Origin of the sequence: Pseudochelatococcus lubricantis, assembly GCF_011762225.1 — a bacterium.
In the GTDB taxonomy this organism is placed as follows: Bacteria; Pseudomonadota; Alphaproteobacteria; order Rhizobiales; family Beijerinckiaceae; genus Pseudochelatococcus; species Pseudochelatococcus lubricantis.
The window spans coordinates 1-48,078 of sequence record NZ_JAASQI010000014.1; the positions used below are offsets into that span (position 1 = coordinate 1).

A 48,078-nucleotide genomic window follows, 5' to 3' on the forward strand; every position below is an offset into this window, starting at 1 on the left:
AAGCCCAGAAGTTAACGCGGGGTGGAGCAGCCCGGTAGCTCGTCAGGCTCATAACCTGAAGGCCGCAGGTTCAAATCCTGCCCCCGCAACCATCTCAAATTGCTCACGCAGCAAATCAAGGTCAAGCTCTCTTCCTCTGGCCTTCCTCGCTCTTTTCCGGCCCGCCTCTTCGGCGGGCTTTTTGCGTTCAACCGAGATCGCCAGGATGCCCGCCAGATCGCCCCGCACGTCGATCCGCAGTTTGCCGTCCTCCGGCGTCAGAACGATCTCCTTCACCAGAGATCGCAGCACATCCGCTGCCGTCATGCGCCTCGCCTCGGAATCCTCCTGAAGCGCAGCGTATAGCTCGTCGACCTGGGCGTGGTAGTGATGCGCCATGTTCGGATGCAGCAGGGGAGGCGGCTCTTCGGCACCTTCGAGAAAACGCTCAATGTCCGCCTTTTTTGCCTCCAGGGTTTTCATCTGCTTCATCATCCGCAGCGGGCTTGCGTCGTCATCAGCCGCGAGGATGAGACTCATCAGCTTGTCCAGTTCCCTTTCGATCTTCCGGGTTTCCGCCTCGGCCGCATCGATCGAAGCACGGCCCTCCATACGCAACCGATTCATCTCCCGGGTGAATTCCTCGCAGAACTCCGCGAACAGCTCCGGGTCCATCAGATTGGTGCGCAGGGCGTTGAGGACGCGCGCTTCGAGCTGGTCGCGACGGATATTCATGCGGTTATCGCAAGTGCCCTTGTTCCTCGCTGTCGAACAGCCGACCAGATTGGTGGAAATCATCGCATAGCCACCGTCACAGCAGCCGCATCTGGTGAGGCCGGAGAGCAGGTACCTTGGCCGCCGGCGATCCCGGAAATGGTTGTCGCTCTCGTTGTTGCCCGCGTCACCATCCGCATCGTTCTGTTTGACGGTTCGCTGCCGTTCCTTCACCGCATGCCATAGATCGTCATCAAGGATGCGCAGTTCCGGCACCTCCTGGACGACCCACTCGGATTCAGGGTTCATTCGCGCCTGGCGCTTGCCGGTATCCGGGTTCTTGATGAAACGTTGGCGGTTCCAGACAATCCGGCCGACGTACATCTCGTTGTTGAGAATGCCATTGCCCCGTTTCACGTTGCCGTTAATGGTGCTGAAACCCCATTCCCGACCGCCGGGAGCAGTGACACCATCCTTGTTCAGTTCGACGGCGATCCGCTTGGATGACTTGCCGGCGGCATAATCGCGGAAGATGCGGCGGACCACTTCAGCCTGTGCTTCATTGATGGTGCGGTCGCCGCGAATGGGTTCACCGGCGGCATCGAACTTCTTCACCACGTCATAGCCGTAGGCATTGCCGCCGCCCGACTTGCCGGCCTCGACACGCCCGCGCTGGCCGCGCCGGGTCTTGTCGGCCAGATCCTTGAGAAACAGGGCGTTCATCGTGCCCTTGAGGCCGACATGCAGGTGCGTGATCTCGCCCTCGGAGAGCGTGAGCATCTTCACGTCTGCATAGGACATGCGCTTGAAGAGGCCGGCAATGTCTTCCTGGTCACGCGACAGCCGATCCATCGCTTCGGCGAGGATCAGGTCGAAACGGCCCCGCATCGCATCCGCGATCAGGGCCTGAATACCAGGTCGGATCATGGACGCGCCGGAGATCGCGTGGTCGGAATATTCCTCGACGATCTGCCAGCCCTGCTTTTCGGCGAGCAGGCGGCACATGCGGAACTGATCCGCGATCGAGGCGTCACGCTGCTTTTCGTCGGAATAGCGGGCATAGATCGCGATCTTCACGATGCTCTCTCCTGCAATCTCAGGAGCGTCGCGTTCGTCGCTCCTTCCTTTGTTCCTCGTAAACCTGCCGGGCGGCCCGACGGGCGAGCAGGCGAACTACCTCGACCAGCCGAGGATCCGGTCCATTGCCCCGGCGTACGAGCTTCAGTTCGGGCTCTACGGGCCGAACCCTCTTTCGCTCCTGCTCCGGGCGATTGCCACCATCCATCGTCTCGCCTTTTCAAGCCGATTGCAAGTCGAACGGGTTCACGATTGCCGGGAACGGCCGCACAGGCAATGGAAATCAAAGGCGAGGAATCGGCGGAGTCTGAGGTTCCGACGACGGTCCCGGAGAAATTCAGCGAAGCATGGAGAGCCGTGGCATATGGAATATACTGATCTGATTATCATGCATTGTTCAGTGCATGATGATGCCATGATTTTCGTTGATAGCCAAACACTGACGGTGATGCCAAGAGGCGACTTCGACGACAGCTCAAATGTCAAAAGGCATGCTTCCACTACCTGACGGGCGGGTCGCCTCCAAATGCATCTATGGACAGCGCCGCAAGTTTGAGCACCTAATCTCGCGGCAAAGATTCGCCCATGTCGTCAGTGAACTCGTCATCATGAGCTGGCGGTCCAGCCTACATCGGAGCAATGGGCGACAAACGGACGGCGCGCTTTTCAGGAGCGCACCGGTATAGCTGACGCTGCCCCAGAAGCGGCATTGACCAACCGTGGCACAAGGAGGCTAGATGGTGCAATGACCATGCCTGAAGATCTCGTCCGATGCCTCGTTCTGAACACGATAGCGGCCTCACGGGCGCTGCTGAGAGCCGGTGACGCCAAACTGAAGCCCTTCGGCGTCACGGTGCAGCAATTGTCGCTCCTCGCTGCCATCCGCTTCCATCCCGGCCAACCCGTGATGGCTTTGGCGCAGCTCATCGCACTGGACAGAACTAGCCTCACCCGGAATCTGGACCTGCTGGAGAGTAAGGGCCTAGTCCGGCGCGTGGCCAACACCGCCAACAATGCACGCGTATGCGAGCTGACGGAGGAGGGAAACCTGCTCCTCGATCGTCTCCTTGTGCTGTGGCGGCAATCTCAAGCGCCTCTGATGGAGGACATAACGCCAGAGGACGCCGAAACCTATCTCCGGGTCTCGAAGCGATTGGCGGGAGGGTGACGCGTGACGTCGATTGCCTTACAAGCTTAATGTGTATATGCACATGCATGAGCTTGAAGGGAGTTGACATGTCGGAACCCATCGTCGTCACAGGGCTTGGTGCCGTTTCTCCGCTTGGCGTGGGCGTGGAGGCGAACTGGCGCCGCCTGGTGTCCGGGCAGAGCGGCATCCGGGCCAATACCCGCTTCGATACCGCCGGCTGGAAATGCCGGGTCGCGGGGCTGGTGCCCGCTCATACCGAGGATGCGAACGGTTTCGATCCGGAGCGGAGCATGGACGCCCGCGACCTGCGCCGGAACGATCTTTTTATCCAGTATGCCGTCGCTGCCGCGATCGAGGCCCTGAAACAGGCGGGTTGGAACCCCGATGCCGCGGAGGATCGCATCCGCACCGCCACCGTGATCGGAACGGGGGTCGGCGGCGTTCCGGCGATCACGGCCGCGAGCGAGGTTGTTCGCACGGCCGGCGTGCGCCGGCTCTCCCCGTTCGTGGTGCCGTCCTTCCTGCCCAATCTGGCCGCCGGCCAGGTGGCGATCCGGTTCGGTTTTCACGGGCCCGCGGGCTCGCCGACGACCGCCTGCGCCGCCTCGGCCCAGGCGATCGGCGACGCCATGCGCATGATCCGCGCCGGCGAGGCCGACATAGCCCTCTGCGGGGGGACGGAGGCCTGTGTCGATCCCGTTGCCATCGGCGGTTTCACGGCTGCGAAGGCGCTTTCCTTCGGCTTCAACGACGCGCCGCATCGAGCCTCACGCCCCTTCGACAGCGATCATGACGGGTTCGTCCTGTCGGAAGGCGCGGCGATGCTGGTGATCGAGCGCCTGAGCCATGCCGAACGACGGGGCGCGCGACCTCTCGCCTTGCTGTCGGGTTATGGCACGACGACGGATGCGCATCATGTGACGGCTGGCTGGCCTAATGGTCGTGAAGCGGCCCGTGCGATGGAGATCGCGATCAGGGCGACGGCGATCGCGCCTCACGACATCGGCTACATCAATGCGCATGCAACCTCGACGCCTGTCGGCGATGCCGCTGAGCTTGCGGCACTGGAGAAGGTCTTCGGCGCCGGCGCAGCAAGGATTCCGGTGAGTTCGACGAAGTCGGCCACCGGCCACGTGCTCGGCGCAGCGGGGGCAATCGAAGCTGTGTTTTCAGTGCTCGCCATCCATCATCAGCTAGCGCCGCCAAGCTTGAACATCGAGCGGCCGATGCCGGAGGCGGAGGGGTTCAATCTGATTTCCGGTGGCGCACACCCTCTGAACGTACGGCATGTGCTTTCAAACGCCTTCGGGTTCGGGGGCGTCAACGCTGCCCTGGTGTTCAGCCGGTACCGCTGAGAAACGGGATTCAATGGAGGTCATGCCCGGCAGGGGTTACGTTTGCCAGTAGGTCGCTGGCAATCCGGCCATCTCGGCCGGAATGGGGCCGGGAGCAGACTGGCCGGTCTTAGCCTCGGCAAGTAGCGAAGCAGACATTCGCGTTCAACAGGCGCATAGTCACTTTCGGCCCCAAGCCGACATTGGCTGTGGGTGCCCGGAGTGGCCGCTTCGGGTTAGAGGAACGAAGAATACCTCGTCACTCGCTTCGAGCGCGACCGACCCATCGGCTCCTGGCAGCCCAAGCGCGACGGCGAACGCAACGAGACCCTCGACACCTTCGTCTACGCCCACGCCGCCCTGCATGGCCTTATCAGCATGGGACTCAGACTGAACGAGGAGGTGGAGGGGGTGAGTAGGCCGTGTCATATGGCAAGAAGCGCACTATCACCGGTGCGCTCCCAATGGATGGAACGGTGAGGACCCGGCCCCTCGATTCAAGCCGCCACCAATGAGACAACACTCGTTGAGAGCGTCGACGCAGCGAAATCGCGCAGCAGCAGGGTGCGACGATCTTCGCGCCCGCCTTGCTGCTGGAGGGTTCGCTCCAGCGTCTGCAGGCGCTCATCTCTCTCCGCGTCCGCGAAAAATTCCGAGAATGCCACGACCCGGCCTTCGCTGACAGCGACCGCTTCCTCGACTATAGCTCGTTCCATCGGACGCCCGCGGGCAACGAGCGCACGCAGTGCGGATGGCTCGGCTTTCTCGAGCGCGTCTTCGAAAGCGATCGCAAAGGTCGTCTTGAAAGGAACATCCGAAAGTCCGGCCCTTTCGGAGACGTAGGTCGAATAGCTGTCCTGCGGAGCGTCCGAGAGAAATGCACGTAGACCGTCCTCGGAAGACAGCCCAGACTCGAAGAGAAATAGCTGCCGCCGTGCCATTGCTGTCGGTATAGTCAGACTACTCGCATCCTCGACACCTTTTGGCTGCGGCCTCGCGCGCCGCAGCGCGCGCCCCTGATCCAGCTTTTGCAGCAGCGACCGGGTAGCATCATTGTCTACCCCGTCAGCAATCGCGCAGTTTAGAACGTCGCGAGCGTCGGCCGGTCGTTGTAGATCGTCGGCCATAACAGTCGCGAGCTGGGTGCGCGCATACGGTTCTTCGGGGAACAGAGCCATCGTCTCCCGCAGAAGGGCCGCCGCTTCGTCCGCTTTGCCAGAGTGAACCGCCAGCACTGTCGCGAGCTGGGTGCGCCATTGATAGTCTTCAGGAAAGCGCCTAATCGCTTCCCAACCGACAAGTTCCGCATCCGCAATACGCCCAGCGGCCGCCAAGGCATCCCGCATAAGGGACCAGGCGAATACGTTCACTGGGTCGTAGTCGAAGGCCAAGGTCGCCAGAAATACGGCGAGCGCCCCGCGCTCGACTCGTTCGTCTGGTGGCCCTTTCTCGATTAGCCGCATACCAAAGTTGCAAGCCGTGCGCACGAGGTAAAAGACATCACCCGAAACGTCAGCGTAACGCTGCTGCCGGCGCATTATGGTTTCGATAGGCGTCCTAATCTGATCCAAGGGCTGATCAACAGAGTTCAGAACAAGCTGCCACTCGCTCATTGGAACCGACTCAGTCGAGAAAATGGTCCGCGAAACAGCTCGCTCGTCAGGATGAATATCGACATCCTCTCGCCACCAAGCGGCGACCGGAAATGTCGTCTCGGCGCCTCTCGTTCGCTCCGACAGCTCACGCTCCGTAGCCGTGATAGCGGCTTGGACGCGATCCGTCCAGAAGCCGGCATCCCGCGGGAAGTCACCTTCGAGAATGCGCCATTCTCGCTCGAAGGCCGCCGTGCTCGGCCTCTGCGTCACAGCCCAACGTGCAAGCCCTTGAAGCGCAAAGTCCTCGTTCGCATCGAAGTCATCACCCAGCGGAAGGCGACGCAGCCCCAGGAGGGCGATCCGCAAGTAGCTCGCATCGTACCGTCCCGCGTCACCGTTCTCCGAGCACACTGACAACCAAAGCGGCATCAGCCGGCGCGGCTTTAGGCCTTGGTCCGCCGCCGCTATGTCCTGGCTGAGCGCAAGGATCCGAAAATACTCGCGGCGCAGGTCAAGACCGCGATCCACGACGAAATTCTCGAAGAAACCACTCCACAGAACGTAGCAGCGATGGAGGCCCACAACAGTCTGCTCGGGCAACAGCCGACGAATGATCGTCACAAGAGTCACGAGTTTAGCCAATTCGATCCGAAACGAACGGCCCTCCTGCTGCAGGAGCGTTGAGCGGAATTCCTCGAGGAGCTCGGCGCAGCCGCGGTCGAAGCCGCGAACGACATCAGAGTCGCGCGGTTCCGAAGCAAGAATTGCGTCCACAGCGTCTTCAGGCTCGGCAGCCGAAAGCCGCCCAAGCGACGCCGTCCCATTTAGGATAGCCCGAAGTGCGGCCTTCCCGTCATCCCTTAGCTGGGCTTTGTATTTCTCCAAGGCTGAAGACGTCGCCATGATCAGATCCCGACTTCGCCAAAATCCGTGCGCCCCGTTTCCGTTCGCAGGGTATCAAGGTGGCGACCGCGCGCGGCCTCAATGTCGGGAACATCCGCTCCAGACCACTTGACTAGCCGCTTCACATTCCTCCACGAATAATCGAAGCGGATGTGGAGGATCTCACGCACGCTCGGCTTCTTCGGATTGCGCTCGCGCAGGTCGACCGTGAAACCATGGCTGGTCGAGCGCGGAACGGGAAAGAACGCAGGGTTGTCCTGGCACTCAAGTACGGTCGCCAAGGAGAAACAGCGATCAACTCCCTTTGAATGAGCCTGCTTGATGACTTCATCAGCGGTGTATTCCATGAGCGCAAACCTATACGGATTACCCGAAACAAACGGATAATGGTGGTATAATCCAAGACGGTCGATAATTCTTTGCAGCCAGTCCGCTTCCTTCAGATCGTCCGAAACCTCACTCTTGAACGCGGCAAACGAAGGGCGCTCGCCCGGATAATTCTGGAACTGATCCGTGAGCGCCGAGAGCCTGTGCTGATCGCATGTCCGGAGAGCATCAACCAGGCTTCCGAAATCGAGTCCCCCTTGAGGTTCCAAATGGCGGTCGATCCGCTCGAGTCGGATGATTTTCTGCACTGGTTCCACAGTAGCAGGCAACAGTGCCAGATCGTTGGTAGCTTCATCGAAAGTCGATGAGTTGTGGCCCCGCACCAGCCCCTGAACGCTATCAACGAAGTAGCCGTTCACCACCTCACGCACATCATCTGAGAGCGGCTCATAGGTCTCCACGTCGTCCCGCCGCGGATCGGAGATGTTTTCTTCAATCAGATAGTTGTAGCCGACGCAGCTTTCGTCCGCATCGGTTCCCCTTGCGAGGGAAATAGCCGAAGCATTTAGCTCTGATCGATTGAACTGCATGCCGCTCCTCAAAATAGAACCTCAACACAATTGGCGTCGGTGAGCCGATGCCTCTATCCTCTATCTATTCGATAGTTGCGCCAATGAGAAGCCCGTTCGGGCCGGCGGCCTTCCAGGCGTCCACCCACGGAATGGCTGTATCGCAAGACGCGCGCACCGACAGCCCACCACCGAAAAAGAAATTTCCAAATATTTCCGATAACTTGAGGATCCGTTTCGAGCGATTCCCCCGCCAATGTGGACCTTTTCCTATCGCTTTCTCGACCTCGCGCGTGCTCACGGCTTCGACGCTGCGCGTGGCGGACGACATAAGGAGGGCACGTGGACGGTCGACGGGCTGAACGCTGCGATCTTCGTCGGTGCGACAACGGCGGCGCAGTGGGCCGACTGGTATGCGCGGAACAATCCGTGGGTCGCGGAGGCGATGGACAGCCTGATCGGAAATGTCATCGGCGCGGTAAGCTGGCCGCGCTCCATTCGTTCGGACCGGGCGTCATTGGAGTGACGGCTGCATTCGCCAAACGGGCGGTCATTCAAATTGTGCACAGCGAACGGCCGCTTTCCGCCTTCAATGGACGTTCGCACGTCGCGCAACGCACGGCAGCTTTACGGATCGAACCGAGAACCTCTAAACGACCAACATGGGGCGCAAAGCGGGCGTTGGGCCAGAGCCCGCTTAACGGCAGCTTCGGGCCGGGTGCTACGGCAGAGCAGGACAATGCTTCCTGCCGGGCTCCCGGTTTCTTCCGTATCCAGCAACCGAGCGCTTCATTGCTGACGCCAGCCTTCGGGCGTTGTGCGGCATCCCGGCGCTCTGGGGGAATGCAAGCCGTCCCCGTTCGGGCGGTGTATGGCGGCGGTCCCGACGGAACGCGCCCGCTGGTCGATTTGCCCCGGCCTACTACTTCCGTTAGAACCATGCGGCGGAAATCGCGTTCCATGGCTACGGCTTGGCGGCGCCCTTCGCCGCCGATCGCCTTGTGCCGCAGAGGAGCCGGCATGCTGTCGCTGACCGCCGTTTGCAAGGGCTACGCCAGTTCCGAGGGCCGGGTCGCGGTGCTCGACGGCGTCAGCCTGTCGCTGGCGGCCGGCGAGACGCTGGCGCTGACGGGCGAGTCCGGCAGCGGGAAGAGCACGCTTCTCCATCTGTGCGCCGGGCTGGACGCACCCGATGCCGGCCGGATCGCGGTCGCCGGCCGCCCGATGGGCCGCAGCGATGCCGAGCGCGCCGCGCTGCGGCGGGGCACGGTGGGGCTGGTGTTTCAGCAGTTCAACCTCATCCCCTCGCTCGACGTGGCGGCGAACCTTGCCTTTCAGGCGCGGCTGGCGGAGCGGCACGATCCGCGCTGGCAGGCGGAACTGACTGCTGCGCTCGATCTCGGCCCGCTCCTGTCGCGCTATCCCGAGGAGCTGTCCGGCGGGCAGCAGCAGCGTGTCGCCATCGGCCGCACCCTGGCGGCGCGGCCCGCACTCGTGCTGGCCGACGAGCCGACCGGAAACCTCGACGAGACCTCCGGCGACAAGGTGATGGCGCTGATGCTGCGGCTCGTCGCCGAGACCGGCGCGGCGCTGCTGATGGTGACGCATTCGCCGCGCCTCGCCGCGCAGCTCGACCGGCGCGTGCACCTGCGCGGCGGGCGGCTGTCGTGACGCGGCGGATCACGGGGCAGATGACAGGGCTTGCGGTGCTGCTGTCGCACTGGGCGCGGCACAAGGTGCAGGCGGCATTACTGCTCATGGGGCTGGCGCTGGCGACGGCGCTGTGGACGGGGGTGCAGGCGATCAACGCCGAGGCGCGGGCCAGCTACGATTTCGCCGCCGCGACCATGACGCAGGACCGGCTGCCCCGGCTCGTCGCGGAGCGGATCACGTTGGCCGATTATGTCGCGCTGCGCCGCGCCGGCTGGCCGGTTTCCCCTGTGATCGAGGGCGAGGCGGTGATCGGCGGCGAGACCCTGCGCCTCATCGGCATCGAGCCGCTGACCCTGCCGCCCGGAGAGCGCGTTGAAGGCAATCCGGCCGATTTCCTGACCGGCGGGACGATCCTGTCGGCCGCGCCGCTCGACGATCCGCGCGCGCGCCGCGCCGACCTGCCGCCGGGCATCGCGGTGGCCGACATCGGCGTCGCGGCGCAGATACTCGGCCCGGACATCTCCTATCTGCTGCTGACGCAGGACCGCTCCCCGCAGGACCGCCCTGCGCCCGCGGGTTATGCGCTGATCCGGCCCGCGACCACCGATCTGTCGCAGCTGACCGAGAGCTTTCACCTGAACCTCGCCGCCTTCGGTTATCTGGCCTTCGGCGTCGGGCTGTTCATCGTGCATTCCGCCATCGGCCTCGCGTTCGAGCAGCGCCGCGCCCTGTTCCGCACGCTGCGGGCGCTGGGCCTTTCGGCGCGCGCGCTGACCGGGCTGCTGCTGGCGGAGCTTCTGGCCTTCGCGCTGGTGGCGGGCGCGGCGGGCGTCGCTCTCGGCTGGCTGATCGCCGGGGCGCTGCTGCCCGACGTGGCATCGACGCTGCGCGGGCTCTACGGGGCCGAGGTCGGCGCGGAACTGACGCTGCGGCCGGTCTGGTGGCTGTCGGGGCTCGGGATCGCCGTGCTGGGGATGCTCGGTTCGGCCGGGCAAAGCCTCTGGCGGCTGTGGCGGCTGCCGCCGCTCGCGCCGGCCCAGCCACGGGCATGGGCGCGGGAATCGGCGCAGGCGATGCGCCGGCAGGCACTCGCGGGGGCCTTGCTGCTTGGTCTCGCCGCCGGGCTGCTGGCTTTGCCGGGGCTGTGGGCGGGCTTCGGCATGCTGGCGGGGCTGCTCATGGGCTGCGCGCTGATCCTGCCGATGCTGCTGGCGTCCCTCACGCGCATCGGGCAGTGGCTGTCGCGCGGGGCGGTGGCGCAATGGTTCTGGGCCGACACGCGCCAGCAACTGCCGGGCCTGTCGCTGGCGCTGATGGCGCTGCTGCTGGCGCTGGCGGCCAATATCGGCGTGGGCACCATGGTGGGCAGCTTCCGCGCGACGTTCACCGCCTGGATCGACCAGCGCCTCGCCGCCGACCTTTACGTCGAGGCGGCGGACGAGGCGGACAGCGCCCGGCTGCTGGAGTGGCTGGGCGATCGCGCCGTCGCGCTCCCGATGATCCGGACCACGGACGGCGGCACCGGGGTGGTGGGCATGGTGGACCATCCGCTGTTCCGCCGTGCCTGGCCGCTGCTGCGGTCGCTGCCCGACCCGTGGGCGCACCTTGACGCGGGCGACGTCTTCGTCAACGAACAGCTTGCCTTGCGCCGTCACCTCTCGCCCGGCGACCGGGTGGAGCAGGGCGTGATCGCCGGCATCTATCCCGACTACGGCAACCCGATGCCGCAGGTCATCCTCTCCTACGACCGGCACCGTGCGCTCTACCCCCTGCCGATCCTGCGCCACGCGCTGATCACCGACATCCCGGCCGCCGCGATCCGCGCCGCCTTCCCGCGCATGGTCGTGCAGGACCGCGCCGCGATCCGCGAAGCCTCGGTCGCGGTGTTCGAGCGGACCTTCGCCGTGACCGCCGCGCTGAACGTGCTGACGCTGGGCGTCGCCGCGCTGGCAATCTTCGCGAGCCTTTTGACGCTGTCCGCGCTGCGTCTGCCGCAACTCGCGCCGGTGTGGGCGATGGGGCTGCGGCGCAGCCGGCTCGCATGGCTCGAATGGCTGCGCACGCTGGCGCTCGCCGCCCTCGTGTGGGTGCTGGCGCTGCCGGTCGGGCTGGCGCTGGCGTGGGTTCTGCTGGCGGTCGTCAATGTCGAGGCCTTCGGCTGGCGGTTGCCGATGCGGCTCTTTCCGGGCGACTGGCTGCGCCTCGGCGGGCTGTCGCTGCTGGCGGCGGGACTGGCGGCGGCGCTGCCGGTCTACCGGCTGGCGCGCATCGCGCCGGCGGAACTGCTCAAGGTCTTCGCCCGTGAACGTTAAGGTAATCGCGCTGATCCTGATGGCGAGTGCCGCCTTGGTTCCCGCATCGGGGCAAGGCTCAGCGGGGCAAGGCTCAGCGGGGCAAGGCTTCGCCGGGCTTGGCGCCCAGGCCGAGGGGTTCGAGATGCCGCGCCCCGGCCCGTTCGACTTCCCCGCCGATCACGGCGCCCATCCCGCCTTCCGCATCGAGTGGTGGTACGTGACCGCGACCCTCACGGCGGCGGACGGCACGGAATACGGCGCGCAATGGACGCTGTTCCGCAGCGCGTTCGCCCCCCATGAGGCCGAGGGCTGGGCGAGCCCCCAGGTCTGGCTCGGCCATGCGGCGCTGACTTCAAGCACGCGCCATCTCGCGGCGGAAAAGCTGGCGCGCGGCGGCATCGGACAGGCGGGCGTCGCCGCCGTGCCGTTCGAGGCGTGGATCGACGACTGGCGGCTTGCCGACCGCATGGCCGCGCGGGGCGAGGGCTTCGCCTACGACCTGATGCTGCGCGCCACCGGGCCGGTCGTCGCGCAGGGCGACGGCGGCTATTCGGTCAAGTCCGCCGCCGGGCAGGCCAGCCGCTACTATTCGCAACCCTTCTACGCCGCCTCGGGCGAGATCCTGCTGGACGGGCGGCGCATCCCGGTGACCGGCACGGCCTGGATGGACCACGAATGGTCCTCGCAGCCGCTGGCGGCGGATCAGGCGGGATGGGACTGGTTCAGCCTGTCGTTCGACGACGGCGCGCGGCTGATGGGCTTTCGCCTGCGCGGGGCGCAGGATTTCGTCAGCGCCACCTGGATCACGGCCGACGGACGCCCCGAGCCGCAGCCGCCCGGCGCGTTGCGCCTGACGCCGGGGCGCACCGCCACCGTCGCCGGCCGCGCGGTGCCGGTGGAATGGCGCCTCGAACTGCCCGCCAAGGGGCTCGACATCACCACGCGCGCGCTGAACGACCAGGCATGGAACGCGCTGTCGGTGCCCTATTGGGAAGGCCCCATCCGCGCCGAGGGCAGCCATCCGGGGCGCGGCTATCTGGAGATGACGGGCTACGGCGAGGGTGCACGGTAGCAAGGCGGTGCCGCAGGTGCGGAACGTGCGCGCCTCCGGACGAAATCGTTCGACGACGCAGTCAACAAGGCTCCCAAGCTTCGGCGACATCCGCAAAGACATTCTCCCTATCGCAGGTCATTCAGGGAGGCCTTCTGCATGATCTTGCCCCACGATCAATCCATCCCTATACTGGAATGAATTGCGAATGGAGTGGAGAATGTCCCAGGTCCATCATTTCACGCTGAGCGAGGCAGGGTACGTCCTGGGCCGCTCCCCGGCCGTGCTCAACAAGGCGGTCGACACAGGTGTCATCCAGGCGAGGCAAAGGAAAGTCGGCAACGCGGTGCAGAGGCTCCTCGGCTCTGCGGAACTGCGCTTTCTGAGGCTTGCCGATGAACTCGACAAGGATCTGACGCCGGCGGGACGGCGCCGGCTCTACGGTGCGTTGCGCAAATTGCCCAGCGATGCCCACAAGCTCCGGCTCGGAAGTCTGGAACTGGATCTCGCGCGCATTGACGCGGATCTCGAAGACCGGATGGCGCGGCTTGAAGCGATCAGGGGCAGGATCGAACGCAAGGGCGATCAGGGCGAGGCGTTCATCCGCGGAACGACGATCGCGGCGCACCTGATCGCAGCTTTGGCGCGCGGCCAGGGTGTCGATGCCGTCCTCGCGGACTTCCCCTCGTTGACACGGGATCAGGTCGAAGCGGCAGTCGAATACGCCAAGGCCTACCCGAAACGGGGCCGCCCCTATCCGGCGCAGAGCCTGAAATCGACTCTGGCCGTTCTGGCCGGCGCCGGTGCGTTCGATGACGACGGCGACCTTGGCGACGTCGAACCAAGGGCTGTTCCGTGACGCTCTATCTGCTCGACGAAAATGTTCTCCGCGAGCTGAAGCCCGGCGGCCATGAGAATGTGCATCGGTGGATTGCAACGGTCGACGACACGGACCTGCGATTGAGCGTGGCCACGCTGTTCGAGAAACGCCGGGGAGCCGAGGCGTTGATGAAGCGTGAGCCGGAACGCGCGCGCAGGATCCTCGACGGCATCGAGGCGCTCGAGAAATCATTCTCTGACCGCATCATCCCGATCGACGGGCCCGTCGTCGCAGAATGGACACGCTTGCTCGGCAACAAGAACAAGGACCGATGGGATGTCGCTTTGGCCGCGACCGCACGCATCCACGGTTTCGTGGTCGTGACGCGAAATACGTCCGATTTCGCAGGGCGCGGGGTTCGTGTCCTCAACCCGTTCAAATCGCCGCCGGAGGTTTTGGATATTTAGGTGATTGTGAGGACGAGTAGGTAACGCCTGCCGCAATCGAAGCAGCAATCGCAGGCTCTTGAACGTCTGCACCCGCTTGGCCTGAGTAACAGGCTACCGGCCAGACTGGGCGCTCGCGGACGATTGGCGCGACTTCGGTTCCAAGCAGTTCGATCAAGCGCTGCATGCGGGAGGTTCCCGAGGTTCGCCGTTAAAATGCCCACTCTATACGTCGGGACATACGTGGCAGATGGGCGCGAAGGGCCGGCGGAGCGTAGTTCTCCACCGACGGCGAATGGTCGCGCCTATAGCCCTCCGACTATACCGCCCAGCGGTGCATAGGCGCAACGCTCAAAATCTTGGAACTGTTTATCCTACCGTGACCAACTCTACAGGTGCTGGGGATAGATCGCTTCACCAAAGCGGATATTGAGGTCAACGAAGTCATCTATGACTAAGATATAAATTATTTCTTTAGAAGCGCCTCAAATTTCTTCATTAAGGACGTCGCGAGATCGGGGCCTTTTAGATATAGACCGATCTCGTCTATACGATTGTCCGGCAGGCCTGATTGGGATCCCCAGTTCATGCTGCTGACGACGACGTGATCTTTGTCCCAGGCTAGGAACTTTGCGTGGAGCTGAGGATCGCGGATCGCAAGCAAATCGACAAAATCGTGCAATCGCTCACGGTGTTCCGCGACATGCCGTTTTTTTGTTGGACCGGTGTAACGCGAGAAGTAGACCCTGACATCATTGATGCGGCGGCCAGCCACTTCGGCCGGATTGAAGAGCGCCGGCACCATGGGCGCCCCTACCTTGTTGGTGCAACATACGAAGCTCTCAGTCGCTTCATGAGCTGCCGTGCGGAGCAACCGTTCGTGATCATCGGCATAGAGCACCATCAACTCAGCCTGGGGACGGTCCGGCGCCTGTCCGGCGGAAGACAAGGTGGTCCTGCTCCGCCGCAGGCCGGACGCCATGAACTGCAAGGTGAGCTGCTGCCGGCTTTGTGGACACGAAGATAATATCGTGACCAAGGAACTGGAGAGTGGACATGACGAGACGGAAGTTCAGCCGTGAGTTCAAGATCGAGGCAGTAAAGCTGGTGACGGAGCGGGGCGTGTCAGTCGCCCAGGCGTGCCGGGATCTGGAACTGGCCGAGAGCGTTTTGCGGCGATGGATGCGGGAGGCAGCCGAGGCGCCAGCCTCGTCGTTTCCCGGCAATGGCCAGCAGCGCGCCAAACTGGCCGAGATCGCTGCCCTGAAGAAAGAGGTCGCCAAACTCAAGGCGGAGCGTGACATCCTAAAAAAGGCCGCGGCATTCTTTGCGCGGGAAGCGACATGACGTTCGCTTTCGTCGCGAAGCACCGGCCCATCTGGCCGGTCAGTTGGATGTGCGAGGTGCTGGGCGTCTCCCGGTCGGGCTTCCACGCCTGGCTCAAACGACCGATCAGCGACCGGGCGGCTCACGATGCGAAGCTCGTCATTGCCATCGACAAGAGCTTCAGGGCCAGCGATCGTACCTACGGCGCCCGCCGTGTCTGGCGCGACGTGCTCGAGGATGGGCTGTCCTGCGGACTGCACCGGATCGAACGGCTGATGCGCCAGAATGCAATGAGGGCGCGACCGAAGCGACGCGGGAAGCCGAAGGACGACGGCGAACGGTCGGTCGTCGCCGACAACATCCTCGCCCGCGATTTCGAGGCCGACCGTCCGAACCAGAAGTGGCTGGCCGACTTCACCTACATCTGGACAGCCGAGGGCTGGCTCTATGTCGCGGTCGTCTTGGACCTGTTTTCCCGGCGTGTCGTCGGCTGGTCTATGAAGGCGGACCGGGACGCCTCACTGGTCATGGATGCGTTGATGATGGCAGTCTGGCGCCGCGGCAAGGCCGACGCGTTGCTGCATCACTCTGACCAGGGATCGCCCAATACAGCAGCGAGCAGTTCCAGCGTCTGCTGCTCGACCACGGCATCACCTGCTCAATGAGCCGGGCAGGAAATGTCTGGGACAACTCGGCGATGGAGAGCTTCTTCTCATCTCTGAAGACCGAGCGGACGGCCGGAAAACTCTATCGCAACCGCGATGCCGCTCGCGCCGATATCTTCGACTACATCGAGCGCTTCTACAATCCGAAGCGGCGCCATTCCAAGCTGGGCTACCTAAGCCCCATGGCGTTCGAGGACCGAGCTATGCAAACCTAACCCGGTGTCCACAAAATCGGCAGCAGCTCATCAAACCTGTCGTAGGGGGTGATGCTGTCGCACCAAAACCTATGCGAGCACGTTCCCTCTCTCACGGGGAACGCGCCAGAGATACCACGATGCGACCGTACGATGCGGCGCCCAGGCTCTGGCAATCTCACGTAACGCTTTCGGTTTCGGTTGCTCCGGCAGTCCTTTGAGGGCGCGATACCCCTCACGCACCCCGAAATCATCCACGGGCAAAATGTCGAGGCGCTCCAGCGAATACATCAGCAGCATTTCCACCGTCCAGCGGCCGATGCCCTTGATGGTGACCAGCCGCGAGATCAGCTCCTCATCGTCCATGGTGACGGCAACCTCACCCGGTGGGACAAGGCCGCTCAAAGCGCCCTCGGATATGGCCTTAATCGTCGCGATCTTCGTGGCGGAAAAGCCGCAGGCGCGCAAGTCATCGAACTCGGCCGCGATGATATTCTGAGGCGTCGGAAAAGGACTGTCCGGATAGAGCGCCTTGAGACGGTTGATAATCGCATCGCCGGCCTTCGCGGTGAGCTGCTGGTACCCGATCGCCCGGATCAGTGCCTCATAAGGTTCCCGCGCCGCCTTTGGGTCGTGCAGACAGGGACCGATCAGATCAATGGCGCGCGCCCAATCCTCATCGATATTCTTCAAAAACGCGACGGACGCTTCGTAGCGCTTGGCAATACTCATTCAGTTTCCGTTCCTTGTGTCCAGCCTCGTTGAGCCGGGATGGAGTTATCTTCCCGGAAGGGAGGGTTGATCACGTCCATAATCCAGTCGCGGTGTTTCGCACTCCGTTCCTTGCCTTCAAATTGAAAAATATTCGGGAGCAAGGATCGGAGTGTCGTCCGCCAGGGTCGTGGCTATTGGTGCGTCAAAGAAACCCAATCAGTAGACGGCGGGAGTTGCGATAGTGACAGGCAAGATCAGAATCGGCATAGGCGGCTGGACCTATGAACCATGGCGTGGGCCTTTCTATCCAGACAAACATCCGCAGAAGCGGGAGCTGGAATATGCCAGCCGTAAGCTGACATCGATTGAGGTCAACGGGACCTATTACGGAGCGCAGAAACCGGAGAGTTTTGCCAAATGGCGCGACGAGACCCCGGAGGATTTCGTGTTCTCGCTCAAGGCGCCGCGCTATGCGACCAATCGCAAAGTCCTGGCGGCTGCTGGGGAAACGATCGAACGTTTCTTCACCGGCGGCGTGATGGAACTCAAGGAGAAGCTCGGCCCAATAAACTGGCAGTTCATGGCGACCAAGAAGTTCGACCCCGTCGACTTCGAGGCTTTCCTGAAGCTGCTGCCAAGATCCGTTGAGGGTCTTCCGCTTCGACACGTCGTCGAGGTGAGGCATGACAGTTTCCGCTCCCCCGACTTCATCGAGATGGCGCGCGCCTATCGCGTCGCGACCGTCATAGCCGCTGACGGCGACTATCCCCAGATCGCCGACCCAACGTCTGACTTTGTCTATGTTCGCATCATGGGCACGAAAGAGGACAATGCGCTCGGATATTCCGAGCGCGACCTTGATCTCTGGGCCGAGCGCGCGAAGCATTGGTCTATCGGCGCGTTGCCTGCCGGTCTTGAATATGTCGCTCACGCCGAGGGCGAGGTCGCACCGCGTGACGTCTACCTCTATGTCATCAGCGGTCACAAAATCCGCAATCCTCTGGCGGCGATGTCGCTTATCGAGCGAACCCGTTAGCCATGCCGCTCCAGAACCGTGTCACCCCCTTTGGCGAGATTGTCGCCGTCCCACAGCGCGGAATGTTCATCGGCAATCGCGGGATCATTCACGATCCTAAAACCCGTACGCTGCTGAACAAGCGCTGGGCAACCCGAACCTGGCTGGTGTGCACGTGCGATTACAAAGACATCCGGCGCACTGTCATGGGCGCTGGAAGCTGGACGGAACTGTTCTTCCTGGATGAGGCGACAGCACTGTCTGCGGGACATCGTCCCTGTTTTCTGTGCCGACGCGAGAGGGCTGGAGCGTTTCGCGCGGCCTGGGCGACCGCGCAGTCCATCTTGCCCCCGTCAGCATCACAAATCGACGTGGCGCTCCATCGGGAGCGTCTGCAAAACGGCCATAAGAGGCTGCATGTGTTGGCCGCGCCCATCAGCACACTTCCGGACGGCGCAATGATAGCCGCCGACGGCGCGGCTTATGCAGTCGTGGGCGGCGAACCCTTTCTCTGGACGCATGACGGATATCGGGTCGCCCTGCACCCGAGCTTCGTTGATGGTCTTCTAACGCCACCTTCAACCCTGGCAGCTCTAAAAGCCGGCTACCGCCCTGTGTTTCATCCAAGCCTGAAAACGATTCGAACCAATGGACCCGCAGCATGATCCCTGACCTGTTCGCCGATATTGCCTCCCCTGAACCAAGCCGCATCGAAATGGCTGAAGGCGCCGTGCTGCTGCGCGGAAAGGCTCTGCCCCTTGAGCATGAATTGCTTGCTGCGCTCGACGTGATAGCGGCTGCGGCCCCTTTTCGTCACATGGTCACACCTGGCGGCTTTGTGATGTCGGTCGCCATGACCAATTGCGGCGCGGCCGGTTGGGTCACGGACCGAACGGGATATCGTTACGATCGCAACGATCCAGAAAGCGGTAAGCCATGGCCAGAAATGCCGGCATCGTTTCTGCAACTTGCCGTCGAGGCCGCAACGGAGGCCGGATATCCGGACTTTCGGCCCGATGCCTGCCTGATCAATCGGTACGAGCCGGGCGCCCGGTTGTCGCTGCATCAGGACAAGAATGAGCGCGATTTCGCCAACCCGATCGTGTCGGTGTCGCTCGGCTTGCCTGCGACATTCCAGTTCGGTGGTCTGAAACGCACCGATCCGATCACCAAATATTCCCTACACCATGGCGACGTCGCTGTTTGGGGTGGTCCTTCTCGCCTGTTCTATCATGGTGTGCCGACCTTGAAGGATGGTGTGCATGAAAAGGTGGGGCGAATGCGGCTCAATCTGACGTTTCGGGGGGCACTCTGATTTGAAGGCAAGGAACGGAGTGCGGGGTCTTTCTGAGAAAGACACAGTTCCCCAAGAATTCAAACAGGAGACGCCTATGTCCGATATCGCCTCAAAGCGCGCAGCATTCAAAAAACTGCATGACAGTTTCTTCGTCATTCCCAATGCGGCGAACGCCGGTGAAGCAAAGCACCTTGCCGAGCTTGGGTTCAAGGCTGTCGCCTCGACCAGTCATGGTCTTGCGTTGACCCTTGGCAAGGGCGACCTGACCGCCACGCTTGACGACACACTCGCCAATCTGCGCGCGCTCGTCACCGCTACGGATCTGCCTGTCAATGCCGACTTCGAAGCCGGTTTCGCCGACGATGCGACCGGTGTCGCCGCCAACGCCGCACAGGCCGCCGAAGCCGGTGTCGCCGGTCTTTCCATTGAGGATCGCAAAGGCAATGAGCTCTATGACCTTCCCATTGCTATCGAACGCATCAAGGCGGCGCGCGCGGCGCTGGACGCGATCGATCCGAACATTGTTCTTGTCGGACGCACGGAAGGTTTCCTGCTCGGCAATACCGATGTCAGTGCATCCATAGAGCGGTTGAAGGCCTATGCTAAGGCTGGCGCCGATGTCCTCTATGCGCCGGGTGCCTCGAAACCCGAAGACATCAAGGCTATCGTCGACGCCGTTGCGCCCAAGCCGGTCAATGTCATCCTGGTCAGCCCCGATATGAAAACCGCCGATCTTGAGAAATTGGGCGTGCGGCGCGTCAGCGTTGGCGGCTTCCTTGAGACGGCGGCATGGGCCGGTTTTGATGCCGCAGCCAAATCGCTTGCGGAAGCTGGGTCGCTTCCTGCCGTCAGTTTCGGCTGAGCGTCGCCGATTGAGAGGCCCGAGATATCGGGCCTCTCAACGGCATAACAGCCAAGGCTGTGGAATAAGGGACCGAGGGAAACAACGGATCTCCGCTGCGGCCGGACAGAATCAGCATCAGAAAATGCCTTAAAGGCAAGGAGTCCCTTCATGGACCAAATTACTTTCACTGCCGCGCGCAAATTCGCCGATATTCCGTCCGGCCGCATCGCCTATGTCGAACAAGGCGCTGGACCGGCTGCCATCTTCATCCACGGAGTGATCGTCAATGGCTGGTTGTGGCGCAAGCAACTCGAAGAGCTGTCTGATCTTCGGCGGTGCATCGCCATCGATCTGATGGGTCATGGCTGGACTGAAATCGCGTCCGGTCAGGATGTGACGTTCGATGGCCAGGCGCAGATGCTGGTCGAATTCCTCGATGCGCTCGGCATCGACAAGGCAGATTTCGTCGCCAATGACAGCGGAACTGGCGTCGCGCAGGTCTTCGCCGCCAAACACCCGGATCGCGTCCGGACGCTGGTCCTCACCAATGGCGATGTTCACGACAACTGGCCGCCAAAAGACTTTTCGGGCTTCCTAGACATGGTCGCCGCCGGCGGGTTGCCGGAAACTCTGCAGCGTATGCTGGACGATAAGGATTTTTATCGCGGTCCCGATGCCATGGCTGGAGCCTATGAGCATCCTGAACATGTTTCCGACGAGACGATCGAAACCTATATCCGGCCGCATGTCGCAAGCCCCGAGCGGACGGACAAGCTCGCTCGCTTCATTCTTGGCTTCGACAATGCGCAGACCGTCCGTGTCGAAGACCTGCTGAAGCAGGTCAAGGCGCCGACGCTGGCTGCGTGGGGCACTGATGATATTTTCTTCCCCGTCGATGCGGCGCATTGGCTCCAGAAAACGCTCTCCGGTCCCGTGACGATTGAAGAATTTCCCGACGGCCGCATGTTCTTTCCCGAAGAACGCGCCGAAGCGCTCAATGCAAAGATCCGCACCCATTGGATCACTTACAGCCAATAACACGCGCTGCACTTTACGGTGCAGCCTCGTCTCCCGGATGAAAGGTCCGCCGCTCATGCCGCAAGTCAGTATCGTCCGGAAGGAACAGCGGACCGGGTTTCGGTCTCCGATCGCGTCTGCGACCGGAGACTGGCCCGTGCGCGACTATGACGATCCCGACAAGACACTCGTGATGAACTGGATTGGTGGCCTGATCCGCAATGGTCATGCCGAATGGGGCATGCTCGGCAATGGCGACATTGAGCTCCGGTTCCTCAGCGGCGAGGTCTTCCATCTGCGAGAGACGACGATCCTGAGGGTTTCCTGAGCTTGGCGCAAAAAAGTGGTGCGTTCGAATTTAAAAGCAAGGACCGGAGTGAGATCGCCGCCACGACACCTTAAATATGTGGGCAAGACAGAACGAAGGAATGAACAAGATGAGTCTCGCCCCGGAAAAGACCAGAGACGCCCTTACACCCACCGAACAGGACCCACGGTGGCAGGCGGTTGTCAATCGTGACGCTTCAGCAGACGGCACGTTTGTCTATGCTGTCAAGACCACGGGCATTTACTGCCGTCCGTCTTGCCCGTCACGCACGGCAAAGCCGAAAAACGTCAGCTTTTACGCAACGTCGGCGGATGCGGAGGCGGCAGGCTATCGGCCATGTCAGCGCTGCAATCCCAACGGACCTTCTTTGGCTGAAGCGAATGCGGCCGTCGTTGCCCACGCTTGCCGCCTGATCGAAGACGCCGAAGAACTGCCGAAACTCGACGAGCTGGCCGCATCGGTTGGCATGAGCCGGTTTTATTTCCATCGCCAGTTCAAGGCGATCACCGGCCTGACTCCGAAAGCCTACGGCGCCGCACACCGCACGAAGCGTATGCGCGCAGAGCTCGATGATACCGGCACGAGCGTAACCAGCGCCATTTATGGCGCCGGGTTCAATTCGAACAGCCGCTTCTATGAGAAATCCAATGAGGTGCTTGGTATGACCCCGACGGCCTACAAGAACGGCGGTAAGGACGCCGATATTCACTTCGCAATCGGCGAGTGCTCTTTGGGCGCCATCCTGGTCGCCCGCAGTGACAAAGGTGTATGCGCCATAACACTGGGAGATGACCCCGATGCCTTGGCCCGCGATCTGCAGGACCGGTTCCCGAAGGCCAATCTGATTGGCGGCGACGCCGAGTTCGAACAGCTCGTAGCTCAGGTCGTGGGCTTTGTCGAAGCGCCGCAACTCGGTCTCGACCTGCCACTCGACGTGCGCGGGACGGCGTTCCAGCAGCGCGTCTGGCAAGCCTTACGCGAGATTCCGGTTGGTGAGACCGCGAGCTACGCCGATATCGCGCGCCGGATCGGTGAGCCAAAGGCGGTGCGTGCTGTGGCCCAGGCCTGCGGCGCCAATAAAATTGCGGTGGCCATCCCATGCCATCGTGTCGTGAGAAATGACGGTGCGCTCTCCGGCTATCGCTGGGGCGTCGAACGCAAGCGCGCCCTCCTGGAAAAGGAAGCCCATGCATGAGTACCCAAATTAACACCATACCCGCCTCTGAGGCCGTTCGATCCGCCGAGGAGCGCATCGCCAGCTATGATTGGCAGGAATTCGCCACCGAGCTGAGTGGCTATGGCTGTGCGGTGCTGCCGAAAATTCTGACGCCAGAAGAGTGTAAGGAGATCGCGGCACTTTACCCACATGAGGAGCATTTCCGCAGTCACATCCACATGGCCCGTCATGGATTCGGCAAAGGCGAGTACCGCTATTTCAAATATCCGCTTCCCGATTTGATCGGCGGACTTCGTACGGCGCTCTATCCTCACCTGGCCGATGTCGCCAATGAGTGGAATGCGCGAATGGGCATCGATCAGCGCTATCCGGCCGAGCACAAGGATTTCCTGAAGCAATGCCATGACGCGGGACAGACACGCCCGACGCCGCTGCTCCTGCAATATGTGCCGGGCGACTTCAACTGCCTGCATCAGGATCTCTACGGCGATCTCGCCTTTCCACTGCAGATCGCTTTTCTCCTGTCGGAGCCCGGTGAAGACTTTACAGGCGGCGAATTCGTTTTAACCGAGCAGCGTCCGCGCATGCAGAGCCGCGCGGAGGTGGTTCCCCTCCGTCAGGGCGATGCCGTCGCCTTTGCCGTTCACAATCGGCCTGTTCAGGGCACGAAGGGCAATTACCGGGTCAATCTGCGCCACGGCGTCAGCCGCGTCCGATCCGGTCAGCGTCATACCGTCGGCATCATCTTCCACGATGCGAAGTAGTCTCATCGGCAACAATGCGACGGTGATCGCCTCAATCTGAACGATGCAGGGCGGAGATGAGCAAAGTCTCATCTTCGACTGGAGTAGCATCAGCAAAGGGAAAAAATGTACACGCTCTATTATTGGCCCGGCTATTGCTCGTTCGCGACCCATGTCGTGCTGCGCTGGATCGGCGCCGAATATTCGCTCAACAAGGTCGACTACGAGGCGCGGCAGTCCGAAGCGTACAAGCGTGATATCAATCCGTCTTCGACGGTCCCCGTGCTGGTTCTGCCGGACGGCTTCGTGCTGAGCCAGAATGTTGCAATCCTCAACTACCTTGCCGACACCTATCCCGATGCCCGGCTAGGGGGTGATGGCACGACACTCGACCGTGCCAGGGTCAATCGCTGGCTCGGCTACATCAACTCCGATGTCCACAAGGTCTTCTCTCCGCTGCTGCATCCCGAGCGTGTGCCGGGCAATGCCGAAGCACAGGAAGCTACGAAGGAGATCGCGCGACAGACGCTGCGCCGCCATTTCGAAATCCTCAACAGCCAGTTGGAAACGAACGAATGGATCGCCGGCGATCAACGCTCAATCGCTGACCCCTACCTCTTCGTCCTGGTCCGCTGGGCGCGGGCCCGTAAGCTCGATCTCAGCGGGTTGGGCCATCTGCTCGGGCATTATCAGCGCCTTGCCGAAGACCGTGCGGTGATCGACGCGATGGCCGCCGAGAAGCTCAAACACATCCAGTAAGCGTGCTCATTAACCCGTGAGGCGCACGGCTTGCCGCCAGCTCTGACGCATAAGACGTGGGCCGCATTCCGGCCACGTCTCCCCTCCGTACCAATCCGTAGGACCCAAATGTGCCGCACTCGCGGCCACACAGCGACAGGAGAACCGATAGTGCCCCATATGCAAGCCAAACTCCGATCGTATGTTTGGGCTGTTCAGCTAGCCAGGGTCGCGTCGTCGCCTTTGCTGCCCACAAACGTTCGCGCGCGGGCGGGAGTTCTCGCGTGAGGATGTGCCAGAGCCTCGGCCGCATCGGCTCTCATCCGCCACATCATCGGGACTATGCACCGTGAGGTCCCGGCGTGACGTTCCCCTTTCCCTCACTATCGAAGCCATCAGATCTCCGCTCGGTGACCTCAATCTGATCGCCGACAGCGAAGGTGTACTGCGGGCTGCTGACTTTGCGGACTGCGCACCACGGATGCTCAGATTGCTGGAGCGCAGGTTCGGCTCCGGCTCATTTCAACTCTCGCCAGGTTCTGTACCCAAGGCGACCAAGCGGGCTTTAGAAACGTATTTCGCAGGCGACCTCGCCGCGATCAATGCCATTCCGGTTGCCGGGTCCGGTACGGAGTTTCACGAGCATGTATGGAATGCCCTGCGGTCGATAGCGCCAGGGTCTCCAGTCTCCTATGGCGATCTCGCAATAAGACTTGGGCGTCCGGGCTCAGCGCGTGCGGTCGGCCTCGCAAACGGCGCAAATCCGCTCTGCATCATTATCCCGTGTCACCGGCTGGTCGGTGCAAAGGGCGCGCTCACTGGCTATAGCGGCGGCATTGAGCGCAAACGGTGGCTGCTGGATCATGAGGCCACGCAAGCATGACACTTCCCCATTCCAACAGCAGGCTCCCGCTTCTCGCACTGATTGCTGGCGGGATCGCCATCGGCTGCTCGCCGATCTTCGTGCGAGTTTCGGAGATCGGTCCGATTTCAACGGCCTTCTGGCGGCTCGCCCTGGCGCTCGGACCATTGGTCCTGTTGTTCTCCCGCAATGAAACATCCGCCAATGCCGACGCGCGGCCACGCACTATTCGTGGTCATGCCCTGGCGTCTGCCCCCGGCGTTTTTCTCGCGGCCGAGCTTGCCGCATGGCACATATCGCTGCACATGACCTCCGTCGCCAATTCGACCCTGCTGGTCAACATGACGCCGGTCTTCGTCGCGCTTGCAAGCTGGTTGTTTCTGCGTACGTCTATCTCCCGACCTGTTCTTCTCGGATTGGCTCTCTGCATTATCGGCGTTGTCATTCTGAAGGGCGGCCCGGCAGATATTGGGCAAGGCGACATTCGAGGCGACGCCATCGCGCTCTTCGCCGCCATGCTTTACGCTGGCTATATCCTCTTGCTCGGCAAGGCTCGCAAACATTACTCGACATCCGTCATTATGCTGTGGAGCACAACCGCAGCGGCTCTGTGCATTCTGCCACTTGCGATGGCTGTCGAACCATCTTTAATCCCGGTGACACTTGCCGGTTGGGCTGTTTTGCTCGGCCTAGCCTGGATCAGCCACGCGGGCGGGCAGAGCCTGATTACTTACGCACTTGCCTATTTGCTAGCGACATTTTCCTCACTGACGCTTCTGCTGCAACCGGTCGTCGCCGCACTCCTGGCGTGGCTCATCCTCGGCGAATCCCTCAGTTCAATGCAGATTACAGGAGGCTTGATCGTCATTGCAGGCATCTGGCTGGCAAGGCGGGGGTGATGTTCCAAGGACGGGAGCAGTGAACGGATGATCTCCAAGACTTCATCTCATTTGACGGACGGCGTCTGTCAAACCCAAGGCGCGTTGTGTTCGCTCCGCGAGATGGTCGAAAAACAAGATGCCGTCGAGGTGATCGATTTCATGCTGTAGTACCATGGCCAACATCCCGTCAGCCGACACTTCGATATGGCTTCCGTTGGCATCGCAGCCACCGACAGTGACCCAGGCAGATCTGTTCACCTTGGCATAGGCATTGGGTATGGAAAGGCATCCCTCGCCGATTGAAGCGCTGCCACCACGATCGACGATCACCGGATTGACCAGAACATGAAGAGAGTCCTGGCTATCCGAAACATCGGCCACGATCACACGGCGATCGACCCCGATCTGCGGAGCAGCAAGGCCGATTCCTTTGGCCGCATACATCGTTTCTGCCATATCGGCCGCAAGCTGCTGGAGCTCCTTATTAAAGCTCACTTGCGGTTTCGAAACCATCCGCAGTCGGGTGTCAGGTATCTTTAAGATTTTTCGGCGCACGGCAGAATGCCTCTTCAGGTGGGGATTGCCTTGGAATGCAGTCATGCGCGGCGGTAAGAACGCGTGCGATCCATTTCTTGCCCTTGAATCCACTTCGCTTCTTATCCCGATTTGAAAGCAAGAAGCAGAGTTTGGCTGGACCGGATCAATCCTATGTTCTGTTCAGAGAAAAAAGAAACTGAACGGAGCAAAGAATGACTGAGCAGATCCGCTATGCATGGGGCGCCAGCTCACTTGGGAAGTACCTCGCCGCAATATCGAGCGTTGGACTGGTGGCTTTTGGATTCGTTGAATCTGACAATCGTGCCATGGACGACCTACAGGCAATCGTTCCCGAGGCTGTTCTCGTTCAAGATGAGGCCGCACTGTCCAGTACGCTTGTCAAGTTAACGGCGCTTGTCGATAAACCGGGCATTGATCCTGGCATTCCCTTGGATCCGCGGGGGAACGACTATCAGAAGCAGGTTTGGTCGATGCTGCGTGAAATTCCTGCGGGAACAACGACCAGCTACGGAGCCCTTGCCGCAAAACTTGGTACACGCGATGCCCGTGATATTACGGGGGCAATTGGCTCGAACTCGATTGCCATTCTTATTCCCTGTCACCGTGTCCTGAAGAAGGATGGATCGATTTCCGGGTATCGCTGGGGTGTACGTCGCAAACGAGCGCTTCTCGAGCGCGAACAACGTGCCGAACCACGCCGTCCAGGAGAGGGATGATGGAACCATCCGAAATGGCTGCGTCTGATAAAGGTTTGGGTCCGACGTTCCCGAAAAGCATCCCCCTTAGCGTACTGGCGTTATCGCTTTCGGAGCCAGAAAAGTCTGCTAAGGAATATCCGGATTATCGCCTGAGCGCCCTGGTAGTCGAGCGTCTTGACATGGATGACGACGAGATCGCGAAGCTCGCATCCCTTACCTGCTGCACGCCACCGGGATTTGCGGTCGGTTCCGCCCCCGATTTTGAGCAACATCTGCGCGAACTCATCGCGCAATACGGTCTCTACCCACTGTTTCAGGATGATGGGCCCGGTCGATTCCATCACGCAATCCGACCCTCGGGTTATGACTATGACGCCGATAAAGTTGAAGCAACGGGCATGGAGAACTGGCGTGCGTTCTATCGGGGGATGTCGGCAGAACGTCAGATGCTGGCCGCGTCAATTATCTGGCTTTACCGGGGGCGCAAGGACAATCGGTGGCTTCGTCGCGTTCCCTGCACCTGGAACGCGACAGAGGCAATCTTGAAGCTGCGGTCGAACGGCATGTTATCAGGGTGGGGCCGCCTCATAATGCTCTATCCAGGCTGGTAGAGCACGTCATCCGGTCACTTGCAGGGCAACGGTAATTTAGTGATATCATTGCAACGATCCGGCACAGATTTGAACGCATCCACTCGCCGGTTCCACGCTGCAATTTACCCCTTGGCGCTTCCACCTCGCTTCCACGAGCACTTCCCGCTTCCACATTCTCTGGAGCGAAAAACCCGCTAAGTCCATGACTTAGCGGGTTTTAATTTGGTTGCGGGAGTAGGATTTGAACCTGCGACCTTCAGGTTATGAGCCTGAAGGGATGCCGCTAAATCCTATGCCTAGAATCGAGCACGCCCACACCTACGACCAACGCGCTTTCAGAAGCATGGCATCTTACCGACGTGTATTCGCAATTACGGCGAAAGCAAAATCTCCCCGTCCTATATGCAGCCTATAATATCCGTTTCCCCTTCGCCCTGTTTTGTCCGCTTCCCATACTCCAGAACCGGTTGCAATCTGCGGAGATGCACGGCCGTGAATGACTGTGCGCCAAATTTTGTCTCCGTGACTTGCGCGATGCCGGAGGGGGAACTTGGCGTCACCACGACGAGACGAACACAGAAAGCGCCTTCCGCAAGCATGGGCTAGGCAGGCGTATAAGGAGTTGACCATGATCGACGGAAAGTTTCTCACACCGGAAGAAGTCGCTGAACGCTACCGAGGCGGTGTATCAATCGGCACGCTCCGCAACTGGAGGGCCATGAGGATCGGCCCTGCATACCTAAAGGTCGGAAAGGCCGTCCTCTACCCCGTCGATGAGCTTGAAGCATGGGACAAAAAGAATACAGTGGCTTGTCGTGAGCCTAAGGGATTTGCCACGCTGCCCAATGATCGAGCGGGATAATGCCGGTCGATCATTTCTTGCCTCACCCAATTAACGGCACTAGTTTTCGTAAAATTGGAATTTTATCCATATATTACAATACGATGCGCGATCAGTAAGAGTGATGCACAACCACCCCTCGGGCGATCCGCACCCGTCGGGCTCGGACATTTCGATGACAAAGGAAATCCAGAGCGCCTGTAAAGTTCTTGGGTTGATGCTGCATGATCTCGTCATCGTCGGTGTCGGCTGCGAGACCAGCGTCCGCGCTCTGGGCGTGATCTGACGGCGTACCGGACAGCTCCAGCGCCAGCCACACGCTATCACGGCTCACTTCCGGTGCGATCTGGAGGGATGAAGGCAGAAAGCTCCCCCTCCCTGCCGATCACGATGCGGCCTGCGATACCTGTCAGGCCACTGGACATGACCGGTGAAGCAGCAGCCGACGGCTCTATACTTGGGCGTTTGCAACTTCAGGCCCTTGAAATTCCATCACAAGGAGTGCAGGTTTGCTATATGCCTGATCCATAACGCATATGTCAGGATGCTCCCATCAACCTTCATGCAAGGGGACGCCCATGTCAGCGGCAGAAACGCCCGATCTCACCACATTGACCGTCCAGCTTTTGAGCGCCTATGTCGGGCACAATGCGGTGCCAAGCAGCGAACTCGCCCAACTGATCCGCACGACACGGGCGGCGCTTGCCGGATATGAAACGTCGTCCGCTCCGCAGCAACCCGAACCGGAGTCGAAACCGGAATATGTTCCGGCAGTTTCCGTGCGCACCAGCCTGGCATCCCCGGACCACCTCATCAGTCTGATCGACGGCAAGCCGTACAAGACTTTGAAGCGACATCTGGCAACGCATGGCCTGACGCCGGCGGAATACCGGGCGCGCTACAACCTGCCGGCCGATTATCCGCTGGTGGCGCCGAACTACTCGAAGCAGCGTCAGGAAGCGGCCAAGCTGCTGGGCCTCGGGCGGCGCAAATCCGAAACAGCAACGGAAGCGGATGTCCCGCCGCCCGAGGAGCCGGTCATCGCCGACCAGGTGCCCGAAACGTCGGTTGCCGAGCCAAAGTCGAGGGCCCGCGCCAAGGCGGCCTCGACGGGCTCATCGCGCTCCGGGCGGGTCAGCAGGAAGAAGGCGCCAACAGGGACTGAGGTTGTCGAGCCGGTGAGCGAATAGCGCGCGAGCGCGCTCCGGCCCCGTTCATGCTTCCCGTCCGGCCTTGTGACCTGCCGCTCTCGCGGCCTTGACGAGCCTTCCGGTCAAAGGTCGCGAAGCCCTCGCAATGGGCCGATCCGCCAGGGTGAAGGGCATCTGCGAAATCCATGCCCTTCTCCGTGAGATCGAGTGCCGTGGCGACGCGTGCCGCATCTTCGACGGTTACGGTCGGTAGCCCGGCAAACGACCTCAGTGCGCGGACGACCTCGGCGCCGCGATAGCCATAGGTGCTGTGAAGCACCCATTCCGCCTCCAGCGAACCGTCGCGGCAACGAAGACAGGTTGCCGTTCGATGATGGCGCGGGCGGCTTGGTCGGGATGATCGCCGATCAGATAGCAGACGATCAGATTCGCATCAATCGTGAGCGTGGCAGCATTCGGCTTCGGCCAGCACGGCGGCATCCATGTCCTTGATGCTCTTCGGCTCACCCTTATAGGTCAGGGAACCAAACACCTCGTCCGGCCGTGTTTCAGGGAAAGACGGCGCAGGCCTCAGCAGTACGCCCTCCGGCGTTTCCTCGACCACGAGCCGTGTGCCGGCTTCCCATGCGCGCCGCTGCCGGATGGCTTTCGGCAGGATGACCCTGCCCCTTGGTCGAAACGGTCGTGACGAGCCTGTGCGCGCCTGCCATGGACTTGAGCCTTCCGCGAGTGAGACGAGGGTAAAATACGCTCCGGGGGTCTTGGCGTTCAAGGTGCCGGTGGGGTGGCGCGGTTTCAGAGGAAGAGGCGGCCGGGACGAGGTGAACCTCGGTGGTCGAGAGAGCCGCCCGGGTTCGGTCCTGTCCTCTTCCGTCCGGAGAAACCCTCATGACACAAGATGCCTCGAATCCCGCTCAATCGCCGGCGCGTCAGGCGACCGTTATCCCTGATAATCGCAGGGCTGACTTCCTCCCGCAATTGTTCGGCCGGCAGCTGCTGCTGACGGCTGAGTTTACCGTCTACCGGTTTATTGCGTGGCTGAGCCCGGACTACCGGGGCGACTACTGGGACTTCTGCGAGTACGATGGCAGGCCGCTTTATCTGAGGCCGACCGCTATCCCCCGCTACAAGATCATCTGCGAGACCAATGGCTATGAAGGCGAGGTGAGCGCAGACGCCGCGGGCATCATCGTCACCCTGTTCGCCTTCTCGCATCTCTCGTTCGCCTATCGGTCGGACGTCTTGAGTGAAGGCTACGCACGTCTTTACAGCTACGCGGTGGACCACCGCGAGGCTGCGGAGATTCTGCGGGCCATCAACTGAAACCCGGTTTCGGTCACTGCAACGGCGCTCTGCCATCCGGCAGAGCGTGTTTTGTGCGAAGGCCTTTCAAGGTCACGCACGACCCTTCCCACCTGCGCGGTTTCGTTCCGCGAGGGGTGTCCGCCCGGCCCCTTCGGCGGCGGTGTGGTCCGGCGGACTGAGAGAGTTGGAGGAGGATTGGGGTTTTCGCGGCGAGCTCAGGGCCGGGAGAGAGTCTTCCGGCGCCCGTTCCGGAGACAGAGCCATGACCCAGGTGGCGTTGCGGGCGACGGCACGCGCTCTCGCGTCGAGACGCCTGGAAATTGGCGTTCGGCAGCTTGAGGCGAACCGAGAGCGGGTCGCCGGCGCCATCATGCCGATCATTCCGGCGGCGCTCGGTTTCCGGCCGCTGACTGGCGGCCTTGTCGTCAACATGCCGCTGCCGCTCCGTCGCTGAGCCCCCCGCAATCCCCACCGACAATCCAGCCGTGCCCCACCATGCGCGGCTGCGTGGAGTCACGTCCATGATCCAATTTCAAATTTTACACCGGTACTCGGACAGCGAGTGGCGGCCGGTGACGATCGTGTTCAATTGGGCGCCGAATGGCGACCAGCAATATTTTTGGCCATCCTTCGATGAGGCCGAGGCCGTTCGGCAGCGCCTTCTTACGCTTTTGCCCTATGCCGAACTGCGCGTCGCGCTTGCCGGCACGGATATCGGCGACGTCGATTGGCAAATTCGTGAGAAGCTGCGTTTTGCCGATGGCACCTACGCGCCGATACCCTGGCACGACGAACCTTGGTATCGGGCCAGGCACGACGAACATTTCTGCCATATCTCCCAGGAGCAGGCGGGCAAGATCGCGTTTACCGAAAACCCCGCCAAGGGACAGGCCGACCGCCAGCTGGTGATGTCGCCTGGCCGCTACCTGAATCGCTTCTTCTCCGAGCATCTCGACAACGACGCGATCCGGGACTGGTGCGCGAGGCTCTCCGTGCTGCTGCAAGAACATACCCTCAAGATTACGCAGGATGCGGACGAAATAGAAGACGTCTATGTCGGCGGTCCCCGCAGCTGCATGGCGCATGAGGCAAGTGACTTCGACGGCCCGTGTCACCCCGTACGCGTCTATGCCGGTCCGGACACCGCGCTCGCCTATATCGGCGCCAGCGATGATGCCACCGCCCGCTGCGTCGTTTGGCCGGGCCGCAAAATCTACACCAGAATCTACGGCGACGAGTCTCGCCTCAAATTGCTCCTTGAGGGGGCTGGCTACAACTCGGGCAGCCTGAACGGCGCCCGCGTCCGGCGCATCCCATATGATGACAGCTTCGTTGTCCCCTACATCGATGCAGGTGGTGATCTTGACGACGACGGCGAACACCTCGTCATCGGCCATGGCAGTATCTCATCCGGAAACACCACAGGTGTGGCGGACATCCCGTGGTGTTGCCCGCGCTGCGACAGCGAGGGTAGCCCACACGAGACGGTCTATGTCGTCGACGGCGGGAACGAAGAATGGTGCAATCGTTGCTTTCACGACCACGCCACCTTCTGCAACCATAACAACCGCTATTATAGTGACGACGAATCCTTCGTCACGGTCCATACCGACCATGACTCGCATACCGTTCTTGAGGACGATGCAGAGGACTTCGGCGCCGTCTATCTCGAAGATCGCCGCGAATGGTGGGCCAGCGATTGCTGCCGTCGGTGCGATGCCTCCGGCGAATGGTTCCACGCAGAGGATCTTACCGAATATCATGGCGAATGGCTGTCTGAAGATCATCTGCCCGAACCGTTCGATGATGACGACGTCTCTCTCGCCAACGCCCATTTGCTGGCTTACCACCAGTTCCATGACGAGATGGCCGCGATCCAGGCGGACGTTGCCAGGTGGCAAGCCGCCGGAGAGCGTGCCCGGGACGAGAGGCTAAGGCGCGAGCGAGACGAAGCAGAACGCCTTCGTCTCGAAGCGCTGCGCCGCAGCATCATCGAACCGCCCGATGGTGCGCGCCCGCTACGCGATCGCCACGAGCCGCCGCGCATTTCAGAAGGTCTCCGTTCCGTCGCCGCGATGACGGTACCGGCGTCGGCTGTTATCTCCCTCCCAAACGAGTCTGAACCATGACCTATGATGTTGCGGGCCGGACCGGCCTGCTGGAAATCCTGTCGTGGGCACGCCCCCATGACAGCGCTATCGAACGCGCCTTCTGCCGCGAATATCTTGACCCGATTCCCGGCGTGGTCACTGACGCCTTTGGCAACCGGATGCTCGCCATCGGCGCCAAACCCCGTGTCGTGTGGAGCTGCCACGTCGATACCGTGGCGGTTTGTGGCGGACAGCAGGAGGTGGGCATCGACGGGCTTGGCATCGCCAGATTGTGCAACGGCAAGCCCGGCATGTCGCTCGGCGCCGATGACGGGGCCGGCGTCTGGATCATGCTCAACATGATCGCGGCTGGCCGCCCTGGGCTCTACCTGTTCCATCGCGGCGAGGAACAAGGCTGCCTCGGATCCCGTTGGATCCGGCGCAACAACCCGGAATTGCTGACGAACATCGACGCGGGGATCGCCTTCGACCGCGCCGGCTTCCACGATGTCATCACGCATCAGAGCTTCGGGCGGACATGCTCGGACGCTTTTGCAGCCAGCCTGGCGTCCGCGCTCAACGATCTGAACCGGGACTTCCGATACAAGCCTGACGATACGGGCGTCTTTACCGACACCAACGAATATGCGGGGATCGTCCCCGAATGCACCAACCTGTCGGTGGGGTATGGTGGTCAGCACGGACCGGGGGAAACGCTTGACGTCGACCATTGCGAAAAGCTGCTCGTCGCCATGCTGAAACTCGACGCTTCCCGGTTGGTGATCGAGCGCGATCCCTCGATACGGGAAGACGAGCGCTGGGGTTGGCTCGAAAGCTACCGCGGTCATCGCGACGACTTTGCGGAAGCGGTTGCGGACCATCCGTGGTTGGCGGCGCGGATGCTGGAGGAATGCGGCGTCACGCTGGACGATTTTCTGATGGCCGTTTGGGCAGAGGAGATGGACGCTGACCCCGGTTACCGTGCGTTCACGGCATCATGACCGCCTGCAGGTGTCCACTGCTCCTGTAATCGCGTGTCGTCAGCGGGCGTAGTATCAGAGAGATGGTTTCTTGCGGTTGATGAATCAACAGAGGCAAATGCGGACGGGATGTCGCCCGTAGACTGTACCGAGACGTGGAGTTGGAGATGGAAGGCGAGGCGCAAAAGCTTCTCGACCGGACAACCTGCATGCCGCAATTCCGGAAACCCGAGATCCCGTGCGTCCGGCTTCGTGCCTTTCCGTATTGCCGGTTTTACGGCGCCGTCCCCGGAGGAAGAGGGCGGTGCTGCGCTTCGTGGCGGATTGGTGCTTGAGAGGGTGGCTCTCGGGCGTCCGCCGCGGAGTCTGTTTCCATGGCTACAGCAAAGATAATCACGCTGTCATCCTCGCGCGACATTCCCTTCGGCAAGCTGGTGCTCAGTCAGTCGAACGTCCGGCGCATCAAGGCCGGCGTCTCGATCGAGGAACTGGCCGAAGACATCGCCCGGCGGGGGCTGCTGCAGGGGCTCAGCGTTCGGCCGGTCGTCGACGGAGCCGGCACCGAAACCGGCATGTTCGAGATCCCGGCGGGCGGCAGGCGTTACCGGGCGCTGGAACTGCTCGTGAAGCAGAAGCGGCTCGCAAGGACCGCTGCTGTCCCGTGCATCGTACGCGAGGGCGGGATCGCCGAAGAAGATTCGCTGGCGGAAAACGTCCAGCGCGCCCCGCTCCATCCGCTTGACCAGTTCAGGGCCTTCCTGACGTTGCGCGAGAAGGGCCAGTCCGAGGAGGACATCGCCGCGGCCTTCTTCGTTTCGGTCAATGTCGTCAAGCAGCGGCTGAAGCTGGCCTCGGTGTCGCCGAAGCTGCTCGACATCTATGCCGAGGACGGTCTGACCTTGGAGCAGATGATGGCCTTCACCGTTTCCGGCGACCATGAGCGCCAGGAAGGGGTATTCGAACGTCTGCAGCACACCTACGACAAGTCTGCCTATGTCATCCGGCGCTGGCTCACGGAGGGTGCGGTTCGCGCATCCGACAAGAGAGCGCAGTTCATCGACATCGACGCTTATGCCGACGCTGGCGGAACCGTACTGCGCGATCTCTTCCATGGCGATGACGGCGGCTGGCTGCAGGATACGGCGCTGGTCAACCAGCTGGTCGCCGAGAAACTGAGGACAGAATCCGAGGCGATCGCGGCTGAGGGCTGGAAATGGCTCGAAGTTGCCCCCGACTTTGCCTATGGTAATACCTACGGCCTGCGGCGGCTGCGGGGAGAGCTCCAGCCGTTGAGCGCCAAGGAGGAGGCGGCTCGCGACGCTTTGCAGGCGGAATACGACACGCTGCACGGCGAATACGAGAGCGTCGACGAGTTGCCTGAACAGGTCGACGAACGCCTGGCCGAGCTGGAGACGGCGCTTGCTGCGTTCGATGAGCGGCCGGTGACTTTCGACCCCGGGGAGATCGCCCGTGCTGGCGCCTTTGTCAGCATTTCTCCGGAAGGCGGATTGCGTGTCGAGCGTGGCTATGTGCGTCCCGAGGATGAGGCGCCGGTCGAGCCGGAAAGCAACGCGGCGGAAGGCGAAGGAGACGATCAGCCGGCGGCGGCCAGCCTGAACGATGACGGCAGCGATCGCGTTTCCTCCGCCGCGCCACAGGCCGACCCGGAAGACGAGGAGGAAGACCCGTCGCCCATCTCCGACCGGCTGCTGTCCGAGCTGACGGCGCATCGGACGCTCGCTCTGCGCGACGCGCTCGGAAGACAGCCTGACGTGGCCTTTCTCGCCGCGCTGCATGCTCTGACGCTCAGGGTCTTCTATCACTACGGTTCGGACAGCTGCCTCGAACTCGATCTGAAGAGCCTCGCCTTCAGTGCCCAGGCGCCGGGTCTTGACGACAGTGCCCCGGCCCGGACGATCCACGCCCGGCACGAAAGTTGGCTGAACGCATTGCCCAAGGCGTCGGAGGAGCTCTGGAGCGCCCTGGCAGAATGGGACGCCGACAGCCGTTTCGAGCTGTTCGCCCATGTGATCAGCCTCTCGGTCAACGCGGCGCACGAGGCATGGAACCGACGACCGCGTGCGCTGGCCCACGCCGATCAACTGGCAAGGGCCGTCGATCTCGACATGGCGGCGGCAGGATGGCGACCGACCGTGGATAGCTTCCTCGGTCGCGTCACCAAGGCGCGCATCCTGCAGGCCGTCGCCGAGGCGAGGGGGCAAGCCGCAGCCGACCGCATCGCTCATCTGAAGAAGGGCCACATGGCGGCCGAAGCCGAGGCCTTGCTCGCGAACAGCGGATGGCTTCCGCAGCCGCTACGGACTCTGGAACATCCGGAGATCGAACTGGAGATGACCGGGTCGGAAACGATCGTCGCGGGACCGGCGGCAAACGACGGCGAAAAGTCTGTCGGCGATCGCGACGGCATCGCCGACAATGACGGGATTGACGATGCTGGCCAGACGGTCGCGGCGGAATAACGCCCCGACGTGAACATGAACTGGGCTCGCCGGCGACGGCGAGCCCTTTTTCTTTGAAGGATCTTTCCATGTCGGAACACCCCTCCGAACTGGCGCACGAACTCGCCGGTTGCGCCGAAGCGGTCTGTCGCCACTTTCTCCCGGCCGGTCGCAGGCAAGGCAATTACTGGCTCGTCGGCGACGCGCGCAACACGCCCGGCCGCTCCATGTTCGTGCGTCTCTCCGGCCCGAAAACCGGCAAAGGGGCTGCGGGCAAGTGGACGGACGCGGCGACAGGCGAACACGGCGATCTTCTCGACGTGATCCGGGAGAGCCATGGCCTTGTCGACTTTCGGGACGTGGTGGATGAAGCGCGCCGTTTCCTCAGCCTGCCCCCTTCCAGGCGGGAACAGCGGTTACGAAATGGACTCCCCGCTCCAGCCCCTTCCGGCTCGCCGGAAACCAGCCGGCGGCTGTTCGCCATGTCGGAGCCGATTGCGGGCACGATCGTGGAAGCGTATCTGCGCAAACGCGGGCTTACGGTTCTGCACGGAACCGGCGCCCTGCGCTTTCACCCGCGCTGCTATTATCGGCCCGACGAACACAGTCCCGTCGAGACCCGGCCGGCGATGATCGCCGCCGTCACCGATCTCGCCGGACGGCAGACCGGCGCACATCGCACCTGGCTTGCCCCGGACGGCTCCGGCAAAGCGCCGATCGACACGCCGCGGCGCGCGATGGGCGACCTGCTGGGGCATGGCGTCCGCTTCGGTGTGGCGGACGATGTGCTTGCTGCGAGCGAGGGGATCGAGACCGTGCTGTCACCCTGCGTGGTCCTGCCTCGCATGCCGGCTTTGGCGGCGCTTTCAGCCGGCCATCTCGCGGCCATCCTGTTCCCCGAGACGTTGCGGCGGCTCTACATTTTGCGTGACCGCGATTCCGCCGGCGACAGCGCGCGGGACAACCTTGTCGCCAGAGCCACGAGCGTCGGCATCGAGCCGATCGTGCTGTCGCCGGTGCGCGGCGATTTCAACGAGGACCTGCGCGCCTTCGGTCCAAGAGCGCTGCGGGTGGCTCTGCGGGACCAGCTTCATCCGCAGGACGTACCCCGTTTCATCGAGCGGTGAGGCCCGGACGGGGGGGGGGAAGAATCCTGTCGCGTCGGGCGTTTCCATCTCCTCGTGGTCGTTCCGCGTACAGGGAACCGCGCCCACGGCCTTCTCGAGAGGGCGATCGGCCCACAAGCGGGCCGGTCGGGCAATGGCTGCGGCCGACGATTTTCCGCCGGCGCTGCGCGCCTTTGCATCGCGATACAAAATCGCCGGCCTGCGCCATCCTTCGCTGATGCTTCGGCCCGGCGCTTCGCTTCGGGTGCCAGTTCATCCCGCCCGTGGGCTTCGACGCCTGCGAAGGCCGCGATGGGCGCGGCCATCCCGAACAAGGATCGCCCCGATGATGCACGAAAACGACGACTTCGAGCCGGTTCACACCGCTTCCCCCACCGACCGCGTCCTGACCCAGCTTCAACTCTTCGGCTGGAGGCCCACGCAGGATGAACCGGACCCGCGACCGCTGCCGGACGGCGACGCATTGGCCGGTGCGGTCGCGGACATCTTCGATGCGCTGATCGCCATCCTCGGCGATACGCAGCTCGAGCCCGACCTCGACGAACTGCTCTGGGGAGCGGTCAACCTGTTCCACCGTGCCATCGCCCGGATCGAGCGCGAACTCGACGACAACGAGCAGGCGCAGCGTCGTCTCCAGGACGAGCAGGACGGCAGCGAGGTGAAGAGTGTCGAGCTCGAGCGCCGCACGGCTGAGGGACAGACCCTGATCGAGCGGCGCGACAGCATGGAACTCGCGCGCGACGTCGCCGCGGAGCAGTTCGAGCGCCATCTCGGCACGATGTGGCGGCCCCGCAGCGGCTCCAAGGTCAACCACCGTAACCTGACCGCGGCGATGATCGACAGCAAGGACTTTCTGGCCGCGAGGCGCCGGGCCGAGAACGAGATCCTGCTGCCGGCCGGTCCCAAGGTTGCCGTCACCGGCGGAGCGGATTTCAACGACCACAATCTCATCTGGGCCAGGCTCGATCAGGTCCATGCCAAATACCCGGACATGGTCCTGCTGCACGGTGGCTCGCCCAAGGGCGCCGAGTTGATCGCGTCGCGCTGGGCCGATCACCGGGCGGTGCCGCAGGTGGCGTTCCGGCCGGATTGGGCCAGGCACGCGAAGGCCGCGCCGTTCCGCCGCAATGACGCCATGCTGGAGACCATGCCGATCGGCGTGCTGGTCTTCCCCGGCACCGGCATTCAGGAAAACCTGGCCGACAAGGCGCGCCGGCTCGGAATCCCGGTCATGAAGATCAAGGGTGGCGCGTAAGCGTCACTCCTTTCCTCAAGGGCGGTCTTGAGACTTTGCCTTTTCCCGCTATATGATGCGTGATGATTGATGCGTTGAGCGGGGAAAAGATGAGGACCACATTGGCGATTGATGACGATGTTCTGACCGCGGCCAAGGCCATGGCGGCGCAGCAGCGCCGCAGTGTCGGCGAGGTCATTTCCGAACTCGCCCGGCGCTCCTTGCGCCGTCCGCAGGAGGGCGGCGAGCGCAATGGCATTCCGCTCCTCACACCCCGGCCCGGTGCGCCTCCCGTCACGCTGGAAACCGTCAACGCCCTGCGTGACGAATTGCCGTGACGTATCTCCTCGACGTCAATGTCCTGATCGCCTTGATTGATCCCGGTCACGTCGCGCATGACGATGCCCATGAATGGTTCGCCTCCGTCGGCCATGCGGCGTGGGCGACCTGCCCGATCACCGAGAATGGCGTCATCCGCATCGTCGCCAACCCGAAATATCCGAATTCGCCCGGATCACCGTCGCTTGTCACCGGGATCGTCCGGAAGTTGCGGGCGCTGCCCGGCCACAGCTTCTGGGCTGATGACGTCAGTCTTGTCGGCAACGGCGATGTCGATGCCGACAAGATCCTGACCTCCGCTCAGGTCACGGATTCCTATCTGCTGGCGCTCGCCGCGGCCCACGAAGGCCAATTGGCCACTTTCGACCGGAAGCTTTCGGTTGCGGCCGTCAGGAACGGGAAGGCCTCCCTGCACTTGATCCAGGGCACACGGCGCGCATAGCGGCTGATCGTCCGTGCGCTTGCAACGTTGGCGCCATTGGCGCGGTTGCAGCGTGGTGCCAGGGCCGTCTTTCTCTCTGATGACACCCATCATACCGGCAGTCGGGCCGCGTCAAGGACGCGTGGTCCCCCCAATTTTGACGCCGCCATGCGACGACAAAATCGGCTCCCCCACGCGCCGGCTCCGCCGGTCGCTGCGCGATCCCTGACACGACCCTCCAACGCCCGGTCAGCGACCTCCGTCATCAAGACAAAGGAGGTTCAGATGAATGCAATTCACGACATCTACGCCGAAATCGCCGAGCTGCGCGCTGAACTCGCGGACTGCATCCTGACCCGCGAGGAGCGGGCGGAGACGCAGCGCCGCCTCGAGGAAGCCCTCGCGGAGGCCCAGCGCCGCAGTCGCAAGGAAGCGGAGGAGGGGGCGTAAGCTCCCTCTTTTTTTGTCGACGCCGGTGGAAACTGCACGACGGGCTTGTGCACCCGTCTGCTTCAACCCCCGTGCTTGCGGCACGTTGGCGTCGGGGTCTCCCACCCCGCATGGGCAACAAATGCGCGTGGCGGTTTCCACCCGCCACTCTTGGCGCACGGAGTTTCATTATGGCCACCATCGGTTCCTTCAAGAAGGCGGGCAACGGCGAGTTCATCGGCGAGATCTTCACTCTCAGCGTCCAGGCAAAGGGCGTGCGCATCGTCCCCGAGACCCGCGGCGCAAACAAAAACGTTTCTTCCGGGTCGGTAGTCACCCCCGGCTAGAAGACAGCAGGCATCTGGCCTTGATCATCGACGGCACAGCAGGCGCCGCATATCGTCTCCTTGCGATGAGCTACAATTGGCGAGACGGAAGTATTCTCCAAACCTCTTCGTCACTCCACGCGCCCTTGAAGAACTCCACTTTGGATTTTCGCTCCACAAAAACGAAACCGAGACGAGACATCAGGGAAATCGACGGAACATTCCGACTGTCAATTTCCGCTTCAATCTCTTTGACACCGTTTGAGAACAGTGCGCTGACTACAGCCTTCATCCCCTCGAGTGCGTATCTACGTCGCCAAAAGGACTGTCGGATCATATAAGCGACATAAGCTTTCCCATCTTCGTGTATAGTAGCCTCGAACAATCCAACGGGCGCGCCAGTTGTCCGCAGCCAAACGGTCCAGTTCAACCACTGCTCGCGGCCGTCCGCCGAACGCCCGACCGACACCGCCTTGAAGCGATTTTCCACTGCAGCCACGTTGCCTGGTGGCTCACGGGGGATCCATGTGTACAGTGCAGGATCGCGTAGTACTTCCCACATCTGTGCGGCGTGTTCCGGCTGCAAAGGATTCAGCAGAAGGCGCTCGGTTTCGAGCGGTCCGAAGCTTACATTTGGCATGCGCGGTCGCCCTCTCCACTCCAGTCCAACTCGAGAACACCGGCTATCAGCACAGGCCAGAAGCTCCGTCCATCGGCCCCAAGAGCCTCTAGATGAGCCGATATTTCAGGCATCGTCCGCCACTGCCTTAGCCATTGGAACAGGCTGAGCATATCACCGTCGAGATTCAGTGCCTTATATGGCGAAGTCACTACAAGCCGTTCTTCGCCGGCTAACGAAACCAACGAAATTATAACCGCGGGCGCCAGCCGCGCACGGCCAAAAACATCTGTCATGACCTCATTAACATCACGTCGGCGCGCAATGTAGTTGCCGAGTATCAAACCATCTATGGCGCAAGATCGAATGAAAAACTCGATCGCCTCTGCGGGCGATTCGACAATTGGCTGATTTGGCCCATTCATCGATGTGTTGACTAAGGCGGGAATGCCGGTCCTATCCGCGAACTCGGTCAGAATCGAATGGAGTTCGGGATCCTCCGCCTCCTCGAGTGTTTGAACTCGCGTGGATCCATCGGCGTGCGCCAAGGCACCGAAGCTGTCGATATAGCCCTCACATATGGTATGCGCGAAAGTCATCCACTGGCTAGGTAGTGGGCCAACGAAGAATTCATGCGCTCTCTCGCGAATTACTATCGGCGCGACCGGACGCCATTCCTGCCGCCCCTTTATATCGTTGAGTGTTTTCTTGGCAGATACAAACATCGGATTCGCAAAGATGCTACGGGCGCCAAGCGCCCTTGGGCCAAATTCGGATCGCCCATACCAGCGACCTATAATTTTCCCTTGGACCAACTCTTGGACGACTACTTCACGGTCGTACGGCGTCACCTCCAGAAGAAACTGGAACCGATGCAGCGCCTGCTTTATGCTCTCTTCAGACCATATTGGCCCAAGTCGGTCAGTCGAGAGTCTCAGCGTCGGCTTCTTTGCAATAACGCGGCAGCCATAATACGCGCAGCCCATCGAAATACCCGCATCACTTGGAGCACTTGGCACGAAATAGTTTTCCGGCCCAATGCGGTCCGCAACATCTCGATTTACCACTATATTTAAGAAGGCTCCTCCGGCGACAGCAAGTTTCCGTCGACCGGTAAGCTCCAAAGCGATGTGAGTGTACCTTGCCATTACATCACCGAAGGCACTCTGACACTGCTTCGCGAGGTTCACTTGCTCTTCGACGCTCAGTTCTGGTGGCAGAATATGTTGCCAATCGTTCCGGAATACTGGCCATGTCTCGTCAAGATTCACCAAGGGACCACGCGGCACCCTCCTTGCGATGTCGCTTGAGGCTAGAGACGCCAGTGCCATCAATTGGCCGTGAGCATGCTCGCTACCGAAAATACGCCGGGAGACGTTATCGTACAGGCCGGCAGCGCTGCAGATAAATGTCAGTGGCTGTATATGTGGAACATTATATCGTCGGGTTGAGAGTGTGACATTGTCTCCAACCGCGTCATAAATGCTGAGCGATTCTGTTTTTAGGAGAATTTCTCCCCTGCATGTCGTGATCTGTTCGTACCATTCGCTGAATGGCTGAGCATAGTCTTCCCCGGCGGCCGTCGATGAACCCGCCCGGTCTACAACAAGGACCGCACTATCTGGGAAGCCGCTGCCCGCATAAGCATGCCAAGCGTGAGCGAGGTGATGCGAGATGACATAGTGCCGGCAATCGAAAGGATCAAATATGTTGAAATCGTATTCGATGAGAGGTTTGTGAAGACCGAAGCTGGCATCAGCAACGGACTGAAAAGATGAAATGATAAATTCGACGTCATCAATATTTACGCCAGCAGTATCCAAACACGCCGTTATGGGAAGCCTATTCGACAAGACCTCTTCACCGTCATGCTTTCGGCGGCTGACACGTTCCTGTTGCAGGGCCGATACGATGCCGCCATCCTTCAATACCGTGCAGGATGAATCATGTCCTACGTGTATCCCTAGTATGACGCTCATCCACCTGCTCGCATCTAAAGCTAAGCGCTAATCGTCGACGACGTTTGGGGAAAATCCTACAGTGAGAATGTTCACAACCTCACCTGGCCCCACACTAGTTCTGGCGTGCACGACGCTGTCGGCCCAGAACACGATGAGTTCTCCCGGCTCTAGTTGCAAAGTCTCCCGCGGTGCGTCGACCGGGTACAGTTGCAGCGACGACAGGGGACGGTCCACGAAGTCATGCCGCAACATGAATAATGCATTGACAGAAAAAATCCCCGTATCGATATGTGGACAGATGTTCTGTCCAGGTTCGTCGTAATAGATGTAGCTGGCGGTACCCGTCGCAGCAACTGATCCGGCTACACCTTCCACTAGCGAGAGAAGATCTGTCGAGCTTGCGAGCTCATTTGCGAGGATGCCACCACAACCCAGAAAGTGCTCATCGTGACGAAGCGCACTCTGACGTTCTCTTGTGGCTTCTTCCCTTAAACTATTCAACATCGCGTGATCGAGAAACGATGGCCGTCCTCGCCAAGCGATTCCGTTCTTGGGCACTCGATCCCGATGAGGCTGTAGGCGCGCAAGACAACTGGCAACTGTCTTGTATGCCTCAAACCGGGCGGAATCGACCTCCTCGGCATCGCTCGGAATAAGCTGCCCCGCAGCCATTCCTAGCAGCAGCTTCAAATTGTCTCGCTCGGGCTCATTGAGTGACTCGGAGAGTTGTAAAATGCGTGAAGAAAGCATAGCTACAATCTCACTGCTTAGAAATAAATAGTGGTTATTATTCCGAAGAAAGATCAAGAGACTTCGGAAGGCCAATTAAATGCTCTCTCACAGCGTCAGTCGCGTGGACCGACATGGGTTTCATATAACGTATTTTTTCCAATGCTCCCTCTCCTGCTGCCTTTATTACTTCGCTATGTTTTGCAGCCGAACGAATAATGTCGGAAAATACTCGCTTTTCATCGTCATTCAGCGACTCTTGCATTGCCTTAAGCTTCTCTATGAGCGTGGGCAGGGCGGCTTCTAACTCACCAGATGAATTCTGAGCCATTGTGATCCTCCCTTTGTTGCGGCTGAAGTAATCTTCCCGCAATGTGCGGCTGTAGTCAATGACGCCGCCAGCGTTGACGAGAAACATGATCCTCGCGGGAGCGCTCCTCAGACGCCGTCGTCAGGCCCTACCAAGTCGACGTGGCTGACGCCGAGCACCTCCTGCCAACCGATCGCCATCGGGGCCGCAATGGTGCGAGCTCGGGAACGGAAAACGCAGACTTACAATGGCGACCATCGACACCTCCAAGAAGACCGGCTCGAACGAATTCACCAGTGACATCGTCATCCTCAGAGCCCAGGCTAAGGGCGCGCGCATCGTCCCCGACCTGCGCGCCACCGGCGAGAACGCCCCCAGCCGCTGGATATTGGTAGACTGCGCCGATTATGCGGAGCGATACAACAACAAAAGCCCCGAAAAATCGGAGCTGCTAGCAAAAGACTCCGCATAACCCCGCGCTACGCATAATCGACGTTATGCGGTGCACCGCATAACACTGAGATCGGCGCCGCCTGGTCCAAGCGCTCCAGCGAGGGCCGCGACTACCTCGGGCTCAAGCTCGACGATCCGTCGTTCACCGGCCCCATCTTCGCCAACCTCTTCGACGACGAGGACGGTGAGAGCTACAGCCTGATCTGGTCCCGTCCCAACGGTCGGCGAAACGGCGACTGAGCCAGCACCCACAATGCTCCGCCCGTGCCGCCGGGCGGAGCATCGCCGTCAGCCGGACTTCTTCTCAGTCAGGTTGCGCATGGCGCCGGAAGAGCGTCTCGCAGGTTTCTTCCGCGATCTCGATGATCTCCTTAATGAGGTCATCCTCGCCCGCGGTGCTGCCCGCAGCGGCTCGGCCAACGCGCGCTGGTGCACGGGCAGCCGAATCAGTCTTACAGTCAATTCGTGATCTTCCTGCCAATGAACATCATTTCGGCTGGCATTACGCGGCAAGAGCAACTATTATAGCCGTAGTTCTGGCATTCGCAGGCGTCCCGGTGGGAGGTGGTCGATATGATCACCGCTCGCCAATCGCGGGCCGCGCGCGCGTTGCTTGGCTGGACCCAGGAGACGCTTGCCGAGAAGGCCCGGGTATCGCTGACCGCCCTGAAACGCCTCGAGTCCGAAAACGATCTCGTGGTGTACGAGACGACGCGTCACCAGGTGCGCAAGGCCTTCGAGAATAACGGCGTCGTTTTTCTGAACTCCGAGCAGGGTATCGGCGTTCTTGTGGTGCATGACAGAGCCAACGACCGTTGATCGACGTCGGCGCATTGTTGCTTTCTGATCGGGATGTCACATCCTGAACAACGAGTCGGCAAGACTCCGCAAGACATGGACCGTGTTTGGAGTTAGAAGAAAGTTACCGTTGCTGGGGGGTAGCGTTGACCACCATGACCTTTCTGGATGAGCCGCCGGAGAGTGAGACGCTCACGGCCTATGACCGCACGCATATGAAGCTCTATCTGCGCTTGTTGGACGCGGCGACGGACGGGGCGGATTGGCGCGAGGCGGTCTCCATACTCTTTGGCCTGGACCCCGAACGCGAGCCGGAGCGCGCACGCCGCGTCCACGACAGCCATCTCGCCCGGGCGCGCTGGATGACCACACACGGCTATCGCCTGCTCGTCCAGGAGGGCAAACGTCACTAACGCCGTGTTGCCTTAACGGCAACGCCCGTTGCCTGATCGGGGACTTCCTCTCACCCTGCCGAATCGCAATCCTAGAGCACGGCGAAAGGCTGTCGGCGCTTTTCGCTGCGCAGAAGCCCCGTTCGGGCATGATCATGCGCAACCCGACGGACTGAGTGGATCGGCTATCGAGCAGACAGCCATTTCGCCCGGGCCTGCTCCAACTGCGTGACGTAAACGGCTGGAGGAATTGCCATGCTGCCTGACACATCCGGTTGGCGATCGTCGCCGAACTACGACTACATCGATCATCTGTCGTCTCCCGATGTCGGCTGGGAATGGTTGCGGCGAAATGAGGATTACCAGCACGACTACGTCGGGTTCGACCGGACGACAATTCCGGTGGATATGCTGATCCGGCGCGTGAGCCAACAGTGGGGTCTCTGCTTTCCCTGTCGATCCGCATCTTCCCGCCAACGAGACGGAGGTTTTCTGGCTCCCTGAAGAGGACACGGGTTCCGTTGTTCTTGCTCCGGCCCCTCGCGTCCCTCTCCTCGATACCATCCCGGCATCGGCGTTCGCCGATCTTCCGGTCCGCGCTGCCGCGGATGGGCTTCACCATCTGCATGATCTCGGCAACGGTCAGCGCCTTCATGTCGTGCTGCCGCCGGGCGTGAGTACCGATCAGCCCCTTGTTGCCGCCGTCTCTCTCGGGCACGAAGGCCTCGATCGCGTCGAAGCCGTCACACGGCTCCTCGCCTCCCTGCATGGCCGCAAGGTTCCTCCCGATACGCGCCTCACCCGGCAGCAACGGGCGCGCGCCCGTCGCATGCTGCAGGCAATCGACGGCCATCGAGCAGGGGCGACGCAGCAGGAGATCGCGGAGGTGATCTTCCGGACGGGAAAGCTCACCCGCGATGAATGGCAGGCTGCCTCGGCGCGTCATGCCGTCATGGACCTCCTCACGAATGGCCGGCGCCTGATCGCCGGCGGCTATCGCAAACTGCTTCGTCATCGCCGACGACCATAGCCTGCCGCCTGGCGATCGCGGTTGTGGAATTTTGGCTTCCCCCAAATTCCCACTGCAACTCACCGGCTCCGCTTCGCCAATGTCACCTTCGTCGGCCGCTGGACCCCAGCGGCGTCAACAAACCCGACGAAGGCCACAGCCATGCAACCCAATCTCGCCGTTATCCCGCCGCGCTTCCTGCGCACCAAGGACGCCGCGGAATTCCTGAGCCTCTCCGCCCGCACCCTCGAAAAGCACCGCACCTACGGCACGGGTCCAACCTTTCACAAACTGGGCGGACGCGTCGTCTACGCGATCGACGAACTGGAGGCATGGGCGGCCCGCGGCGCCGTCACCTCGACCTCGGATCCCCGCGGCGCCGTGCTGCCGGCCAAGCGCCACCCGATCGCCTTTCCCGCCCGCGCGAGCCGTCATGCCCGATAACCGGCGCAGGTTCTCCGACCCCGGGCGGCAAGGCCCGGGGTCGGAGCGCGCCCGCCTCGATCCGTTCAGGGCGCTTTCGACCGATGCGGCTCCGCGTGACGTGCAGGATCTGATGACCTACCCCTTCTTCTCCCTGTCCAAATCCCATCGCACCACGCCGATCGACTTCCGCGCCGGCCCGGTGTCGATCCGGGTCGAGGCCGTGCCCGATTACGGCATGGCCACCATCTGGGACGCCGATATCCTGATCTGGGCCGCGAGCCAGCTCGTCGAGGCCCGCGACGCCGGCATCCCCACCTCGCGGTTGATGGCGGCGACGCCCTACGAAATCCTCAGGTTCATCGGCCGCGGCACTTCCGTCAGGGATTACCAGCGCCTCAAGGCGGCCCTCGACCGGCTGCAGTCGACAACGGTGTCCACCTCGATCCGCCAGCCGGCCGAGGGACGGCGGCACCGGTTCTCCTGGATCAACGAATGGAAGGAACGCACGGGCCGCGGCGGCAGGCCGAACGGGGTGGAAATGGTCATCCCGGACTGGCTCTATCAGGCGGTCATCGAGGATGCGCTCGTCCTGACCATAAACCGGGCCTATTTCGGTCTCACCGGTGGCCTCGACCGCTGGCTCTACCGGCTGGTGCGCAAGCATGCCGGGCGTCAGCCCGCGGGTTGGCGCTTCGATCTCGATCACCTGCACCAGAAGTCCGGCAGTCTGTCGCCGCACAAGCGTTTCGCTTTCGAACTGCGCGACATCGTGCGGCGCCAGCCGCTGCCTGGCTACACGCTGGCTCTGGATACGGAGAGGGGCGGTCAGGCGCATCTGACTTTTCAACAGGCGCCCTGTGGACAACCTGTGAATTCCTTCGTGCTATCAGGAACCGGACACTCGTGCCATCAGGAACCAAAACAGGGCTTAAGTCGATATAGCGACAACGAAAATCGCCCCCTTAACTTAGACTCTAACAGAATATATAACTCTATTGAGGATATTCAGGATGTGAACAACATCTGTCGGGGTGCCAGGTTTCGCGAACCGGGGCGAGGTTTCATGAACTCGCTCCAGGAAACGCGAACCGGATTCACGGACCGGGAGCCGGATCAT

General features: G+C 61.6%; 50 protein-coding genes, 1 tRNA gene and 7 pseudogenes. 46 read left to right on the top strand and 12 right to left on the bottom strand.

Features of this window, described 5'->3' with window-relative positions; genetic code table 11:
* The first annotated feature begins 15 nt into the window (after positions 1 to 15).
* Positions 16 to 92: transfer RNA gene (locus tag FHS82_RS19815), tRNA-Met, on the top strand.
* On the opposite strand, the gene FHS82_RS19820 is transcribed toward FHS82_RS19815, so the two are convergent.
* On the bottom strand, positions 49 to 1,770 hold the full coding sequence (locus FHS82_RS19820; RefSeq protein WP_166956326.1) for a recombinase family protein: 1,722 nt from the start codon (positions 1,768 to 1,770) through the stop codon (positions 49 to 51). The two genes, FHS82_RS19815 and FHS82_RS19820, sit on opposite strands and share 44 nt — an antisense overlap.
* Positions 1,771 to 2,515: 745 nt before the next feature.
* Here FHS82_RS19820 and FHS82_RS19825 point away from each other — a divergent pair.
* From FHS82_RS19825 to FHS82_RS21265, 3 genes and pseudogenes are all read left to right on the top strand, one after another.
* Positions 2,516 to 2,938 (top strand): MarR family winged helix-turn-helix transcriptional regulator, encoded by a 423-nt coding sequence (locus FHS82_RS19825; RefSeq protein WP_166956212.1) that lies wholly within the window; start codon positions 2,516 to 2,518, stop codon positions 2,936 to 2,938.
* 68 nt (positions 2,939 to 3,006) lie between these two features.
* Complete coding sequence (fabF, locus tag FHS82_RS19830) at positions 3,007 to 4,275, top strand: beta-ketoacyl-ACP synthase II (RefSeq protein WP_166956329.1); 1,269 nt, start codon at positions 3,007 to 3,009, stop codon at positions 4,273 to 4,275.
* A gap of 240 nt (positions 4,276 to 4,515) precedes the next feature.
* Positions 4,516 to 4,734, top strand: a pseudogene (locus FHS82_RS21265) (terminase gpA endonuclease subunit); the annotation flags it as partial.
* Between the two features lie 17 nt (positions 4,735 to 4,751).
* On the opposite strand, the gene FHS82_RS19840 reads toward FHS82_RS21265, so the two are convergent.
* Positions 4,752 to 6,752: a tetratricopeptide repeat protein gene (locus FHS82_RS19840; protein WP_166956215.1), complete on the bottom strand. Its 2,001-nt coding sequence runs from the start codon at positions 6,750 to 6,752 to the stop codon at positions 4,752 to 4,754.
* A 2-nt stretch (positions 6,753 to 6,754) separates the two neighbouring features.
* On the bottom strand, positions 6,755 to 7,669 hold the full coding sequence (locus FHS82_RS19845; RefSeq protein WP_166956218.1) for a hypothetical protein: 915 nt from the start codon (positions 7,667 to 7,669) through the stop codon (positions 6,755 to 6,757).
* Between the two features lie 235 nt (positions 7,670 to 7,904).
* On the opposite strand from FHS82_RS19845, the gene FHS82_RS19850 reads away from it, so the two are divergent.
* The 6 genes from FHS82_RS19850 (at position 7,905) to FHS82_RS19875 (ending at position 13,933) form a co-directional block, all read left to right on the top strand.
* Positions 7,905 to 8,174 (top strand): hypothetical protein, encoded by a 270-nt coding sequence (locus tag FHS82_RS19850; RefSeq protein WP_166956220.1) that lies wholly within the window; start codon positions 7,905 to 7,907, stop codon positions 8,172 to 8,174.
* 494 nt (positions 8,175 to 8,668) lie between these two features.
* Positions 8,669 to 9,319: an ABC transporter ATP-binding protein gene (locus FHS82_RS19855; protein WP_166956223.1), complete on the top strand. Its 651-nt coding sequence runs from the start codon at positions 8,669 to 8,671 to the stop codon at positions 9,317 to 9,319.
* A gap of 20 nt (positions 9,320 to 9,339) precedes the next feature.
* The gene (locus FHS82_RS19860) at positions 9,340 to 11,613 is read left to right on the top strand and encodes an ABC transporter permease (protein ID WP_166956226.1); all 2,274 of its coding nucleotides are present in this window, start codon (positions 9,340 to 9,342) and stop codon (positions 11,611 to 11,613) included.
* Positions 11,603 to 12,667, top strand: a complete 1,065-nt coding sequence (locus tag FHS82_RS19865; protein ID WP_343042637.1) for a lipocalin-like domain-containing protein — start codon at positions 11,603 to 11,605, stop codon at positions 12,665 to 12,667. Before FHS82_RS19860 ends, FHS82_RS19865 begins: the two co-directional genes overlap by 11 nt.
* A gap of 199 nt (positions 12,668 to 12,866) precedes the next feature.
* Positions 12,867 to 13,505 (top strand): DUF433 domain-containing protein, encoded by a 639-nt coding sequence (locus FHS82_RS19870; protein ID WP_166956229.1) that lies wholly within the window; start codon positions 12,867 to 12,869, stop codon positions 13,503 to 13,505.
* Positions 13,502 to 13,933, top strand: coding sequence for a PIN domain-containing protein (locus tag FHS82_RS19875; protein WP_166956232.1), 432 nt, complete (start codon positions 13,502 to 13,504; stop codon positions 13,931 to 13,933). The genes FHS82_RS19870 and FHS82_RS19875 overlap by 4 nt, the downstream gene beginning before the upstream one ends.
* Positions 13,934 to 14,378: 445 nt before the next feature.
* Here FHS82_RS19875 and FHS82_RS19880 read toward each other — a convergent pair whose 3' ends face one another.
* Positions 14,379 to 14,894 carry a phospholipase D-like domain-containing protein gene (locus tag FHS82_RS19880; RefSeq protein WP_166956337.1) on the bottom strand — a complete coding sequence of 172 codons (516 nt, stop codon included), beginning with the start codon at positions 14,892 to 14,894 and terminating at the stop codon, positions 14,379 to 14,381.
* 74 nt (positions 14,895 to 14,968) lie between these two features.
* Between FHS82_RS19880 and FHS82_RS19885 the strand changes: the two are divergent.
* Positions 14,969 to 16,118, top strand: a pseudogene (locus FHS82_RS19885) (IS3 family transposase).
* A gap of 69 nt (positions 16,119 to 16,187) precedes the next feature.
* Here FHS82_RS19885 and FHS82_RS19890 read toward each other — a convergent pair.
* Positions 16,188 to 16,829 carry a DNA-3-methyladenine glycosylase family protein gene (locus tag FHS82_RS19890; RefSeq protein WP_208394372.1) on the bottom strand — a complete coding sequence of 214 codons (642 nt, stop codon included), beginning with the start codon at positions 16,827 to 16,829 and terminating at the stop codon, positions 16,188 to 16,190.
* A 223-nt stretch (positions 16,830 to 17,052) separates the two neighbouring features.
* Here FHS82_RS19890 and FHS82_RS19895 point away from each other — a divergent pair, with 223 nt between their 5' ends.
* The 11 genes from FHS82_RS19895 to FHS82_RS19945 all read left to right on the top strand — a co-directional run bounded on the left by FHS82_RS19895 (position 17,053) and on the right by FHS82_RS19945 (position 25,731).
* On the top strand, positions 17,053 to 17,847 hold the full coding sequence (locus tag FHS82_RS19895) for a DUF72 domain-containing protein (protein ID WP_343042638.1): 795 nt from the start codon (positions 17,053 to 17,055) through the stop codon (positions 17,845 to 17,847).
* Positions 17,848 to 17,849: 2 nt separating this feature from the next.
* The gene (locus FHS82_RS19900) at positions 17,850 to 18,491 is read left to right on the top strand and encodes a hypothetical protein (RefSeq protein WP_166956234.1); all 642 of its coding nucleotides are present in this window, start codon (positions 17,850 to 17,852) and stop codon (positions 18,489 to 18,491) included.
* Positions 18,491 to 19,141: a DNA oxidative demethylase AlkB gene (gene alkB / locus FHS82_RS19905; protein ID WP_377700075.1), complete on the top strand. Its 651-nt coding sequence runs from the start codon at positions 18,491 to 18,493 to the stop codon at positions 19,139 to 19,141. The genes FHS82_RS19900 and alkB overlap by 1 nt, the downstream gene beginning before the upstream one ends.
* Before the next feature lie 76 nt (positions 19,142 to 19,217).
* Complete coding sequence (locus tag FHS82_RS19910; RefSeq protein WP_166956240.1) at positions 19,218 to 19,985, top strand: isocitrate lyase/PEP mutase family protein; 768 nt, start codon at positions 19,218 to 19,220, stop codon at positions 19,983 to 19,985.
* 150 nt (positions 19,986 to 20,135) lie between these two features.
* Positions 20,136 to 21,005, top strand: a complete 870-nt coding sequence (locus FHS82_RS19915; protein WP_166956243.1) for an alpha/beta fold hydrolase — start codon at positions 20,136 to 20,138, stop codon at positions 21,003 to 21,005.
* A gap of 136 nt (positions 21,006 to 21,141) precedes the next feature.
* Entirely contained in the window at positions 21,142 to 21,312 is a 171-nt protein-coding gene (locus tag FHS82_RS19920; protein WP_166956246.1) for a hypothetical protein, read from the top strand.
* Positions 21,313 to 21,421: 109 nt separating this feature from the next.
* Complete coding sequence (gene ada, locus FHS82_RS19925; RefSeq protein ID WP_166956248.1) at positions 21,422 to 22,507, top strand: bifunctional DNA-binding transcriptional regulator/O6-methylguanine-DNA methyltransferase Ada; 1,086 nt, start codon at positions 21,422 to 21,424, stop codon at positions 22,505 to 22,507.
* Positions 22,504 to 23,253 (top strand): 2OG-Fe(II) oxygenase, encoded by a 750-nt coding sequence (locus FHS82_RS19930; RefSeq protein WP_166956252.1) that lies wholly within the window; start codon positions 22,504 to 22,506, stop codon positions 23,251 to 23,253. The genes ada and FHS82_RS19930 overlap by 4 nt, the downstream gene beginning before the upstream one ends.
* Before the next feature lie 105 nt (positions 23,254 to 23,358).
* Positions 23,359 to 23,991 carry a glutathione binding-like protein gene (locus FHS82_RS19935; RefSeq protein WP_166956255.1) on the top strand — a complete coding sequence of 211 codons (633 nt, stop codon included), beginning with the start codon at positions 23,359 to 23,361 and terminating at the stop codon, positions 23,989 to 23,991.
* A gap of 328 nt (positions 23,992 to 24,319) precedes the next feature.
* Complete coding sequence (locus FHS82_RS19940; protein ID WP_166956258.1) at positions 24,320 to 24,853, top strand: methylated-DNA--[protein]-cysteine S-methyltransferase; 534 nt, start codon at positions 24,320 to 24,322, stop codon at positions 24,851 to 24,853.
* Positions 24,850 to 25,731 carry a DMT family transporter gene (locus FHS82_RS19945; RefSeq protein ID WP_166956260.1) on the top strand — a complete coding sequence of 294 codons (882 nt, stop codon included), beginning with the start codon at positions 24,850 to 24,852 and terminating at the stop codon, positions 25,729 to 25,731. Before FHS82_RS19940 ends, FHS82_RS19945 begins: the two co-directional genes overlap by 4 nt.
* Positions 25,732 to 25,773: 42 nt before the next feature.
* Here FHS82_RS19945 and def read toward each other — a convergent pair whose 3' ends face one another.
* Positions 25,774 to 26,313: a peptide deformylase gene (gene def, locus FHS82_RS19950; protein WP_166956347.1), complete on the bottom strand. Its 540-nt coding sequence runs from the start codon at positions 26,311 to 26,313 to the stop codon at positions 25,774 to 25,776.
* Positions 26,314 to 26,462: 149 nt separating this feature from the next.
* On the opposite strand from def, the gene FHS82_RS19955 reads away from it, so the two are divergent.
* The 5 genes from FHS82_RS19955 (at position 26,463) to FHS82_RS19975 (ending at position 29,593) form a co-directional block, all read left to right on the top strand.
* The gene (locus tag FHS82_RS19955) at positions 26,463 to 26,987 is read left to right on the top strand and encodes a methylated-DNA--[protein]-cysteine S-methyltransferase (protein ID WP_166956263.1); all 525 of its coding nucleotides are present in this window, start codon (positions 26,463 to 26,465) and stop codon (positions 26,985 to 26,987) included.
* Complete coding sequence (locus FHS82_RS19960; protein WP_166956266.1) at positions 26,987 to 27,580, top strand: hypothetical protein; 594 nt, start codon at positions 26,987 to 26,989, stop codon at positions 27,578 to 27,580. Before FHS82_RS19955 ends, FHS82_RS19960 begins: the two co-directional genes overlap by 1 nt.
* A 610-nt stretch (positions 27,581 to 28,190) precedes the next feature.
* Positions 28,191 to 28,424: a helix-turn-helix domain-containing protein gene (locus tag FHS82_RS19965; protein WP_166956269.1), complete on the top strand. Its 234-nt coding sequence runs from the start codon at positions 28,191 to 28,193 to the stop codon at positions 28,422 to 28,424.
* Between the two features lie 70 nt (positions 28,425 to 28,494).
* A complete protein-coding gene (locus FHS82_RS19970) occupies positions 28,495 to 28,689 on the top strand; it encodes a JAB domain-containing protein (protein WP_343042640.1) in 195 nt (64 codons plus the stop codon).
* A 292-nt stretch (positions 28,690 to 28,981) separates the two neighbouring features.
* On the top strand, positions 28,982 to 29,593 hold the full coding sequence (locus tag FHS82_RS19975; RefSeq protein WP_166956272.1) for a Ros/MucR family transcriptional regulator: 612 nt from the start codon (positions 28,982 to 28,984) through the stop codon (positions 29,591 to 29,593).
* A gap of 24 nt (positions 29,594 to 29,617) precedes the next feature.
* On the opposite strand, the pseudogene FHS82_RS21270 reads toward FHS82_RS19975, so the two are convergent.
* Positions 29,618 to 30,034: pseudogene (locus tag FHS82_RS21270) on the bottom strand (type II toxin-antitoxin system VapC family toxin).
* Positions 29,988 to 30,264 (bottom strand): annotated as a pseudogene (locus tag FHS82_RS19985) (AbrB/MazE/SpoVT family DNA-binding domain-containing protein). Before FHS82_RS19985 ends, FHS82_RS21270 begins: the two co-directional pseudogenes overlap by 47 nt.
* Before the next feature lie 178 nt (positions 30,265 to 30,442).
* On the opposite strand from FHS82_RS19985, the gene FHS82_RS19990 reads away from it, so the two are divergent.
* From FHS82_RS19990 to FHS82_RS20040, 11 genes and pseudogenes are all read left to right on the top strand, one after another.
* Positions 30,443 to 30,877, top strand: coding sequence for an antirestriction protein (locus tag FHS82_RS19990; RefSeq protein WP_166956275.1), 435 nt, complete (start codon positions 30,443 to 30,445; stop codon positions 30,875 to 30,877).
* Between the two features lie 244 nt (positions 30,878 to 31,121).
* Entirely contained in the window at positions 31,122 to 31,313 is a 192-nt protein-coding gene (locus tag FHS82_RS19995) for a hypothetical protein (RefSeq protein ID WP_166956278.1), read from the top strand.
* A gap of 67 nt (positions 31,314 to 31,380) precedes the next feature.
* Entirely contained in the window at positions 31,381 to 32,988 is a 1,608-nt protein-coding gene (locus FHS82_RS20000) for a hypothetical protein (protein WP_166956281.1), read from the top strand.
* Complete coding sequence (locus FHS82_RS20005) at positions 32,985 to 33,950, top strand: M28 family peptidase (protein ID WP_166956284.1); 966 nt, start codon at positions 32,985 to 32,987, stop codon at positions 33,948 to 33,950. Before FHS82_RS20000 ends, FHS82_RS20005 begins: the two co-directional genes overlap by 4 nt.
* 353 nt (positions 33,951 to 34,303) lie before the next feature.
* Positions 34,304 to 36,409 carry a ParB/RepB/Spo0J family partition protein gene (locus FHS82_RS20010; protein ID WP_166956287.1) on the top strand — a complete coding sequence of 702 codons (2,106 nt, stop codon included), beginning with the start codon at positions 34,304 to 34,306 and terminating at the stop codon, positions 36,407 to 36,409.
* Positions 36,410 to 36,477: 68 nt separating this feature from the next.
* Entirely contained in the window at positions 36,478 to 37,515 is a 1,038-nt protein-coding gene (locus FHS82_RS20015; protein WP_166956290.1) for a DUF7146 domain-containing protein, read from the top strand.
* A gap of 325 nt (positions 37,516 to 37,840) precedes the next feature.
* Positions 37,841 to 38,770, top strand: coding sequence for a DUF2493 domain-containing protein (locus FHS82_RS20020; RefSeq protein ID WP_208394374.1), 930 nt, complete (start codon positions 37,841 to 37,843; stop codon positions 38,768 to 38,770).
* Positions 38,771 to 38,859: 89 nt separating this feature from the next.
* Positions 38,860 to 39,087, top strand: a complete 228-nt coding sequence (locus FHS82_RS20025; RefSeq protein ID WP_166956293.1) for a CopG family transcriptional regulator — start codon at positions 38,860 to 38,862, stop codon at positions 39,085 to 39,087.
* Complete coding sequence (locus tag FHS82_RS20030) at positions 39,084 to 39,530, top strand: TA system VapC family ribonuclease toxin (protein ID WP_166956296.1); 447 nt, start codon at positions 39,084 to 39,086, stop codon at positions 39,528 to 39,530. The genes FHS82_RS20025 and FHS82_RS20030 overlap by 4 nt, the downstream gene beginning before the upstream one ends.
* 264 nt (positions 39,531 to 39,794) lie before the next feature.
* Entirely contained in the window at positions 39,795 to 39,959 is a 165-nt protein-coding gene (locus FHS82_RS20035) for a hypothetical protein (RefSeq protein WP_166956299.1), read from the top strand.
* A 170-nt stretch (positions 39,960 to 40,129) separates the two neighbouring features.
* Positions 40,130 to 40,273, top strand: a pseudogene (locus FHS82_RS20040) (DUF736 domain-containing protein); the annotation flags it as partial.
* A gap of 82 nt (positions 40,274 to 40,355) precedes the next feature.
* Here FHS82_RS20040 and FHS82_RS20045 read toward each other — a convergent pair.
* From FHS82_RS20045 to FHS82_RS20060, 4 genes are read right to left on the bottom strand one after another with little or no spacing between them, the layout of a single operon-like run.
* On the bottom strand, positions 40,356 to 40,904 hold the full coding sequence (locus tag FHS82_RS20045) for a GNAT family N-acetyltransferase (protein ID WP_166956302.1): 549 nt from the start codon (positions 40,902 to 40,904) through the stop codon (positions 40,356 to 40,358).
* A complete protein-coding gene (locus FHS82_RS20050) occupies positions 40,892 to 42,862 on the bottom strand; it encodes a carbamoyltransferase C-terminal domain-containing protein (RefSeq protein ID WP_166956305.1) in 1,971 nt (656 codons plus the stop codon). Before FHS82_RS20050 ends, FHS82_RS20045 begins: the two co-directional genes overlap by 13 nt.
* 27 nt (positions 42,863 to 42,889) lie before the next feature.
* The gene (locus FHS82_RS20055; RefSeq protein ID WP_166956308.1) at positions 42,890 to 43,594 is read right to left on the bottom strand and encodes a hypothetical protein; all 705 of its coding nucleotides are present in this window, start codon (positions 43,592 to 43,594) and stop codon (positions 42,890 to 42,892) included.
* 37 nt (positions 43,595 to 43,631) lie between these two features.
* The gene (locus FHS82_RS20060) at positions 43,632 to 43,991 is read right to left on the bottom strand and encodes a hypothetical protein (protein WP_166956311.1); all 360 of its coding nucleotides are present in this window, start codon (positions 43,989 to 43,991) and stop codon (positions 43,632 to 43,634) included.
* Between the two features lie 139 nt (positions 43,992 to 44,130).
* Between FHS82_RS20060 and FHS82_RS21275 the strand changes: the two are divergent.
* The 8 genes and pseudogenes from FHS82_RS21275 to FHS82_RS20095 form a co-directional block, all read left to right on the top strand.
* A pseudogene (locus tag FHS82_RS21275) lies at positions 44,131 to 44,285 on the top strand (DUF736 domain-containing protein); the annotation flags it as partial.
* Positions 44,286 to 44,399: 114 nt separating this feature from the next.
* Positions 44,400 to 44,576: pseudogene (locus FHS82_RS21280) on the top strand (DUF736 domain-containing protein); the annotation flags it as partial.
* A gap of 333 nt (positions 44,577 to 44,909) precedes the next feature.
* Entirely contained in the window at positions 44,910 to 45,155 is a 246-nt protein-coding gene (locus FHS82_RS20070; RefSeq protein WP_166956314.1) for a helix-turn-helix domain-containing protein, read from the top strand.
* 134 nt (positions 45,156 to 45,289) lie between these two features.
* Positions 45,290 to 45,547, top strand: coding sequence for a DNA -binding domain-containing protein (locus FHS82_RS20075; protein ID WP_166956356.1), 258 nt, complete (start codon positions 45,290 to 45,292; stop codon positions 45,545 to 45,547).
* Between the two features lie 234 nt (positions 45,548 to 45,781).
* The gene (locus tag FHS82_RS20080) at positions 45,782 to 46,030 is read left to right on the top strand and encodes a transcriptional regulator domain-containing protein (protein ID WP_166956317.1); all 249 of its coding nucleotides are present in this window, start codon (positions 45,782 to 45,784) and stop codon (positions 46,028 to 46,030) included.
* A gap of 169 nt (positions 46,031 to 46,199) precedes the next feature.
* Positions 46,200 to 46,556 carry a DUF2285 domain-containing protein gene (locus FHS82_RS20085; RefSeq protein ID WP_343042639.1) on the top strand — a complete coding sequence of 119 codons (357 nt, stop codon included), beginning with the start codon at positions 46,200 to 46,202 and terminating at the stop codon, positions 46,554 to 46,556.
* 141 nt (positions 46,557 to 46,697) lie between these two features.
* Positions 46,698 to 46,979, top strand: coding sequence for a helix-turn-helix transcriptional regulator (locus FHS82_RS20090; RefSeq protein ID WP_166956320.1), 282 nt, complete (start codon positions 46,698 to 46,700; stop codon positions 46,977 to 46,979).
* The coding region (locus tag FHS82_RS20095) for a replication initiator protein A (RefSeq protein ID WP_166956323.1) at positions 46,969 to 48,078 on the top strand (1,110 nt) is incomplete at its 3' end. The genes FHS82_RS20090 and FHS82_RS20095, both read left to right, overlap by 11 nt.

Excerpts from the sequence above, each read along its gene's own strand:
- FHS82_RS19880 (WP_166956337.1), bottom strand. The coding sequence starts at position 14,894 with ATGGCGTCCGGCCTGCGGCGGAGCAGGACCACCTTGTCTTCCGCCGGA.
- fabF (WP_166956329.1), top strand. The coding sequence starts at position 3,007 with ATGTCGGAACCCATCGTCGTCACAGGGCTTGGTGCCGTTTCTCCGCTT.
- FHS82_RS19960 (WP_166956266.1), top strand. The coding sequence starts at position 26,987 with ATGGAACCATCCGAAATGGCTGCGTCTGATAAAGGTTTGGGTCCGACG.
- FHS82_RS20070 (WP_166956314.1), top strand. The coding sequence starts at position 44,910 with ATGATCACCGCTCGCCAATCGCGGGCCGCGCGCGCGTTGCTTGGCTGG.
- FHS82_RS20055 (WP_166956308.1), bottom strand. The coding sequence starts at position 43,594 with ATGCTTTCTTCACGCATTTTACAACTCTCCGAGTCACTCAATGAGCCC.
- FHS82_RS19955 (WP_166956263.1), top strand. The coding sequence starts at position 26,463 with ATGACTGAGCAGATCCGCTATGCATGGGGCGCCAGCTCACTTGGGAAG.
- FHS82_RS20060 (WP_166956311.1), bottom strand. The coding sequence starts at position 43,991 with ATGTTTCTCGTCAACGCTGGCGGCGTCATTGACTACAGCCGCACATTG.
- FHS82_RS19975 (WP_166956272.1), top strand. The coding sequence starts at position 28,982 with ATGTCAGCGGCAGAAACGCCCGATCTCACCACATTGACCGTCCAGCTT.
- FHS82_RS19995 (WP_166956278.1), top strand. The coding sequence starts at position 31,122 with ATGACCCAGGTGGCGTTGCGGGCGACGGCACGCGCTCTCGCGTCGAGA.
- FHS82_RS20025 (WP_166956293.1), top strand. The coding sequence starts at position 38,860 with ATGAGGACCACATTGGCGATTGATGACGATGTTCTGACCGCGGCCAAG.
- FHS82_RS19910 (WP_166956240.1), top strand. The coding sequence starts at position 19,218 with ATGTCCGATATCGCCTCAAAGCGCGCAGCATTCAAAAAACTGCATGAC.
- FHS82_RS19855 (WP_166956223.1), top strand. The coding sequence starts at position 8,669 with ATGCTGTCGCTGACCGCCGTTTGCAAGGGCTACGCCAGTTCCGAGGGC.
- FHS82_RS20020 (WP_208394374.1), top strand. The coding sequence starts at position 37,841 with ATGATGCACGAAAACGACGACTTCGAGCCGGTTCACACCGCTTCCCCC.
- FHS82_RS19915 (WP_166956243.1), top strand. The coding sequence starts at position 20,136 with ATGGACCAAATTACTTTCACTGCCGCGCGCAAATTCGCCGATATTCCG.
- FHS82_RS19860 (WP_166956226.1), top strand. The coding sequence starts at position 9,340 with ATGACAGGGCTTGCGGTGCTGCTGTCGCACTGGGCGCGGCACAAGGTG.
- FHS82_RS20080 (WP_166956317.1), top strand. The coding sequence starts at position 45,782 with ATGCTGCCTGACACATCCGGTTGGCGATCGTCGCCGAACTACGACTAC.
- FHS82_RS20000 (WP_166956281.1), top strand. The coding sequence starts at position 31,381 with ATGATCCAATTTCAAATTTTACACCGGTACTCGGACAGCGAGTGGCGG.
- FHS82_RS19900 (WP_166956234.1), top strand. The coding sequence starts at position 17,850 with ATGCCGCTCCAGAACCGTGTCACCCCCTTTGGCGAGATTGTCGCCGTC.
- FHS82_RS19890 (WP_208394372.1), bottom strand. The coding sequence starts at position 16,829 with ATGAGTATTGCCAAGCGCTACGAAGCGTCCGTCGCGTTTTTGAAGAAT.
- FHS82_RS19840 (WP_166956215.1), bottom strand. The coding sequence starts at position 6,752 with ATGGCGACGTCTTCAGCCTTGGAGAAATACAAAGCCCAGCTAAGGGAT.
- ada (WP_166956248.1), top strand. The coding sequence starts at position 21,422 with ATGAGTCTCGCCCCGGAAAAGACCAGAGACGCCCTTACACCCACCGAA.
- FHS82_RS20015 (WP_166956290.1), top strand. The coding sequence starts at position 36,478 with ATGTCGGAACACCCCTCCGAACTGGCGCACGAACTCGCCGGTTGCGCC.
- FHS82_RS20035 (WP_166956299.1), top strand. The coding sequence starts at position 39,795 with ATGAATGCAATTCACGACATCTACGCCGAAATCGCCGAGCTGCGCGCT.
- def (WP_166956347.1), bottom strand. The coding sequence starts at position 26,313 with ATGACTGCATTCCAAGGCAATCCCCACCTGAAGAGGCATTCTGCCGTG.
- FHS82_RS19845 (WP_166956218.1), bottom strand. The coding sequence starts at position 7,669 with ATGCAGTTCAATCGATCAGAGCTAAATGCTTCGGCTATTTCCCTCGCA.
- FHS82_RS20005 (WP_166956284.1), top strand. The coding sequence starts at position 32,985 with ATGACCTATGATGTTGCGGGCCGGACCGGCCTGCTGGAAATCCTGTCG.
- FHS82_RS19825 (WP_166956212.1), top strand. The coding sequence starts at position 2,516 with ATGACCATGCCTGAAGATCTCGTCCGATGCCTCGTTCTGAACACGATA.
- FHS82_RS20075 (WP_166956356.1), top strand. The coding sequence starts at position 45,290 with ATGACCTTTCTGGATGAGCCGCCGGAGAGTGAGACGCTCACGGCCTAT.
- FHS82_RS20090 (WP_166956320.1), top strand. The coding sequence starts at position 46,698 with ATGCAACCCAATCTCGCCGTTATCCCGCCGCGCTTCCTGCGCACCAAG.
- FHS82_RS19965 (WP_166956269.1), top strand. The coding sequence starts at position 28,191 with ATGATCGACGGAAAGTTTCTCACACCGGAAGAAGTCGCTGAACGCTAC.
- FHS82_RS20050 (WP_166956305.1), bottom strand. The coding sequence starts at position 42,862 with ATGAGCGTCATACTAGGGATACACGTAGGACATGATTCATCCTGCACG.
- FHS82_RS20010 (WP_166956287.1), top strand. The coding sequence starts at position 34,304 with ATGGCTACAGCAAAGATAATCACGCTGTCATCCTCGCGCGACATTCCC.
- FHS82_RS20045 (WP_166956302.1), bottom strand. The coding sequence starts at position 40,904 with ATGCCAAATGTAAGCTTCGGACCGCTCGAAACCGAGCGCCTTCTGCTG.
- FHS82_RS19870 (WP_166956229.1), top strand. The coding sequence starts at position 12,867 with ATGTCCCAGGTCCATCATTTCACGCTGAGCGAGGCAGGGTACGTCCTG.
- FHS82_RS19930 (WP_166956252.1), top strand. The coding sequence starts at position 22,504 with ATGAGTACCCAAATTAACACCATACCCGCCTCTGAGGCCGTTCGATCC.
- FHS82_RS19850 (WP_166956220.1), top strand. The coding sequence starts at position 7,905 with ATGTGGACCTTTTCCTATCGCTTTCTCGACCTCGCGCGTGCTCACGGC.
- FHS82_RS19990 (WP_166956275.1), top strand. The coding sequence starts at position 30,443 with ATGACACAAGATGCCTCGAATCCCGCTCAATCGCCGGCGCGTCAGGCG.
- FHS82_RS19935 (WP_166956255.1), top strand. The coding sequence starts at position 23,359 with ATGTACACGCTCTATTATTGGCCCGGCTATTGCTCGTTCGCGACCCAT.
- FHS82_RS19945 (WP_166956260.1), top strand. The coding sequence starts at position 24,850 with ATGACACTTCCCCATTCCAACAGCAGGCTCCCGCTTCTCGCACTGATT.